This is a genomic window from Azospirillum mesophilum, from assembly GCF_053470405.2.
Genome location: NZ_JBPXMQ020000018.1, coordinates 1 through 57,245, shown reverse-complemented (window position 1 = coordinate 57,245; position 57,245 = coordinate 1). Strand labels below are relative to the sequence as shown.

At 70.0% G+C, this 57,245-nt stretch carries 49 protein-coding genes and 2 tRNA genes (1 of these 51 running past the window's edge); 31 read left to right on the top strand and 20 right to left on the bottom strand.

Annotated elements, in window-relative coordinates:
• Nucleotides 1-143, top strand: the 3' portion of a protein-coding gene (gene pcsA / locus ACSVC7_RS18315) for a phosphatidylcholine synthase (RefSeq protein WP_448205768.1). Its footprint begins 580 nt before the window's first position; 143 of the gene's 723 nt are visible here — the last part of the coding sequence; its start codon lies off the left edge, out of view; its stop codon occupies nt 141-143.
• Between the two features lie 16 nt (nt 144-159).
• Here pcsA and ACSVC7_RS18310 read toward each other — a convergent pair whose 3' ends face one another.
• Together ACSVC7_RS18310 and ACSVC7_RS18305 are read right to left on the bottom strand one after the other, a co-directional pair.
• Nucleotides 160-411 (bottom strand): hypothetical protein, encoded by a 252-nt coding sequence (locus ACSVC7_RS18310; RefSeq protein WP_448205769.1) that lies wholly within the window; start codon nt 409-411, stop codon nt 160-162.
• Between the two features lie 110 nt (nt 412-521).
• Complete coding sequence (locus tag ACSVC7_RS18305) at nt 522-2,321, bottom strand: acyl-CoA dehydrogenase (protein ID WP_448205770.1); 1,800 nt, start codon at nt 2,319-2,321, stop codon at nt 522-524.
• 273 nt (nt 2,322-2,594) lie between these two features.
• On the opposite strand from ACSVC7_RS18305, the gene ACSVC7_RS18300 reads away from it, so the two are divergent.
• The gene (locus tag ACSVC7_RS18300) at nt 2,595-3,614 is read left to right on the top strand and encodes a transglycosylase SLT domain-containing protein (RefSeq protein ID WP_448205771.1); all 1,020 of its coding nucleotides are present in this window, start codon (nt 2,595-2,597) and stop codon (nt 3,612-3,614) included.
• A gap of 9 nt (nt 3,615-3,623) precedes the next feature.
• On the opposite strand, the gene ACSVC7_RS18295 is transcribed toward ACSVC7_RS18300, so the two are convergent.
• A complete protein-coding gene (locus ACSVC7_RS18295; protein WP_448205772.1) occupies nt 3,624-4,274 on the bottom strand; it encodes a hypothetical protein in 651 nt (216 codons plus the stop codon).
• A gap of 311 nt (nt 4,275-4,585) precedes the next feature.
• Between ACSVC7_RS18295 and ACSVC7_RS18290 the strand changes: the two genes are divergently transcribed.
• Nucleotides 4,586-5,209, top strand: a complete 624-nt coding sequence (locus ACSVC7_RS18290) for an FMN-binding negative transcriptional regulator (RefSeq protein ID WP_448205773.1) — start codon at nt 4,586-4,588, stop codon at nt 5,207-5,209.
• An 84-nt stretch (nt 5,210-5,293) separates the two neighbouring features.
• Here ACSVC7_RS18290 and ACSVC7_RS18285 read toward each other — a convergent pair whose 3' ends face one another.
• Entirely contained in the window at nt 5,294-6,718 is a 1,425-nt protein-coding gene (locus ACSVC7_RS18285; RefSeq protein ID WP_448205774.1) for an FAD-binding oxidoreductase, read from the bottom strand.
• A 196-nt stretch (nt 6,719-6,914) separates the two neighbouring features.
• The gene (locus ACSVC7_RS18280) at nt 6,915-7,886 is read right to left on the bottom strand and encodes an L-threonylcarbamoyladenylate synthase (RefSeq protein WP_448205775.1); all 972 of its coding nucleotides are present in this window, start codon (nt 7,884-7,886) and stop codon (nt 6,915-6,917) included.
• A gap of 125 nt (nt 7,887-8,011) precedes the next feature.
• On the opposite strand from ACSVC7_RS18280, the gene parA reads away from it, so the two are divergent.
• Nucleotides 8,012-8,656, top strand: a complete 645-nt coding sequence (gene parA, locus ACSVC7_RS18275) for a ParA family partition ATPase (RefSeq protein WP_448205776.1) — start codon at nt 8,012-8,014, stop codon at nt 8,654-8,656.
• Nucleotides 8,657-8,667: 11 nt separating this feature from the next.
• On the opposite strand, the gene bcp is transcribed toward parA, so the two are convergent.
• Nucleotides 8,668-9,147 (bottom strand): thioredoxin-dependent thiol peroxidase, encoded by a 480-nt coding sequence (bcp, locus tag ACSVC7_RS18270; protein ID WP_448205777.1) that lies wholly within the window; start codon nt 9,145-9,147, stop codon nt 8,668-8,670.
• Nucleotides 9,144-12,131 carry a bifunctional [glutamine synthetase] adenylyltransferase/[glutamine synthetase]-adenylyl-L-tyrosine phosphorylase gene (locus ACSVC7_RS18265; protein WP_448205778.1) on the bottom strand — a complete coding sequence of 996 codons (2,988 nt, stop codon included), beginning with the start codon at nt 12,129-12,131 and terminating at the stop codon, nt 9,144-9,146. Before ACSVC7_RS18265 ends, bcp begins: the two co-directional genes overlap by 4 nt.
• Before the next feature lie 282 nt (nt 12,132-12,413).
• Here ACSVC7_RS18265 and ACSVC7_RS18260 point away from each other — a divergent pair, with 282 nt between their 5' ends.
• Nucleotides 12,414-16,091, top strand: a complete 3,678-nt coding sequence (locus tag ACSVC7_RS18260; protein ID WP_448205779.1) for a YhdP family protein — start codon at nt 12,414-12,416, stop codon at nt 16,089-16,091.
• 437 nt (nt 16,092-16,528) lie between these two features.
• Here the strand turns inward: ACSVC7_RS18260 and tyrS are convergent, their stop codons facing one another.
• Nucleotides 16,529-17,782, bottom strand: a complete 1,254-nt coding sequence (gene tyrS, locus ACSVC7_RS18255) for a tyrosine--tRNA ligase (RefSeq protein WP_448205780.1) — start codon at nt 17,780-17,782, stop codon at nt 16,529-16,531.
• Nucleotides 17,783-17,887: 105 nt separating this feature from the next.
• Between tyrS and ACSVC7_RS18250 the strand changes: the two genes are divergently transcribed.
• Nucleotides 17,888-18,955: an anhydro-N-acetylmuramic acid kinase gene (locus tag ACSVC7_RS18250; protein ID WP_448205781.1), complete on the top strand. Its 1,068-nt coding sequence runs from the start codon at nt 17,888-17,890 to the stop codon at nt 18,953-18,955.
• Nucleotides 18,956-19,110: 155 nt separating this feature from the next.
• Nucleotides 19,111-19,428 carry a HigA family addiction module antitoxin gene (locus tag ACSVC7_RS18245; protein ID WP_448205782.1) on the top strand — a complete coding sequence of 106 codons (318 nt, stop codon included), beginning with the start codon at nt 19,111-19,113 and terminating at the stop codon, nt 19,426-19,428.
• A gap of 8 nt (nt 19,429-19,436) precedes the next feature.
• Here ACSVC7_RS18245 and ACSVC7_RS18240 read toward each other — a convergent pair whose 3' ends face one another.
• Together ACSVC7_RS18240 and ACSVC7_RS18235 are read right to left on the bottom strand one after the other, a co-directional pair.
• On the bottom strand, nt 19,437-19,580 hold the full coding sequence (locus tag ACSVC7_RS18240; protein WP_448205783.1) for a hypothetical protein: 144 nt from the start codon (nt 19,578-19,580) through the stop codon (nt 19,437-19,439).
• Nucleotides 19,581-19,589: 9 nt separating this feature from the next.
• Nucleotides 19,590-20,252: an alpha/beta hydrolase gene (locus tag ACSVC7_RS18235; RefSeq protein ID WP_448205784.1), complete on the bottom strand. Its 663-nt coding sequence runs from the start codon at nt 20,250-20,252 to the stop codon at nt 19,590-19,592.
• 299 nt (nt 20,253-20,551) lie between these two features.
• Between ACSVC7_RS18235 and cysE the strand changes: the two genes are divergently transcribed.
• The 11 genes from cysE (at nt 20,552) to ACSVC7_RS18180 (ending at nt 29,545) form a co-directional block, all read left to right on the top strand.
• Nucleotides 20,552-21,274, top strand: a complete 723-nt coding sequence (cysE, locus tag ACSVC7_RS18230; RefSeq protein ID WP_448205785.1) for a serine O-acetyltransferase — start codon at nt 20,552-20,554, stop codon at nt 21,272-21,274.
• A gap of 92 nt (nt 21,275-21,366) precedes the next feature.
• Entirely contained in the window at nt 21,367-21,849 is a 483-nt protein-coding gene (locus ACSVC7_RS18225; protein WP_448205786.1) for an Rrf2 family transcriptional regulator, read from the top strand.
• Nucleotides 21,850-21,876: 27 nt separating this feature from the next.
• Nucleotides 21,877-23,001, top strand: a complete 1,125-nt coding sequence (locus tag ACSVC7_RS18220; protein ID WP_448205787.1) for a cysteine desulfurase family protein — start codon at nt 21,877-21,879, stop codon at nt 22,999-23,001.
• A 41-nt stretch (nt 23,002-23,042) separates the two neighbouring features.
• On the top strand, nt 23,043-23,690 hold the full coding sequence (locus ACSVC7_RS18215) for a molecular chaperone DnaJ (protein WP_448205788.1): 648 nt from the start codon (nt 23,043-23,045) through the stop codon (nt 23,688-23,690).
• A gap of 58 nt (nt 23,691-23,748) precedes the next feature.
• Entirely contained in the window at nt 23,749-24,081 is a 333-nt protein-coding gene (locus ACSVC7_RS18210; protein ID WP_448205789.1) for a ferredoxin family 2Fe-2S iron-sulfur cluster binding protein, read from the top strand.
• Between the two features lie 73 nt (nt 24,082-24,154).
• Nucleotides 24,155-25,276, top strand: a complete 1,122-nt coding sequence (gene mnmA / locus ACSVC7_RS18205) for a tRNA 2-thiouridine(34) synthase MnmA (RefSeq protein WP_448205790.1) — start codon at nt 24,155-24,157, stop codon at nt 25,274-25,276.
• Between the two features lie 101 nt (nt 25,277-25,377).
• Nucleotides 25,378-25,452, top strand: a tRNA-Met gene (locus tag ACSVC7_RS18200).
• Between the two features lie 470 nt (nt 25,453-25,922).
• Nucleotides 25,923-26,333: a response regulator gene (locus tag ACSVC7_RS18195; RefSeq protein WP_448205791.1), complete on the top strand. Its 411-nt coding sequence runs from the start codon at nt 25,923-25,925 to the stop codon at nt 26,331-26,333.
• Nucleotides 26,334-26,463: 130 nt separating this feature from the next.
• Entirely contained in the window at nt 26,464-27,201 is a 738-nt protein-coding gene (locus ACSVC7_RS18190) for a response regulator transcription factor (RefSeq protein WP_448205792.1), read from the top strand.
• A gap of 64 nt (nt 27,202-27,265) precedes the next feature.
• Nucleotides 27,266-28,984 (top strand): CheR family methyltransferase, encoded by a 1,719-nt coding sequence (locus ACSVC7_RS18185; RefSeq protein WP_448205793.1) that lies wholly within the window; start codon nt 27,266-27,268, stop codon nt 28,982-28,984.
• Nucleotides 28,985-29,041: 57 nt separating this feature from the next.
• The gene (locus tag ACSVC7_RS18180; RefSeq protein ID WP_483508500.1) at nt 29,042-29,545 is read left to right on the top strand and encodes a PAS domain S-box protein; all 504 of its coding nucleotides are present in this window, start codon (nt 29,042-29,044) and stop codon (nt 29,543-29,545) included.
• A 181-nt stretch (nt 29,546-29,726) separates the two neighbouring features.
• On the opposite strand, the gene ACSVC7_RS18175 is transcribed toward ACSVC7_RS18180, so the two are convergent.
• Together ACSVC7_RS18175 and ACSVC7_RS18170 are read right to left on the bottom strand one after the other, a co-directional pair.
• A complete protein-coding gene (locus ACSVC7_RS18175; RefSeq protein ID WP_448205795.1) occupies nt 29,727-30,728 on the bottom strand; it encodes a chemotaxis protein CheB in 1,002 nt (333 codons plus the stop codon).
• Nucleotides 30,729-31,009: 281 nt separating this feature from the next.
• Entirely contained in the window at nt 31,010-32,077 is a 1,068-nt protein-coding gene (locus ACSVC7_RS18170) for a chemotaxis protein CheB (RefSeq protein ID WP_448205796.1), read from the bottom strand.
• 178 nt (nt 32,078-32,255) lie between these two features.
• Here ACSVC7_RS18170 and ACSVC7_RS18165 point away from each other — a divergent pair, with 178 nt between their 5' ends.
• Nucleotides 32,256-34,148 (top strand): hybrid sensor histidine kinase/response regulator, encoded by a 1,893-nt coding sequence (locus ACSVC7_RS18165; RefSeq protein ID WP_448205797.1) that lies wholly within the window; start codon nt 32,256-32,258, stop codon nt 34,146-34,148.
• Nucleotides 34,149-34,158: 10 nt separating this feature from the next.
• On the opposite strand, the gene ACSVC7_RS18160 is transcribed toward ACSVC7_RS18165, so the two are convergent.
• A complete protein-coding gene (locus ACSVC7_RS18160) occupies nt 34,159-35,529 on the bottom strand; it encodes an ATP-binding response regulator (protein ID WP_448205798.1) in 1,371 nt (456 codons plus the stop codon).
• 384 nt (nt 35,530-35,913) lie between these two features.
• Between ACSVC7_RS18160 and ACSVC7_RS18155 the strand changes: the two genes are divergently transcribed.
• The 5 genes from ACSVC7_RS18155 to ACSVC7_RS18135 all read left to right on the top strand — a co-directional run bounded on the left by ACSVC7_RS18155 (nt 35,914) and on the right by ACSVC7_RS18135 (nt 43,647).
• Nucleotides 35,914-36,300, top strand: coding sequence for a hypothetical protein (locus ACSVC7_RS18155; protein ID WP_448205799.1), 387 nt, complete (start codon nt 35,914-35,916; stop codon nt 36,298-36,300).
• Nucleotides 36,301-36,414: 114 nt separating this feature from the next.
• Nucleotides 36,415-40,470, top strand: coding sequence for a PAS domain-containing hybrid sensor histidine kinase/response regulator (locus ACSVC7_RS18150; protein WP_448205800.1), 4,056 nt, complete (start codon nt 36,415-36,417; stop codon nt 40,468-40,470).
• A 336-nt stretch (nt 40,471-40,806) separates the two neighbouring features.
• Complete coding sequence (locus ACSVC7_RS18145) at nt 40,807-41,211, top strand: response regulator (protein ID WP_448205801.1); 405 nt, start codon at nt 40,807-40,809, stop codon at nt 41,209-41,211.
• Nucleotides 41,212-41,248: 37 nt separating this feature from the next.
• Nucleotides 41,249-43,219, top strand: a complete 1,971-nt coding sequence (locus tag ACSVC7_RS18140; RefSeq protein WP_448205802.1) for a response regulator — start codon at nt 41,249-41,251, stop codon at nt 43,217-43,219.
• A gap of 32 nt (nt 43,220-43,251) precedes the next feature.
• The gene (locus ACSVC7_RS18135; RefSeq protein ID WP_448205803.1) at nt 43,252-43,647 is read left to right on the top strand and encodes a hypothetical protein; all 396 of its coding nucleotides are present in this window, start codon (nt 43,252-43,254) and stop codon (nt 43,645-43,647) included.
• Between the two features lie 262 nt (nt 43,648-43,909).
• Here the strand turns inward: ACSVC7_RS18135 and ACSVC7_RS18130 are convergent.
• The 3 genes from ACSVC7_RS18130 to ACSVC7_RS18120 form a co-directional block, all read right to left on the bottom strand.
• Nucleotides 43,910-43,995 (bottom strand) — tRNA-Tyr (locus tag ACSVC7_RS18130).
• A 137-nt stretch (nt 43,996-44,132) separates the two neighbouring features.
• The gene (locus ACSVC7_RS18125) at nt 44,133-44,759 is read right to left on the bottom strand and encodes a nitrogen fixation protein NifQ (protein WP_448205804.1); all 627 of its coding nucleotides are present in this window, start codon (nt 44,757-44,759) and stop codon (nt 44,133-44,135) included.
• Between the two features lie 97 nt (nt 44,760-44,856).
• Entirely contained in the window at nt 44,857-45,300 is a 444-nt protein-coding gene (locus ACSVC7_RS18120) for an SRPBCC family protein (protein WP_448205805.1), read from the bottom strand.
• Between the two features lie 89 nt (nt 45,301-45,389).
• Between ACSVC7_RS18120 and ACSVC7_RS18115 the strand changes: the two genes are divergently transcribed.
• The gene (locus ACSVC7_RS18115) at nt 45,390-45,824 is read left to right on the top strand and encodes a secondary thiamine-phosphate synthase enzyme YjbQ (RefSeq protein WP_448205806.1); all 435 of its coding nucleotides are present in this window, start codon (nt 45,390-45,392) and stop codon (nt 45,822-45,824) included.
• 103 nt (nt 45,825-45,927) lie between these two features.
• On the opposite strand, the gene ACSVC7_RS18110 is transcribed toward ACSVC7_RS18115, so the two are convergent.
• On the bottom strand, nt 45,928-47,250 hold the full coding sequence (locus ACSVC7_RS18110; RefSeq protein WP_448205807.1) for a lytic murein transglycosylase: 1,323 nt from the start codon (nt 47,248-47,250) through the stop codon (nt 45,928-45,930).
• Between the two features lie 223 nt (nt 47,251-47,473).
• Here ACSVC7_RS18110 and ACSVC7_RS18105 point away from each other — a divergent pair, with 223 nt between their 5' ends.
• The 6 genes from ACSVC7_RS18105 to ACSVC7_RS18080 all read left to right on the top strand — a co-directional run bounded on the left by ACSVC7_RS18105 (nt 47,474) and on the right by ACSVC7_RS18080 (nt 55,771).
• Complete coding sequence (locus ACSVC7_RS18105) at nt 47,474-47,827, top strand: hypothetical protein (RefSeq protein WP_448205808.1); 354 nt, start codon at nt 47,474-47,476, stop codon at nt 47,825-47,827.
• 219 nt (nt 47,828-48,046) lie between these two features.
• Nucleotides 48,047-48,997, top strand: a complete 951-nt coding sequence (locus ACSVC7_RS18100; RefSeq protein WP_448205809.1) for a cation diffusion facilitator family transporter — start codon at nt 48,047-48,049, stop codon at nt 48,995-48,997.
• Between the two features lie 5 nt (nt 48,998-49,002).
• The gene (locus ACSVC7_RS18095) at nt 49,003-49,764 is read left to right on the top strand and encodes a DUF72 domain-containing protein (protein WP_448205810.1); all 762 of its coding nucleotides are present in this window, start codon (nt 49,003-49,005) and stop codon (nt 49,762-49,764) included.
• 44 nt (nt 49,765-49,808) lie between these two features.
• Nucleotides 49,809-52,445: a DUF2339 domain-containing protein gene (locus ACSVC7_RS18090; RefSeq protein WP_448205811.1), complete on the top strand. Its 2,637-nt coding sequence runs from the start codon at nt 49,809-49,811 to the stop codon at nt 52,443-52,445.
• Between the two features lie 90 nt (nt 52,446-52,535).
• Nucleotides 52,536-53,843, top strand: a complete 1,308-nt coding sequence (locus ACSVC7_RS18085; RefSeq protein WP_448205812.1) for a hydroxyacid-oxoacid transhydrogenase — start codon at nt 52,536-52,538, stop codon at nt 53,841-53,843.
• A 197-nt stretch (nt 53,844-54,040) separates the two neighbouring features.
• Nucleotides 54,041-55,771: an EAL domain-containing protein gene (locus ACSVC7_RS18080; RefSeq protein WP_448205813.1), complete on the top strand. Its 1,731-nt coding sequence runs from the start codon at nt 54,041-54,043 to the stop codon at nt 55,769-55,771.
• Nucleotides 55,772-55,795: 24 nt separating this feature from the next.
• Here the strand turns inward: ACSVC7_RS18080 and ACSVC7_RS18075 are convergent, their stop codons facing one another.
• The 3 genes from ACSVC7_RS18075 to ACSVC7_RS18065 form a co-directional block, all read right to left on the bottom strand.
• Nucleotides 55,796-55,969, bottom strand: coding sequence for a hypothetical protein (locus tag ACSVC7_RS18075; RefSeq protein WP_448205814.1), 174 nt, complete (start codon nt 55,967-55,969; stop codon nt 55,796-55,798).
• A gap of 148 nt (nt 55,970-56,117) precedes the next feature.
• A complete protein-coding gene (locus tag ACSVC7_RS18070; RefSeq protein WP_448205815.1) occupies nt 56,118-56,828 on the bottom strand; it encodes a DUF599 domain-containing protein in 711 nt (236 codons plus the stop codon).
• Between the two features lie 89 nt (nt 56,829-56,917).
• A partial coding sequence (locus ACSVC7_RS18065) for a transposase (protein WP_483508494.1) occupies nt 56,918-57,245 on the bottom strand: 328 nt, incomplete at its 5' end.

Sequence of the window (57,245 nt, the reverse complement as noted above, 5' to 3'; positions counted from 1 at the left end):
CCGCGTGGCTCGCCTCCAGCGCGGCGCTCGTCGCCCTGTACCCGGACCGGCCGGCCGTGCTCTGGGCGGTGTGGCTGGTCAGCAGCGCCTATTACGCGGCGGTCTGCGCCTGGAGGACGCTGCGCGGGCCGATGGAGGCGTAGCGGGTCCGCCGCAGTCCTACTTGGCGTCCTGCTTGGCCTCGCGGGCTTTCTGTTCGATGGCCTCACCGGCGTTTTCAAGCATCCGGCCGGCCTTGGCGGTGGCGTCCTTCGCCGCTTCTCCGGCGCGTTCGGCGGTCTGGTCCACCGCCCGCCCGATCTCCTGCCCGGTCTTCTCCGCCGACTGCTGGTCGTCGCACGCCGCCACCAGCGGCAGGGTCAGCAGCGACAGGGCGAGGGCGGCAGCGCGCGTCATGTGACTTCGAGGCATCGAACCCTTCTCCGATCGTTTCCGATGGAGAAGGAACGCTTCGCGTGGGCGAAGGTGCCCAAACGGTGTCACCTTCGCCCTCTTCCCAACCCGCGCTTACCTCCGGCCGATCAGAACTGCTCCTCGCTCAGCGCCATGACCGTCCGATGCGCGGTCAGGATCGGCAGCAGCAGGCCCGGCGCCTGGGCCAGGATCTGCTCCGCGTAGAAGCGGGCGGTGACCAGCTTGGCTTCCAGGAAGGAGGCGTTGGCGCCCGGCTGGCGCAGGGACTCCATCGCCTTGGCGGCGGACAGGGCCAGCATCCAGCCGCCGGCCACGGTGCCCCACAGCTTCAGGTAATTCGCGGCACCGGCGGCGGCGGCGCGCAGGTCGCCGTCGGCCTGGGTCTTCACCACCCACGCCACCGCCTGTTCCAGCGCGTCAAGGCCGGCGGCGAGGTTGCTGCGGATCGCCTCCATGTCGTCGCCGGGGACGCTCTCCAGTTCCTTCACCGTGGCGCGCATCTCCGCGATGAAGCTGCGGGCCGACTCGCCGCCGTCGCGGCCGGTCTTGCGGAAGGTCAGGTCGTTGGCGTGGATGCCGTTCGTGCCTTCGTAGATCGGGGTGATGCGGGCGTCGCGGTAATGCTGGGCCGCCCCCGTCTCCTCGATGAAGCCCATGCCGCCGTGGATCTGCAAGCCGGTGGAGGCGACCTCGCAGCCGATGTCGGTGCTCCAGGCCTTCACGATGGGCGTCAGGATGTCCACGCGGGCCGTGGCGGCGGCGCGCACCCCGGCGTCCTCATGGTGGCGGGAAACGTCCAGTTGCGTGCCGGCGTAGAGCGCCAGCGCGCGGGCGGCTTCCGTCTTCGCGCGCATGTCCAGCAGCATGCGGCGCACGTCCGGATGGCGGATGATGGCGACGCCGGAGCCCTTCGGGTCGGCCAGATCCTTGCTCTGCACACGGGACTTGGCGTAGTCGCGGGCCTGCTGGTAGGCACGCTCGGCAATCGCCACGCCCTGGATGCCGACGCCCAGGCGGGCGTTGTTCATCATGGTGAACATGTACTCGATGCCGCGGTTCTCCTGGCCGACCAGATAGCCGACGGCGCCGCTGTTGTCGCCGAAAGCCATGACGGCGGTCGGGCTGGCCATGATGCCCAGCTTGTGCTCCAGGCTGGCGCAGCGCAGGTCGTTGCGCTCGCCGGGCGTGCCGTCCTCCTTCAGCAGGAACTTCGGCACGATGAACAGGCTGATGCCCTTGATGCCCGGAGGAGCGTCGGGCAGGCGCGCCAGGACCAGATGGATGATGTTCTCCGTCAGGTCGTGCTCGCCGTAGGTGATGAAGATCTTCTGGCCGGTGATGCGGTAGGTGCCGTCGTCCGCCCGCACCGCCCTGGTGCGCACGGCCGCGAGGTCGGAGCCCGCCTGCGGCTCCGTCAGGTTCATGGTGCCGGTCCACTCGCCCGCGATCATCTTGGGCAGGTAGGTCTGCTTCTGCTCCGCGCTGGCGTGCTCGGTCAGCAGGTCCACGGCCCCCTGGGTCAGCAGCGGGCACAGGCCGAAGGACAGGTTGGAGGCCTGCCACATCTCGTTCACCGCGAAGGCCACCGTCCAGGGCAGTCCCTGGCCGCCGTAGTCCGGCTCGAACGGCAGGCTGTTCCACCCGCTTTCGGTGAACTGGCTGTAGGCCTCCTTCCAGCCGGTGGGCGTGCGGACGACGCCGTTCTCCAGCCTGGAGCCTTCCTTGTCGCCGACCCGGTTCAGCGGCGCCAGCACGCCCGAGGCGAACTTGCCGGCTTCCTCCAGCACGGCGTCCACCAGATCGGGGGCGGCCGATTCGCAGTTCGGCAGAGCGGCGACCTTGGCGAGCCCGACGACCTCGTTGAGGACGAAGCGCAGGTCATCGACCGGAGCGGTGTAGGGAATCATGGCTGGTGCGGCCTCCCGGGACCCATTTGTGCGGAAATGGTTTGGTGTGTGCGGTTTGGTGCGCGCGGGTTGATGCGCGCGGTTCGTTTGGGCGTGCTTTACGCGCGCGTCAACCATACCGTACCGAATGGCCCAAGGCGAGTGCCGCAAGCGTGGGTGGTTCTGCCGTCTGGGTTGCGGCGGGGACAGCGCGCCTGCGACGCAGCCCGGCGGGGCGGAAGTTGGCATCCCTGTTGCAATGCTTCCGCAGCACCGTTCAGAGGGGGCCGTCCCATGACCATCACCACCGCCTTCGCCCGTCAGGCCGAAACCGCCGTCCAGGCGGGAAAGACCGTGCGCGGACCGGCCAATGTGGAGGCCGCGGTCCGGAACGCCAGCGCCAAGACCGGGGTCGATTTTTCCTACCTCATGGAAAAAGCTGCCGTGGAAAGCGGGTTCCGCACGGACGTGAAGTCCTCCTCCTCCTCCGCGACGGGGCTCTACCAGTTCATCGACAGCACGTGGCTGACCACGCTGCGCGACCATGGCGCGGACCACGGGCTGGGCAAATACGCCGACGCCATCCAGACGCGCGGCGACGGGCGCCCCTACGTCACCGATCCGGACATGAAGAAGGAGATCCTGGATCTGCGCAAGGACCCCAACGTCTCCGCCCTGATGGCGGCGGAGTTCACGCGCGACAACAAGGAGTATCTGGAGGAAACGGTCCAGGGGAACCGCAAGATCGGCTCGACGGAGCTGTACCTTGCCCACTTCCTGGGGGCGGGCGGGGCCTCGAAGTTCCTGAACGCCATGCAGGACAACCCGAATCGTCAGGCGAAGGAACTGTTCCCCGAAGCGGCGGCCGCCAACAAGGCCGTGTTCATGGACAAGGAGACGGGGAAGGGCAAGTCGCTGAAGGACATCTACGACCGCTTCGCCTCCAAGTTCGCGGAGAACCCCTACGCCGACTTCGCCCCGGCGCAGACGGTGATGGACCGCGTCCGCCGGCAGGACATTCCCGACGGCTTCACCACCCAGGTCCCGAGCATCCCTCAGAAGGCGCTGAACGGGACGCCGCTGTCGATCTACCATGTGCTGGCGCTGAACGCGCTGGAAACGCCGGACGAGGTGGACAGCATCACCGGCAAGCCGTCGCGCGAAAAAGCCCAGCGCGGCGAGAAGGACCACCGCCGCATGCGCGACGATCCGGTGCGCACTGAACAGTCGGACCAGATGGGCTTGGGGATGGGGCTTGGCCTGACCAAGGTGGTCGGGCAGGGCGCGGACGCCGCAGCCACGACCGCGCAGTAATCGAAGGGTCTACAGGGAGCCGAGCCGGGCGCGCGCGTCCTCGGCGATGGCCTCGAAGACCCGGCGGTCGCCGGGCATCAGCGCGTCGGGACGCAAGAGCCGCCGCGCCTCGAACCGCAGCCCGGCCTCGCGCGCCTCCGCCCCCGTGCCCCAGAAGGCCGGCGTCACGCGGTGGAAGGCCAGCCGTTCCAGCGGCGCTTGCAGGCGCACCTCCCGCAGGACGTTGGACAGGTCGAAGTCGATCAGACTCCGCCGGCCGCGCCCGGTCAGCACGATCCAAGCGTGGAAGGGAAAGGCCTCGGCCTCGTGCCGTTTCTGCTTCGGGTCGGGGATGCGCAGGTCGGTGCCGGCCGCCGGATAGCCGATCCAGCGCGGCCGTTTCGCGTGGGATTCCGTGCGGAACGCCACGCGCCCCAACGCCACCTCCGCCCGCCCGCAGCCCAGCCGCTCCAGCGCCATGGCCCCGGCGAAGGCAAAGTATTGGCAGCCGCCGAGTTGGTGGACATGGACCAGTTCCCGATGCAGCGGGTGGGCGGTCACCGCCTCGTGCAGCGCGCGGCGGATGCGCTCCTGCCTGGGCGGAAGTGCGCCGGTCGGCGGGACCTCCGTTCCGGCCTCGCCGAGCATCAGGCGCATCCACGCCGACATCGCCAGCAGCATCCCCGCGTCCCTTCCCGCAGCCTCAATCTCTTTTCGAACAGGCCCTTTTCGAACAGGACGGGTACGGGAAGGTTGCGGGTGCTTGAGGATCGCGCTCGTGCTGTTCGCCAGAGTGCGGCTTGCGATGCGGCTTCTCCGCCGGAACAGCGGCCCATCGTCGCGCGGCCCGGCGCAGGGCGGGTGCTGGAGCTGGGCATTGGACCTGGGCATCGGGATTGCCATGTGCACGATCGCCGCCACGCTGATAACCTGACCGGCCAGGAACAGGGCTCAGCCAGAACACCGAGAACTTCCCCCATCAGGAGGCCCGAATGTATGTACCCCCGGCGTTTCGCGAGACCGACCTGCCGTTCATCCACGAGACGATGCGAGCCGCCGGGCTTGCCAATCTGGTAACCGCCACGGCGAGCGGACTGGCGTGCACGCCGTTGCCCATGCTGCTCGACGCCGGCGAGGGCGAGATGGGCACGCTCTACGGGCATGTGGCGAAGGCCAATCCTCAGTGGAGAGAGGCGCCGGTCGGGGAGGCCCTGGCAATCTTCATGGGGCCGGATGCCTATGTCACCCCGTCCTGGTACGCAAGCAAGGAACGGGACGGTAAGGTCGTGCCGACGTGGAACTACGCAGCGGTCCACGCCTATGGACCTGTCGAGTTCTTCGAGGATGCCGACCGGCTGCTCGATGTCGTCACGCGCCTGACCGACCGGCACGAGGCCTCGCGCCCGCAGCCCTGGGCCGTCGGCGACGCGCCACCCGATTTCATCCAGGCACAGTTGCGGGGAATCGTCGGTGTGCGGCTTCCCATCGCCCGGATCGACGCCAAGCGGAAGATGAGCCAGAACCGGAATGCGGAGGACCGGGCGAACGTAAAGGAAGCGCTTTCCCAGAGCGCCGACGCAGGGGAACGCCAAGCCGCTGCTCTCATCCGGGACTGACGTCGGATCGCGCGGCGGTCGAAATCCAAGGCTTGAAGCGTCACGGTGGCGGAGGACGGGATGCCCTCCGCCACCTCGCTTTCCTTACGGCAGCATCTTGCCGGGGTTCAGCAGGCCCTTCGGATCAAGCGCGGTCTTCATCGCGCGCAGCAGGTCGAATTCCACCGGGCTCTTGATGACCGGCATCTCGTCCTTCTTGAAGCGGCCGACGCCGTGTTCGGCCGAAATGGAACCGTCCAGGTCGAAGATGACCTCGTTCACCACGTGGCAGACCTCGTCCCAGCGGGCGAGATAGGCGGCGGTGTCCGCGCCCTCCGGCTGGCTGAGGTTGAAGTGGATGTTGCCGTCGCCGACATGGCCGAAGGGCGTCGGGCGGATGCCGGGGCAGGCGGCGGCCACGGCGGCCTCCGCGCGCTCGATGAACTCCGCGACGCGGGAGACGGGGACCGACACGTCGTTCTTGATCGAGCCGCCTTCGAACTTCTGCGCCTCCACGATGGCCTCGCGGATGAACCAGAGCTGGTTGGCCTGCGTCTCCGACTGGGCGATGGTGGCGTCGGTGGCGAGTTCGGCCTCGAACGCCTCGCCCAGCGCGGCCTCGATGCCCTCGCGGAAGGCGTCGGACTGGGTGCCAGCGGTCAGCTCGGTCAGCACGTACCAGGGCGACGGCTCCGACAGCGGGTCGATGGTGCCGGCGACGTGCTTGAGCGCGAACTCCAGGCAGCGGCGCGACATCAGCTCGAAGGCGGCGACCGCGTCGCCCGAGGCCTCGCGCAGGCGGGCCAGCAGTTCGATGGCGGCGGCGGGGCTGGGCACGGCGACGAAGGCCGTCTCCGACTGGCGCGGGCGCGGGTAGAGCTTCAGCACCGCCGCCGTGATGATGCCCAGCGTGCCTTCCGCTCCGATGAACAGGTGCTTCAGGTCGTAGCCGGTGTTGTTCTTGCGCAAGCTCCGCAGGCCGTTCCAGACGCGCCCGTCGGCCAGAACCACCTCCAGCCCCAGCACGAGGTCGCGCATGTTGCCGTAGCGCAGCACGTTCATGCCGCCCGCGTTGGTGGAGATCAGGCCGCCGACCTGGCAGGTGCCCTCCGCGCCCAGGCTCATGGGCAGCAGGCGGTCCTTGTCCTTCGCGGCCTCCTGCGCGGTCTTCAGCACGACGCCGGCCTCCACCGTCATGGTGTAGTTCAGCGGGTCGATGCTGCGGACCTTGTTCATCCGCGACAGGCTCAGGACGATTTCCCGCCCCTCCTCATAGGGGATGGAGCCGCCGACGAGGCTGGTGTTGCCGCCCTGCGGGACGATGGGGCTCCCGGCCTCGGCGCAGAGCGTCACGACCGCCGCGACTTCCTCCGTGCTGGCCGGACGGACCACCGCCGGGCTGTTGCCCTTGAAGCGCCCGCGCCATTCCGAAAGGTAGGGGGCCATATCCTCCGGCGCGGTGAGGATGCCGTTCGGGCCGACGATGGCGCGGATCTGGTCGAGGATGGCGGCGAGCGAGGCGGAGGTCATGGGCGGAGGTCCGGGGCTGGTGGATTCGGTGCCCCCTCCCTAACCCTCCCCCGCTTCGCGGGAGAGGGGACTGCCGCCACATTCGCATATCAACCCTCTCCCGCGAAGCGGGGGAGGGAGGGACCCGCGAAGCGGGAGGGAGGGGGCCTCTGTCCGGACTTCTACAGCCTCGACGACTTCTTTTCCAGCCGCGCCGCTATCCCCGCGGCGCCGCAGCCCGTCGCAAACGGTCGTTGATCGCCACGCCCAGCCCCTCGTCGGGGATCGGCATCACGGCGATGGCGCGGGCACCCTCCTGGTCGAGGCTGCGGAGGTGGGCGAACAGGTTCGCGGCGGCTTCGTGCAGGTCGCCCTGCGCGCTGAGGTTCAGGCGGGCCTTGCCGCCCTTGATGAAGCGGTCGGGGCCGAAGGTCAGGAAGGCCTCGTCCTCCTCCGCGCTCGTGGCGTTCAGGCGCACGGCGGCGTTGGGGGCGTAGTGGCTTTCCAGCTGGCCGGGGGACTTGGGCGCGTTGGGATCGCCGGCGGAGACCTGAATCGGGCCGATCAGCCGCTCGATCTCCTCGCGCAGCACGGCGCCGGGGCGCAGCAGCACGGGCACCGCGCCGGTCAGGTCGAGCACGGTTGACTCCAGGCCCACCGGGCATTTTCCGCCGGCCACGACCATGCTCACCCGGTCGCCCAGGCTCTCGATGACGTGCTGCGGCGTGGTCGGGCTGACGGCGCCGGAGCGGTTGGCGCTGGGGGCCGCGATGGGGCGCCCGGCGGCCTTCAGCACGGCTTGCGCCACCGGATGGTTGGGCGCACGCACCGCCACGCTGTCCAGCCCGGCGGAGACCAGCAGCGACAGCCCAGCCTCCGCCCGGCGCGGCAGGACCAGCGTCAGCGGGCCGGGCCAGAACTGGTGGGCCAGCTCCACCGCGCGCTCGTCGAAGACGGCGACGGCCTGGCCCGACTCCAGATCCGGCACATGGACGATCAGCGGGTTGAACTGCGGCCGGCCCTTGGCGGCGAAGATCGCGGCGACGGCGCGGTCGTTGGTCGCGTCCCCGCCCAGGCCGTAGACCGTCTCGGTCGGGAAGGCGACCAGATCGCCGGTGCGCAAAGCCTCCCCCGCGCGGGACAGGCCCTGCGGGGTGGTCGGGATGATGTCGGGATGCGTGTCGGTCACGGGATGCTTTGTATCGGGTCCGCCGGTGAAGTCAATTCGCGCGGTTGCACTGGCTCTGTGCAAGCCTTATGACGGGTATGCGCGGCAAACAGCAACATGCCGGCAACAACATGATGGGTGTGGGCATGGCGGGCAAGGTCTTCACCGTGGCGCAGCAGAAGGGCGGGGCGGGAAAGACCACGCTGGTCGCCCATTTGGCCATCGCCTGGATGCAGCTCGGCCGCTCCGTCGCGACGGTGGACATCGACCCGCAGGGCAGCCTGACCCGCTGGCACGAGGTGCGGCACGAGGCCACCGGCGGGGAGCCCGGCTTCACCCACGTCCAGATCACCGGCTGGCGCACCCAGACGGAGGTGGAGCGGCTTGCCCGCACCCACGACATCGTGCTGATCGACAGCCCGCCCCACGCCCAGACGGAGGCGCGAATCGCCGTGCGCGCCGCCAGCCTCGTCATCGCGCCGGTGCAGCCCAGCCCCATGGACCTGTGGGCCGTGCAGCCGACCCTGGACCTTGCCGGGCAGGAGAAGCGCCGGCTGCTGCTGGTGCTGAACCGCGTGCCCCCGCGCGCCCGCATCGCGGACGAGCTGGTGGCGCGGGTTCGCGAGCTGGTGGACCCGCCCGCCATCGACATCGCGGAGGCGCAGATCGGCAACCGCACCGCCTACGCGGGCACGCTGCTGACCGGCCTGTCGGTGACGGAAGCCGCGCGCAAGACCCAGGCGGCGGCCGAGATGCAGGCGCTGGCCGAGGAAATCCTCCGCCGCGCCTGAACCCCTGCCCCTTACAGGGCCTTCAGCGCCTTCAGCACGGCGTCCACATGGCCGGTGACCTTCACCTTGCGCCAGACGTTGCGGACGATGCCGTCCTTGTCGATCAGGAAGGTGGAGCGCTCCAGACCCATGTACTTGCGGCCGTACATGCTTTTCTCCACCCAGACGCCGTAGGTCTCGGCCACCCCGGTTTCCTTGTCGGAGGCGAGGATGAAGGGCAGCTCGTACTTCGCCTTGAACTTGTCGTGGCTGGCGACGCTGTCCTTGGACACGCCGATGATCACGGCGTCCAGGCCGCCGAAGTCGGGGAACTGGTCGCGGAAGCCGCAGGCCTCCGACGTGCAGCCGGAGGTGTCGTCCTTCGGGTAGAAATACAGCACCACCGGCTTGCCCTTCAGGGCGGACAGCGTGACGCTGCCGCCGCCGTCGGTGGGCATGGTGAAGTCCGGGGCCGGGCTTCCGACCTCAACGCTTGCAACGTCTACGCTCATGGCAGTTTGACTTCTTCGTTGGTCTCTGGGGGTGTCAGGCATGACGCCGGCTCCTCGACCAGGGCGACGAAACGGCCGTGGGCGCGGGCGGCGATGCCCCGGATTCTGCTGTCGAGCGCGGCGAAGTCAACCGCCGGCTCCTCGTCCGGGAAGGCGGCGCGCGACAAACCCTCCAGCAGCGTCGGCGACACCTGTCCGGGTTCGAGCACGCCGTCCGTGGTCAGCCGCAGGAATCCCTGCACCCGGCGCCACAGCTTCAGGGTGGAGACCAGCTCATCCGCCACATCCCCGGACAAAAGCCCGGCCCCGGCGCTGTTGAGCAGGGCCGGGGCGGTGGCGATCGACAGCACCTCCGGATGCTCGTGGCCGTGGCGGAGCTGCAGATACTGGGCGGTGAACTCGATGTCGATCAGGCCGCCGCGCGCGTACTTCACGTTCCAGACGTTGTCGGTGCCGAATTCCTTGTCGATCCGGCGGCGCATGTCGGCCACGTCCCACAGCACCTTGTCCGGGTCGCGCGGGCGGGTCAGCACGTCGCGGATGGCCGACTCGACGCGCGCGGCCAGCACCGGGTCGCCGCCGATGACGCGGGCGCGGGTCAGGGCCATGTGCTCCCACGTCCAGGCATCCTTGGTCTGGTAGGAGGTGAAGGCCTCCAGCGAGGTGGCGAGCGGCCCGGCGTTGCCCGACGGGCGCAGCCGCATGTCCACCTCGTACAGGCGCCCGTCCGCCATGGGGGCGGTGATGGCGTTGGTCAGGCGCTGCGTCAGCTTGATGTAATACTCGTTCGGCGCCAGCGGCTTGGCCCCGTCGGACATCCGCGACTCCGGCGGCGCGTCGTACACGACGATCAGGTCGATGTCTGAGGTGATGGTCAGCTGCCGGCTGCCCAGCTTGCCCATCGCCACCACCACCCAGGCGCCGCCGGGGATGCGACCGTGGCGGGCGGCGAACTCCTCCTCCACGCGCAGGGCCAGCTCCGGCACCACCACGTCGGCGAGGTCGGCCAGGAAGGGGCCGCAGCGGTCGCCGTCGGTGATGCCGCGCAGGATATGCGCGCCGGCGCGGAAACGCTGGTCGTTGGTCCAGCGCCGCGACAGGGTCAGCACGTCCTCGAAATCGCGCGCCCCGGCGATGATCCGCCCATACTCCGCCTTCAGCCCGTCGCGGCCCGGCAGCGGGTCGAAGAAGTCGGGGGAGATCACCGCGTCGAGCAGCGACGGGTTGCGCGACAGCGTCTCCGCCAGCCGGGGTGCCGTGCCCATGATCTCGGCCACCAGGGCCAGCAGCCAGGGGTTGGCGATGAACAGTGAGAACAGCCCGACGCCCGCCGGCAGCCGGCCCAGGAAATTGTCGAACTTCACCAGCGCCTCGTCCGGGGAGGGCGTCTTGGCGAGGTCGTTGAGGATGGTCGGCACCAGTTCCGTCAGCAGCTCCCGCGCGCGGCCGGAGCGGGTGGAGCGGTAGCGCCCGCGGTGCCAGGTGGACACGACCGCGATGATCCGGCTGGGGTCCTGGTATCCCATGCCGCGCAGCGTCTCCACCGTGCCGGGGTCGTCGTCGGTGCCGGTGAAGACGAGGTTGCCGGGGCCGGAGAGCGACGGCGCCTCCTCGAACAGCTCGGCATAGCGGTCCTCGACGCGGCCGAGCTGGGCCAGAAGGTCGGCGCGGAACTCGTCCGGCGTGCCGTAGCCGAGGAAGGTCGCCAGATGCGCCACGCCCTCGTCGTCCGCCGGGATCTGGTGGGTCTGCCGGTCGTCGATCATCTGGATGCGGTGCTCGACCCGGCGCAGGAAGCGGTAGGCCTCCTCCAGGTCGGCCACGGCCTGCCCCGGCACGCGCCCGACCGCGCACAGCGCCTTGTTCGCCAGCAGGGTGGGGGCGATGCGCACGCGGATGTCGCGCCCGCCGAAGATCAGCTGCTGCGTCTGCGCGAAGAACTCGATCTCGCGGATTCCGCCGCGCCCGACCTTGATGTCGTGGCCGTTCACCGTCACTTCACGGTGGCCCTTGTGGGCGTTGATCTGGCGCTTGATGGAATGGATGTCCTGGATCGCCGCGAAGTCCAGGTGGCGGCGCCACACGAACGGCTCCAGGAAACGCAGGAAATGGGCGCCGGCCTCCGGGTCGCCGGCGATGGGGCGGGCCTTGATCATGGCCGCGCGCTCCCAGTTCTGGCCGACGCTGCCGTAATAAATTTCGGCGGCCGAGACGGACACCGCCAGCGGCGTGGCCCCCGGATCGGGGCGCAGGCGAAGATCCGTACGGAAGACGTAGCCGTCCTTCGTCCGTTCATCCATAATGCGGACAAGATCGCGCGCGATACGGATGAACGTGCGGGCGAGCTTGTCCGGCTGGGGCGTTTGCACGACGGCGTCGTCGTACAGGACGATCAGGTCGATATCGCTGGAATAGTTGAGCTCGCGCGCACCAAGTTTACCCATGGCAAGCACGATCAGCCCCGACCCGACCCACGGCCGCTTCGGCTCCGGCAGCGTCAGCGTGCCCGCCTCCGCGGCGCGGCGCAGCAGGTGGTTCGCCGCCAGCCGCACCGACGTCTCCGCGATGTCGGACAGGGCGCCGGTGACCTTCTCCAGCTCCCAGGCGTCGGTGATGTCGGCCATCGCGATCAGCAGCGCCGCCCGCCGCTTGGCGACGCGCAGCGCGGTCATCAGCCGGTCGGTGTCGCGCTCCTCGCCATATTCCGCCTCCAGCGTTTGCAACAGGCCGGCGAAGGCCCCATCGTACCCCTCGGTGACAATTCGCCGCACGAAGGGCAGCTCGCGCGTCAGGCTCTGGCCGAGGTACGGGCTGTTGCCGCACAGCGCGTCGATCAGCGCCCGCCCGTCCGCCGCGTCGGCGTATTCCTCCGCCCAGGCGCGCAGGGAGGCGTCGGTTGCGTTCGCCGCCTCCTGGCGCCAGCGCTCCAGGCCCATCTTGGCCAGGGCGGAATCGAACGGCTTCGGCGGCGTGATGATGGGCATGATCGCGGCTATCCCTGCACAAGAATCGGGCAGAAGGTTGCGCGACCGGGCGGTCCCGGTCAACCGTGACGATGCCGGTTCTTTCTCATCGTTTCTCCGCAGAGCCCCACGACATCCAATGACCTCGATGTTTCCGTCATCCCCGCGAAGGCGGGGATCCAGGGCTGATCGGGGGCTTGTCGGGGTGCCCTGGATCCCCGCCTTCGCGGGGATGACGGTTGAGTTCTGTCCATGGACTCTTGGTCTCTTCAGCGGGGGCATTGGCAACACGGGACGCCGCCCTTGATCCGCCGCACCGCAAAGATTCTGGCCTGGACGGCGGCCGGGGCGGTCGTCGCCGTGGGTGCCGCGGGCGGGCTGTTTGCCTGGCGCCTGTCGCAGGGGCCGATCGCGCTCGACCCGCTGACCCCCTATGTGGAGCGCGCGCTGAGCGACCCCGATGGGCGCTACACGGTCGCCGTCGGCAGCCTCGTCCTGTCCTGGGTGGACGAGGAGGAGGCCGTGGGCCTGACCCGTCTCGACATCCGGGCGCTGGACGTGCACGCGGTCAACGCCGACGGCGCGGAGCTGGCCGCCGTGCCGGAGATGGGCGTCGGCTTCTCCGTCCGGGCGCTTTTGCAGGGCAAGCTGTCGCCGACCCGGCTGGACGTGGTGCGCCCGCGCCTTCAGGTACTGCGCCGCGCGGACGGCAGCCTCGACTTCGACGTGCGCGCCAACACCGCTCCCCCCGAATCGAACAGGGCCGAATCGAACAGGGCCGATCCGGACAAGACCGAACCGGATGACGGCCCCGACTTCGCGGGGGAGATCGTCTCCACCCTGTTGCAGCCGCCGACCATCGACCGGCCGCTCGGCCTGCTGCGGCGGTTGAGCATCGTCGGTGCCGACCTGACGGTGGTGAACCGCATGCTCGGCCTGTCCTGGCACGCCAGCCGGGCGGACATCGTGCTGGCCCGCGACGGGGAGGAGATCACCGGCGGCGCGCGGCTTGCGCTTGACCTCGCGGGCACCAGCGCGGCGGTGGAGGCGTCGGGCACCTACCGCATGAAGGACGCGACGACCCAGGCGACCGCGCGGTTCGAAGGGGTGGAGCCCGCCTCGCTCGCCGGGATCGGCCCGGCGCTGGCGCCGCTCGCCTCCGTGAGGGTGCCCATCGGGGGGCGGCTGGAGGCGACGCTCGACAGCCGGTTCGAGCCGGTGCGCGTCGGCTTCGACCTGCACGGCGGGGCCGGCGCGGTGAGCCTGCCGGACCTGCGGCCGGAGCCCGTCCGCGTGCAGGGGGCGCAGTTGCGCGGAACGCTGGACATCCCCGGCCAGCGGGCGGTGGTGGACGGCCTGTCCGTCACGCTGGACGAGCTGGCCCTGTCCGCGCGCGGCACCCTGACCGAGCAGGGCGACCGCCGGACCGGTGCCGCGCATCTGGAACTGGTCCGGGAGGGGCAGACCGCCGTCCTGGATCTCGACGGCACGCAGGTGGTGGGGAAGGGCGCGACGTTGGCCGCGACGCTGGCCGGGCTGGAGCCGGCGCGCTTTGCCGGGCTCGCCCCCGCGCTGGCGCCGCTCGCCGCCGCGCGGGTGCCGCTGTCGGGAACGGCCGCGGCGGAACTTGACACCGACTGGCGCCCCCGCTCCGGCCGGGCGCAGCTGAAGGCCGGCACCGGGCGCATCGAACACCCGACCCTCTTCCCGGAGCCGGTGACCGTGGCCTCCGCCGCGCTGACCGTCGCCGGCGAACTCGCCGGCGACCGCAAGACCGGACGGCTGGATGTGGAGGCGCTGTCGCTAGACCTCGGCGGGCCGGCGGTGGATGGCACGGCGCGGGCGACCCTGACGGACGGCCAGATCGCGGCCGAAGGGGGCGTCACCGCGCGCGAGGTGCCGGTGGACGCGCTGCGCCACCTGTGGCCGATGGGGTTGGGCAAGAACGCGCGGGAGTGGGTGACCAAGAACCTGTCGCGCGGCACCGTGCGGGAGGCGACGGCCAGCTTCGCCGCCGCCGGGCCGCTCGACCAGCCCTCGGCCATCCGCCGCACGCAGTTCGGCGCGACCATCCGCGGCGAGGACATCACCGTGGACTATTTCCACCCGCTGCCGGTGGTGACCGGCGCCGGGGTGGAGGCGACCACCGACGGCAAGTCCTTCACCATCCACACCAAGGGCGGGCGCATCGACGACGTGCAGGTGGGCGACGGCACGGTCGTCATCTCCGGCCTGGACAACGACAAGGAGGCGATGGAACTGCACATGCCCGTGCGCGGGCCGGTGCGCACCATCCTGACGGTGATCGACAGCCCGCCGCTGCGCTACCCCAGCCGCCTCGACCTCGACCCCAAGCGGACGCAGGGCATGGCGGACGCGCAGCTTCACATGCGCTTCCCGCTGCTGGTCGACCTGAAGGTGGAGGATCTGTCCATCGACGTGACCGGCAAGCTGCGCGGCGTCGGCATCGAGAAGGTCGCCGCCGGCCTGAACGCGACGGACGGCGACCTGTCGCTGGCGCTGGACATGAACGCCCTGTCGGTGAAGGGCAACACCAAGCTGGACGGCATCCTCGTCGCCATCGACTGGAAGGAGCAGTTCAGCTCCACCGCCAAGGGGCCGCGCACGCGCATCACGGTGAAGGGTGACGTGGACGCCAACGACCTGCGCAGCCACGGCATCGACCTGGCCGAGCATGTCGAGGGACCGATGGGCGCGGACATCCTGTTCACGGTGGACCAGCGCCACCGCCTCGCCCTGTCCGCCAACATGAACCTGGAAAAGACCCGCCTGCGCATCGACGAGCTGGGCTGGGAGAAGAAGCCCGGCGTCCCCGGCGCCGGCAAGTTGGGGCTGGAGTTCCAGAAGGAACGTCCGACGCGCGTCACCGGCCTGACCATCGACGCCGGCGGCCTGCGCGCGCAGGCGACGCTGGAACTGGCCCAGCCGTCTATGGCCGTCTCCCGCGCGCTGGTCAGCCAGCTTTCGGTGGGGCAGACCGATCTGCGCGCCGAGGTGACGATCCGCCCCGACAAGGGCGGCTACGCCGGGACCATCACGGGCCAGAGCCTGGACGCCCGCGCGCTCGCCGGCCGGGGCGACAAGAAAGACGGTGACAAGAAAGACAAGAAACCCGATCCCGCCGACGGCAAGGCCATTCCCCTGGATTTCAACCTCCGCCTGAACCGGGTGGTCTTCGGAGAAGGGCGCTACCTGTCCGATGTGTCGGGGCAGATGAAGCGCGACCCGCGGTCCTGGACGGCGCTGGACATCAACGCGCGGACGGGCGGCGACGGCACGGTGACCGTGCGCTACCTGCCGGGCGCCCAGGGCTATTACGACGTGGCCATCACGGCCAGCAACGCGGGGGACGCCTTCCGCGCGCTCGACGTCAACGACCGGGTGCAGGGCGGCAACCTGCGCATCACCGGCCGCACGGTGGAGCCGCGCGCCGACGCCATCATCGACGGCAATGTGGAGCTGAAGGACTACGCGCTGGTCGACCCGCCCGTGCTGGCGCGCATCCTGAACGCCATTTCCCCGTCCGGCTTCGCGGAGCTGATGGGCGGCGGCAAGGGCATCCATTTCGGCCGTATGGCCGCCGAATACCGCAAGGAAGGCCGCCTGCTGACCCTGAAGGACCTGCGCACGTCGGGCTCCGCGCTCGGCCTGACGCTGGAGGGCGAGGTGGACATCGAGACCGACACCGCCAACCTGCGCGGCACCATCGTGCCACTCTACGGGCTGAACCGGCTGATCGGGCAGATCCCGCTGCTGGGCGACGCGCTGAGCGGCGGCGAAGGGCAGGGCATCTTCAGCGCGACCTGGCGCGTGCAGGGGCCGCTGTCCGACCCGGATGTCAGCGTGAACCCGCTCGCCGTCCTGGCGCCGGGCTTCCTGCGCAACCTGTTCTTCCTGGGGGATGGAGGCCGCCCGGCGCCTGCGGACAAGGGGCCACCGCCGGGGGCGCATACACGGTAGGGGTTTGCCCCCACCCCGACCCTCCCCCGCTCTCGGCGGACCGAAGGTCCGCCTGCCGCGTCAGCGCAAACCAAAGGTTTGCGCGAGAGCTGGGCGGGGGAGGGGACTGCCGCCACTTCGCCCAAACCTCCCTCCCCCGCCCAGCGCCTACGGTATGCACGGATCTCGCGAGTATGGTAAGTGGCCGATCTAAAATAAAAAGCCCCTCTCCCTTGAGGGGCGCGCCGCCGGAGCCGGCCAGCAATTTTCCCGCTCTTCGAGCGGTAACGACCCCTCATCCCAACCCTTCTCCCCGCTCTCGGCGGCCACAGGCCGCCTGCCGCCGTCAGCGCAAACTTCGTTTGCGCGTGAGGCCAAGGGGAGAAGGGCTTTTCTAGACTGTGTGCATGCTGTAGCGCCCAGCGGGGGAGGGGCGGGGTGGGGGCAAGGTGGGGGGACTACACCACCTTCACCAGCGCGTGCCGCTTCTTGCCCGCGCTCAGCTTGATGACGCCGTCGGCGTTCAGGTCACCCGCCGTGGCCTTCGCGGCCTCATCCGCGATTGCCGCGTCGTTCATCTTGGCGCCGGCACCCTTGATGAGGCGGCGCGCCTCGCCCTTGGACGCGGCGAGGCCGGTCGAGACCAGCAGGTCCACGACGGGGACGCCGGCTTCAAGCTCCGCGCGGGGCACGTCGATGCTCGGCAGGCCCTCGGCGGCGGCACCCTGCTCGAAGGTGCGGCGGGCGGTTTCGGCGGCCTCAAGGGCGGCCTCTTCACCGTGGGCGAGCTTGGTCACCTCGTGGGCGAGGATCTTCTTGGCCTCGTTGATTTCCGCGCCCGGCAGCGACTCCAGCCGCGCCACCTCGTCCAGCGGCAATTCGGTGTAGAGGCGCAGGAAGCGGCCGACGTCGGCGTCCTCCGTGTTGCGCCAGTACTGCCAGAAATCGTACGGGCTCAGCTTGTCGGCGGTCAGCCACACCGCACCCGCCGCCGTCTTGCCCATCTTGGCGCCGGAGGAGGTCGTCAGCAGCGGCGTGGTCAGGCCGAACAGCTCCGCCCCGTCCGTGCGGCGTCCAAGCTCCACGCCGTTGATGATGTTGCCCCACTGGTCGGAGCCGCCCATCTGCAGCACGCACTTCTGGCGCCGGAACAGCTCCACGAAGTCGTAGGCCTGGAGGATCATGTAGTTGAACTCCAGGAACGTCAGCGGCTGCTCGCGGTCCAGCCGCAGCTTGACCGATTCGAAGGTCAGCATGCGGTTGATCGTGAAGTGCCGGCCGATGTCGCGCAGCAGCGGGATGTACTTCAGCCCGTCCAGCCAGTCGCCGTTGTTCACCATCACCGCGTCGGTCGGACCGTCCCCGAAGGACAGGTAGCGGCCGAAGATGCGCTTGATGCCCGCCATGTTGGCGTTGATGACCTCGTCGGTCAGCAGCTGGCGCGCCTCGTCCTTGCCGGACGGGTCGCCGATCTTGGTGGTGCCGCCGCCCATCAGCACGATGGGCTTGTGGCCGGTCTTCTGCAGCCAGCGCAGCATCATGATCGGCAGCAGGCTGCCCACATGCAGACTGTCCGCCGTGCAGTCGAAGCCGATATAGGCGATGATCGGCCCCTTCGCCGCGCGCTCGTCGAGCCCGGCGAGGTCGGTGCACTGGTGGATGAAGCCGCGCTCTTGCAGCGTGCGAAGGAAATCCGATGTCAGCGTCGTCATGGCCGCGATCCGGCTGTCGTGGTAAGGTCCAGGGTCGCGTCTGTTAGCATGGAACGGCCGGCCCCACAATTCTCGGGGGCGGTTTCAGCAGGGGGAAGGGTGTTTATGCTCACCGTCGTCGGGTTGATGAGCGGCACGTCCATGGACGGGATCGACGCCGCGCTGGTGCGCACCGACGGCGAAGGGCGGGCGGAGCCCATGGCCTTCGTCACCATCCCTTATGAAGACGGCTTCCGCGCGGACCTCCGTTCCTGCCTCGGCGGCAAGGGGCCGGTGGAGGCGGTGGAGCGTGCCCTGACCGACGCCCACGCCGACGCGGTGGCGCGCCTCCTGGCGGAGGCCGGCGTCGCGGCGACGGAGGTGGACCTGATCGGCTTCCACGGCCACACCATCCACCACGCGCCGGACGAGCGCCGGACCTGGCAGATCGGCGACGGCGCGCGGCTGGCGCGGCAGACCGGCATCGCCGTGGTCAACGACTTCCGCACCGCCGATGTGGAGGCGGGCGGGCAGGGCGCCCCGCTCGTCCCGCTGTTCCACCGCGCGCTGGCCGAAACACTGCCGCGCCCGCTGGCCGTGCTGAACATCGGCGGTGTGGCGAACGTCACCTGGATTGGAAGGGCCGAGAGCGACGTGATCGCCTGCGACACCGGGCCGGGCAACGCGCTGGTGGACGACTGGGTGCTGCGCCGGCAGGGGGCGCGCTTCGATGCCGGTGGCGCGCTGGCAGGGGCCGGGCGCGTGGATGCGGAGGCCCTGGCAGCCCTGCTCGACCACCCCTATTTCGACCAGCCGGCGCCCAAGTCGCTCGACCGCGACGCCTTCGACCCCACCCCCGTGCAAGGCCTGTCGGCGGAGGATGGGGCTTCGACCCTGACCGCCTTCACCGCCGCCTCGGTCGCGCGCATTGTCCCGCATCTGCCGGAACCGCCGGTCCAATGGCTCGTCTGCGGCGGCGGGCGCCACAACGCGACCCTGATGGGCATGCTGGCCGACCGCCTGGGCGTGCCCGTCGCCCCCGTGGAGCAGGTCGGCTGGAACGGCGACGCGCTGGAGGCCCAGGCCTTCGCCTACCTCGCCGTACGCAGCCGCAAGGGCCTGCCGCTCAGCGTCCCGACGACGACCGGCGTGCCGCAGCCGATGACCGGCGGTCGGTTCCATCCGGTGGGGTGAAGCGGCTTTCGCGTCGGGTTGTTATGCTCAACGATCGCTGGCGTGTCTGCTTCAAATGGGCTTTTGCCGAAGATTGTGCTGCCGGAGCGGACCCTTTGATGCTCCAAGGCGAGCCGTACGATGTTGAAATCACCGACTATCACAAGGGGTGAGCCATGGCCTACCCGGCAATCGACAACCTTCCGCCAATCCATCCGGGCGAAATCCTGCGGGACGAGTTGGAAGCGCTTGGTCTGAGCGCCCGCAAGTTCGCGGAACACATCCGCGTGCCGCCGAACGCGGTCACCGAAATCCTGAACGGCGAGCGAGGGATCACGGCGGCCATGGCGCTTCGGCTTGGGCGCGCCTTCGACACCGGCGAACGCTACTGGATGAACCTTCAGGATCTGTATGAAGCCAAGCGGGCGCGCGCCGAACTTGCGGAGACGCTGGAAATGATCAAGCCGCTGCCCAACGTCGGCCGGGCCGCTTAGGCAACGCCCTACGGCGCCTGCCGGCTGTTGTCGGTGCAGTTGGAGGCGCCCTTGCACCAGCTCCGGAAGGAGGAGGCGACCTGTTCGCTGGAGCAGGCGGACAACAGGGCCATCACGGCGCAGCCGGCGAGGAGAAAACGGAAGGCTTTCATGATCGTCCTTTACCCCGCCTCGGCCGGCACCGGGTTGCCCAGCGCGCGGTCCAGATAGTCGTCCACCTGCACGGCCAGATCGTCGGTGCGGTTGGCGAAGAAGTGGTTGGCGCCCGGCACGACGCGGTGGTCGATGCGGATGTCCTTCTGGTGCGACAGCTTGGTCACCAGCTTGTTCACCGCCGCCTGGGGCACCAGCTCGTCCTTGTCGCCGTGAATGATCAGGCCCGAGGAGGGGCAGGGCGCCAGGAAGGAGAAGTCGAACAGGTTCGCCGGCGGCGAGACGGAGACGAATCCGTCGATCTCCGGCCGGCGCATCAGAAGCTGCATGCCGATCCAGGCCCCGAAGGACACGCCGGCGATCCAGCAGACCGGGGCGTTGGGGTTGTAGGTCTGCAGCCAGTCCAGCGCCGCCGCCGCGTCGGCCAGTTCGCCCTCGCCCTTGTCGTAGGTGCCCTGGCTGCGGCCCACGCCCCGGAAGTTGAAGCGCAGCGCCGAGTAGCCCCGCTTCGTGAAGGACTGGAACAGGGTGAAGACCACCTTGTTGTTCATCGTCCCATTGTGATGCGGGTGCGGGTGCAGCAGAAGGGCGACCGGCGCGTTCGGGGTGGTGCCGTGGGTGTATCGGCCTTCCAGCCGGCCGGCGGGACCGTTGATGATCACTTCAGGCATGGGAACAACGATCCTGGCGCGAACAATGGGTGATCCGAACCACCGGCAAGCCGGGATCCGGTTGGCCCGGCAAGCGGACGTGGTTGCCCCTGTGCCAATATGGAATTCTCGAACACAATTCTTGACCGTTTTGCTTGGTCATCTTATATGCGTCGGTATGTCCATCAGGGCAACCCGCGCGTCCGGCAGGCACGGGTCGAAGGTTCTTGCGAAAGATTGCCTCTCCCGGCAAGCGGGCGGACTATACCACGGCGGGTGTTCTTGTGTTCAAGCATCTTCGCGAAGAGATCGACGGGATTATGGCACGCGACCCGGCCGCGCGTTCGCGGATCGAGGTTGCGCTGTGCTATCCCGGGCTGCACGCGATCGTCATGCACCGGATCGCCCACTATTGCTGGGAGCGCGGCTGGCGTCTGATCGCGCGCGTCCTGTCGCAGCTCTCCCGCGCGCTGACGGGCATCGAAATCCATCCGGGCGCCACCATCGGCCGCCGCTTCTTCATCGACCACGGCATGGGCGTCGTCATCGGCGAAACGGCCGAGATCGGCGACGACGTCATGCTGTATCATGGTGTTACGCTGGGCGGCACGGCGCTGCACCAGGGCAAGCGCCACCCGACGCTGGAGGACGGCGTGATCATCGGCGCCGGGGCGAAGGTGCTGGGCGCCATCACCATCGGGCAGGGCGCGCGGGTCGGCGCGAACGCGGTGGTGGTCGCGGATGTGGCGCCGGGAATCGCGGTGGTCGGCATCCCGGCCAAGGCCGTCGTGCCGCGCGACCGGTCGGAAACCCAGAAATTCATGCCCTACGGCACGCCCTGCGGCGACATCCCCGACCCCGTGGCGCGCGCGCTGAACGGGCTGCTCGATCAGGTGTCGAGCCTGCGCCAGCGGGTCGAGGAACTGGAATCGGAGCGCGCGGACGCGCCCCACGGGCTGGGCGCGCCGGACGAGGCGTCCCTGTCCGACACCGCCGTGCGCGAGCCGGTCTCGGCCGACGGCGGTTCGATGAAGCCGTGTTGAAGAACCACAAACAAGAGGCTTGGCGCCGCGCCGCCGGCGGAAAAACCGCCGCAGGCCGGGCCGGGGTGAAGGAAGGGTAAGGAGAGAACAAGATGAGGCTCAGCACCAAGGGACGCTATGCCGTCATGGCCATGGTCGATCTTGCCGCGACCAGCCAGGGAAGCCCCGTCGCCCTCGCCGACATCGCGGAACGCCAGGAAATCTCACTGTCCTATCTGGAGCAGCTGTTCGCCAAGCTGCGCAAGGGCGGTCTGGTGAAGAGCGTGCGCGGTCCCGGCGGCGGCTATCTGCTGGCGCACCCGGCCGACGCGACGCGCGTGTCCGACATCATCCTGGCGGTGGACGAGCCGATCCGCACGACCCGCTGCGCCAACGGAACGCCGCAGGGCTGCCGCACCAACCGCTCGCGCTGCCTGACCCACGACCTGTGGGAAGAGCTGGGCAACCAGATCCACATGTACCTCAGCTCCGTCACGGTGGCCGACGTGGTCGAGCGCCGGATCATCGGCACCAGCAGCCTGACCATCCGCGGCCCGCAGACCGCGGACGAGGGCGCGGCCGTGGCCGCCGAGTGACGGCGGACGGGTGAGCACGTTGTTACAGTGAGCCGCGTCTATCTCGACCACAACGCGTCGGCGCCCATGAAGCCGGCGGTCAAGGCGGCGATGGTCCAGGCCCTGGACCTCGTCGGCAACCCGTCGTCGGTGCACGGCTTCGGCCGCGCGGTGCGCCGCGCGGTCGAGGACGCGCGCGCCCAGGTCGCGGCGCTGGCCGGCGTCCGCCCGGCGCAGGTCTTCTTCACCGCCGGCGGGACCGAGGCCAACAATCTGGCGCTCCGCGGATTCCCCGGCCGTCGCACCGTCGTCTCCGCCATCGAGCATGATTCGGTCCTGGCGACGGTGCCCGGCGCGCCGCGATTCCCGGTGGACCGCAACGGCGTGGCGGACCTCGCCGCGCTGGAGCGGCTGCTGGCGGCGGGGGAGGGGCCGGCGACCGGTCCAGCCATCATCTCCCTGATGCTCGCCAATAACGAGACTGGCGTGATTCAGCCGGTCGCCGAGGCCGCCGCCATCGCCCACGCGCATGGCGCTCTGCTGCACGTCGACGCCGTGCAGGCCGCCGGGAAGCTGCCACTGAGCCTCGCGGCGCTCGGGGCCGACCTGCTGACCTTGTCGGCGCACAAGATCGGTGGCCCGTCCGGAGCCGGCGCTCTGGTCCTCGCGGAAGCTCTGGAGCCGGAAGCCCTGATTCGCGGCGGTGGGCAGGAGAAGCGCCGCCGCGCCGGGACGGAGAACGTCGTCGGCCTCGTCGGATTCGGCGCCGCCGCCCGCCTCGCCTTGGATGACCTGCCCAACGCCGAACGCCTCACCGCCCTGCGCGACGATCTGGAGGCGCGGGCGCTGGCCGCCGTGCCGCAGGCCCGCGTCATGGGGGCCGGCGCGGCGCGGGTCGGCAACACGACCAGCCTCGCGCTGCCCGGCGTGCCGGGGGAGACGCAGGTGATGGCGCTCGACCTCGCCGGGGTGGCGGTCAGCGCCGGCTCGGCCTGCTCCAGCGGCAAGGTGAAGCCCTCCCACGTCCTCGCCGCCATGGGGGAGGACGCGGAGACGGCGGCCTCGGCCATCCGTGTCAGCCTGGGCTGGGACAGCGACGCCGGGGCGGTGGACCGCTTCGTCGCCGCCTACGCCGCCATGGCCGCCCGGCTGGCGCGCCAGACCGCGACCTGAACGGACAGCCTGAACGCTCCTGCCAGAACGGACCAAGGACCATGACCACTTCCGACTCCGGCCCGCGCTTCCCCATGGGGATCGCCGGGGCCATCGACGGAGACCTGGAGCCCTGCTGGCTGTGCGGCGGGTCCGTCACGGCGCGGGCGCTGTTCTGCCATTCCTGCGGGGCGGTCCAGCCGCCGCGCCCGGTGGACCACTTCACCCGCCTCGGCCTGGAGCGTCGCTTCGACATCGAGCCGGAGGCGGTGAAGCGCCAGCACGCCGGATTCTCCCGCGCGCTCGACCCGCAGCGTTTCACCGCGCGCGGGGCGCGGCAGAAGGCCAACGCCCGCGCCCAGCTGGAGGCGCTGGACGAGGCCTTCGAGACGCTGCGCGATCCGGTGCGACGAGCGCGCTATCTCCTTGACCTTCTGGGCGAACCTCCGGCCGGGGGCATGGCGGAGGACGACGGCGAGGTGGCGGCCCTGACCGGGCAGCTGGAGGCCGCGCAGGACGCGCCCGCCATCGACCGGCTTGCCGCCGACCTGGGGCAACGCGTCGAGTCCTGCATCAAGTATCTTGCCATCGCCTTCCGCAACGGGCAGACCAACAACGCCGCGCGCATTCTCGCGCGGCTGGAGCGTCTGGAGGCGCTGTGCGCCGACGCCCGCGCGCGGCGGGCCGGCCTGTCGCCGACCGCTCCATGACCACCGACACGCCACACCGACGCGATCGCAACGACGCTTTGTCCAGGAGAGTACCCCGATGCCGAAGATGACCTTCATCGAGCCGAACGGCACCCGCCACGAGGTGGACGCCCCGCTCGGCCTGTCCGTGCTGGAGATCGCGCACAAGCACGGCCTGGACTTGGAGGGCGCTTGCGAAGGCTCGCTCGCCTGCTCGACCTGCCACATCGTCGTGGAGCCGGAGTGGTTCGACGTGCTGAACGACGCGTCGGAAGACGAGGAGGACATGCTCGACCTCGCCTTCGGCCTGACCAAGACCTCGCGGCTCGGCTGCCAGATCATCATGAGCGAAGAGCTGGACGGCCTGACCGTGCGCCTGCCCGGCGGCTCCAACAACGCCATGCGGGGCTGATGCCGCCAAACCCTCTCCCGCCCCACGCGGGAGAGGGCTGTACAGCATCCCCCCGTGGCCCATATAGGGCGCCATGAATTCCCTCGGTCTTTCCAAGCGTCCCCAGGACACCCGCGTGGTCGTCGCCATGTCGGGCGGCGTCGATTCGTCCGTCACCGCGGCCGTGCTGCGGGAGGAGGGCTACGACGTCGTCGGCATCACGCTCCAGCTCTACGACCACGGCATCGCCCTGCAGAAGCCGGGCGCCTGCTGCGCCGGGCAGGACATCTACGACGCCCGCCAGGTCGCCGACCGCATCGGCATCCCGCACTATGTGCTGGATTACGAGGGCAAGTTCTCGCAGGACGTGATCGACGACTTCGCCGACACCTACCTGCGCGGCGAGACGCCGATCCCCTGCGTGCGATGCAACCAGCGGGTCAAGTTCCGCGACCTGCTGAACACCGCCCGCGACCTGGGCGCCGACGCGCTGGCGACCGGCCACTATGTCCGCCGCGTGCAGGGGCGGAACGGGGCGGAACTGCACCGCGCCATCGATCCGGGCCGCGACCAGAGCTATTTCCTGTTCGCCACGACGCGGGACCAGCTGGACTTCCTGCGCTTCCCGCTGGGCGGCCTGACCAAGCCGGAGACCCGCGCGCTGGCCGAGCGGCACGGGCTGGTGGTCGCGTCCAAGCCCGACAGCCAGGACATCTGCTTCGTCCCCAACGGCTCCTACGCCGACGTGGTGGCGACGCTGCGCCCCGGCTCGGTCGAACCCGGCGAGATCGTCCATGTGGACGGCCGCGTGCTCGGCCGCCATCGCGGCGTCGTCCACTACACGGTGGGCCAGCGCAAGGGCCTGGGCATCGGCGGCATCCGGGGCGAGGAGGAACCGCTCTTCGTCGTCCGTCTGGAGCCGGCGCAGCGCCGCGTCGTCGTCGGCCCCCGCCGCGAACTGGCCCGCAGCACCGTGACGGTGCGCGAGGTGAACTGGCTCGGCCCCGACCTCGCGTCCGGCGAAGGTCTGGAGGTGGAGGTGAAGCTCCGCTCCGCCCAGCCGCCCGCCGCGGCCACATGGCGCCTCGGCCCCGACGGAACCGCGCAGGCCGAATTGCACGAGCCGCAGTACGGCATCGCCCCCGGCCAAGCCTGCGTCGTCTACCAGGGCGACCGGGTCCTGGGCGGCGGCTGGATCGCCGGAACGGGTGCCTGAAAAAAAGTGCATTTTCCTCGTTGACACCCCGGTCCCGCTGGAATACATAAGCGGCCCCGGCACGAACCGAGACGAAAGAAACGGACGGGCCGGACCACGATGGCAGCGTAGCTCAGTGGTAGAGCAGGGGAATCATAATCCCTTGGTCGGGGGTTCAAATCCCTCCGCTGCTACCAATTCGGAACCCTGTCAAGTCCAAGACTTGGCGGGGTTTTTCTTTTGCCTTGGTGCCATGTCCTTTGGTCGTGCACCACGCGCCGTAGGGGGCGTGTCCGCGCCCGTCCCACGCCCGCATGGCCCCGCTTCGATAAGCCTTCGACATATCGCGTCCGTTCCACGGCACGGGCACCCCGGATCGCGGGTTCTTCCTGGTGTGTGCAGGGACACGCCGGCGGCTTTCACGGGCATGTGAGGGTTGGCCATTGCGGAGCGGTTCCCGCCCCCTCCAGGACGCGGGACGGCCATTCGGCGCTCCCCGCCGGGGCGTCCCCGCATTCATAGACCCGCCTCTGCACGCTGGGCGGGATTCCCGGCTTGTCCCCCGCTGCCGGGATTTCTGGCGGCAGCCGTGCCGGCCCCTCCGCACGGCTGCCGCTCCATTTCCTTTGGACCTTCCTTTCCTCATGAATTTCGGACGAGTGTTTCGATGAAGCTCCTCATCGTCGAAGACGATCCCCTGATTGGGCCGGCCATGAGGGCTGTCCTGCGCGGGGCCGGCCACACGGTCCACGGTCCGGTCCGGGACGCCGCCAAGGCCCTGCGCCTTGCTGGAACCGAGCATCCCGACCTGGCGCTGGTGGACTACAAGCTGGCCGGGGCGGAGGACGGCCTGTCCGTGGTGCGCCGCCTGCTGGCGGAGTTCGGCGTCCCCGCACTGCTGGTGACCGGCTTCGACCACCGGGCGGAGGATGTGCGGGACGCTGCCCTGGGCATCCTGCACAAGCCCTTTACGCCGGAGGCGCTGGTGGGCGCGGTGGCGGCGGTGCGGGATCGGATGGCGGGAAAACCGTCGGCCGGCGTTCCGGGGGCGCTGGACCTGTTCGGCCCCCCTTCCTGACCTCGCCCCCTTCCTGACTTCGATACGTCAAAAAGGCATACTTCCCGTGCCGTTTTTCCCCCGCACCTGTTCACTTCGTGTCTCCGGGGGTGCGCCCTGGCTTCAGAACCAGAAACGGGCGGAGGGGCAAGTGGGACGTCATGGACGTTTCGGGCTGGGTCCGGCCCGCGCGGGGGCGGTGTTCGGGCAGGCCAACATCATTACCGAGGCGCCGAGGCTGCTCGTGGTGGACGACCATGCGCTGGTCCGGCATGGGCTGGCGCTGGCGATCAAGCTGCGGTTTCCGGCCGCGACCGTGTTCGAGGCGGGATCGCTGGCCGAGGCCATGCGGCGGGTCCAGTCGGTCGGCAACCTGTCGGCGGTGCTGTACGACCTCAACCTCGGCGACGCCAGCGGGCTGCCGGGGGTGGAGGCGATGCTGCGCGTCCTTGACGGCGTGCCGCTGCTGGTCATTTCGGGCTCGCTCGACGGCGGGGTGGTCGCCGCCTGCATCCGGGCCGGCGCCCGCGGCTTCCTGCCCAAGGGATCGGAGGCCGAGGTGCTGGACCACGCGCTGCCCATCGTGCTCGGCGGCGGCATCTACGCGCCGCTGCCGCAGCCCGGTCCCGGCATGCCGCCGCAGCCGCTGGAGCCGGCGACACCCGCAACGGGCGCCTTGCCCGCCGCCCTCATCGAAGGGCTGACCGACCGCCAGCGCGAGGTGCTGAGGCTTCTGCTGGAAGGGCAGTCGAACAAGGAGATCGCCCGCTCGCTGGGCGTGCTGGAGGGCACCATCAAGGTTCATCTGCGCAGCGTCATGCAACGGCTGGGCGTGCGCAACCGCACCCAGCTGGCCCTGCTGGCCGTCAAGGCCGGAATGATGTCGTGAAGGCGGCTTGAGGCGGGCGCCGCCGCCCCGGTATGATGACGGCCCCTTCAGCCGCGTGGCCATCATGTCGAGCAACGATTCCAGCGCCAAGGAAGCCCTCGATCCCGAGTTCGAGGCGCTGATCCGCCACATCCAGGAAAGCCGCGGGCTCGATTTCCGCGGCTACAAGCGCACCAGTCTGCAACGGCGCATCCGCCGGCGGATGGAGGAGGTGGGCTGCGACGACTTCGCGACCTACCACGGCTTTCTCGAAGCACACCCGCAGGAATTCGTCGACCTGTTGAACACGGTGCTGATCAACGTGACCAGCTTCTTCCGCGACGCCGACGCGTGGGAGGTTCTGAAGAAGGACGTGGTGCCGCGCGTCCTGGCCCGCCGGGCCGAACGCGGCCCCATCCGCATCTGGAGCGCGGGCTGCGCGTCGGGCGAGGAGCCCTATTCGCTGGCCATGCTGTTCGCGGAGGCGCTGGGCAGCGACGCCTTCTGCAGCCGGGTGAAGATCTACGCCACCGACCTCGACGAATCGGCCCTGAACGTCGCCCGCCACGCCACCTACACACCGCGCGACGTCGAAAGCGTGCCGACGCCGCTGCTGGAGAAGTATTTCGAGCGCACCAACAACCACTACGTCTTCCAGCGCGAGCTGCGCAAATGCGTGATCTTCGGCCGGCACAACATCGTGACCGACGCGCCGATCTCGCGCATCGACCTTCTGGTCTGCCGCAACCTGCTGATCTATCTGGAAAGCGACACGCAGAGCATCGTCCTGCCGCGGCTGCACTACGCGCTGGTCAACGACGGCTTCCTGTTCCTTGGCAAGGCGGAGACGCAGCTCGCCCGCTCCAAGATGTTCGAGCCGGTCGACCTCAAGAGCCGCATCTTCCGCAAGGTGCCGCAGGAATGGCGGCGCAGCCTGGGCGGCAGCCTGACCCTCGCGCCCGATCCCGCCAACCACCGGCCTAATTTCCAGACGCGGCTGATGGAAGGCATCGTGGACAGCAGCACGACCGCCTACCTGTCGGTCAACGGCGAGGGGCAGCTGGTCTTCGCCAACGCCATGGCGCGCCGCCTGCTGGACGTCGGCGAGGTGGACATCGGCCACCCGTTCCAGGACTTGGCGATCTCCTACCGCCCGACCGAGCTGCGCTCGCGCATCGACGAGGTGCAGAAGACCGGCCGCACGGTGCGCATCGACCATCAGGAATTCTCCCGCCCGCCGGCCGAGCCGATCCGCCTGACCATCGAGATCTCGCTGCTCTACGGCCGCGACGGCAAGCCCTTCGCCACGCTGCTGGCCTTCACCGACACCAGCCGCAACTTCCTGCTCCAGCAGGAGCTGGAGGCCGCGCAGGAAAGCCTGGAGACCACCATCGAGGAGCTTCAGTCCTCCAACGAGGAGCTGGAGACGACGAACGAGGAGCTTCAGAGCACCAACGAGGAGCTTGAGACCACGAACGAGGAACTCCAGTCCACGAATGAGGAGCTGGAGACCATGAACGAGGAACTCCGCTCCGCCAACGAGGAGCTGGAGGTCGCCAACGAGGAGCTGCGCCGCCAGGGCGAGGAATCGGGGGAATTCCGCCGCTACTCCGAATCGGTGCTGCGCAGCATGGATGTGGGCATCATCGTGCTGGACCAGGATCTCAGCGTGCGGTCCTGGAACCGCTGGGGCGAGAACATGTGGGGCCTGCGCAGCGAGGAGGTGCAGGGCGAGGCCTTCCTCGACCTGGACATCGGCCTGCCCGTGCAGAAGCTGCGCGGCGATCTGGAGCGCATCCTGTAGAAGGAGGCGCCGCAGCAGCCCGTCACCCTGAACGCCGTGGACCGCCGCGGCCGTTCCGTGACCTGCCGCGTGCGGCTCTCCCCGCTGCTCTACGAAGCCAAGGAGACGCGGGGCATCGTTCTGATCATCGAGGACATCACCGAACAGACGCGCACGGAAGCCTTCGCCGGCTATCTCGGCCGCGTCATCGGCCAATCGCTGAACGAGGTCTATTTCCTGGACGCGGCGACCTTCCACTTCCTTCTGGTCAACCGGGGGGCGGAGACGAAGCTGGGCCACTCGCTGGACCAGCTCAAGCAGATGGCCGTGCACGAGCTGATGCCCGAGGTGCCGGGGGACCGCTTCCAGCGCCTCGTCGCGCCGCTGCTGTCGGGCGACAAGCAGGAGGTGGTCTTCGAGACGACGATGGAGAGCCGCCACCGCGGCGCCTATCCGGTCGAGGTTTGCCTTCAGTATTTCGGCGACGAACGGCCGCCGATCCTCGTCGCCATCGTCCACGACACCACCGAGCGGCAGCGTCTGGGCGGCACGGGAGACCGCGAGGTGCCGGTCGGGGAGTGACGGGCTGAGCAGACGTTCACTGTTCGGCGAAGGGTTGCCCCCTCCCCAACCCTCCCCCGCCTTCGGTGGTGGAGGGGGCTGCCGCCGTTTCGCACAAGCTCCCTCTCCCGCGCAGCGGGGGAGGGTTGGGGAGGGGGCAAAATGAGGAGGGGCAAACGCTGCCACTCTCAAACAACCCTGCTCAGGCCCCGCCATCCTCGGCGGCATCCTCCGCGTCCGGCGATGGGCGGAGCCATTCGTCGCCCAGGAAGCGGAGCAGCAACTCCGCGCGCTCCTTGGCTTCGCGGCTGGCGTCGCTCCAGCGCTTGGCGGACAGGGACTGCCCCTTGCTCCGCGCTGCGTCGGCGAGGCGCACACACAGGGCCGTCCGCTCGTTCAGCGCGCGCAACGCCACCTCGAAGGCCTGCTCGACCATGCGGAACTGCGCCTCCTCCATGCTGTCGGCACCGAAGCGGTGGCCGATGTGGCAGGTGAAGTAGGGCAGGGAATCCATGGTCGTCTCGGCGACCGACCCGCCGCATTCCGGGCAGGTCAGGGTGATGGGTCGCTTCAGGTCGTAGTCTCCATCCATGCCTTCTCCCTCCTTGGATGGCGGGGTCGTTGCCGTGTTCGACACCATCGCCGCGACGAGCCGGGCGAGCCGCTTGCCGATTGCCGCCGACGGCAGGCAATGGTCGATCGTGACGTTGTTCAGGGCGCTGCGCGGCATGCCGGGGTACCGCGCCTCCTCCGGGTCCTGCACCACGGTGGTGCCGCCCAGTCGCTTGATCTCGCTGAGGCCGGCGGTGCCGTCGCTGAGTCCGCCCGACAGGACCACCCCGACGACCTTGGGCCCGAAGGCGTGCGCGGCGGAGCGGAACAGCGGGTCGGCCGCCGGCCGGGTGCCGTTCTCGCGCGGGCCGCGCGATAGGCGCAGGCGCCCGCCGGGCTCCACCAGCATGTGGCGGTCGGGTGGGGCCACGTAGATGTGGCCGGGCCGGATTACCTCGCCGTCGCGCGCGTGGCTGGCCGGCAGTGGGCCGGCCGTGGCGAGGACGGCGGGGGCGGCGCTGCGCCGCTCGCCGATGTGCAGGACGACGCAGAGCGCGGCCGGCAGGCCGGGCGGCAGGCCGCGCGCCAGCGCCTCCAGCGCCTCCACGCCTCCCGCCGATGCACCGACCACGATCAACGCGCGGCATTCCATGGGCTTGCGTCCCTTTCCGGGCACGGGCTCGACTGTCAGACCACTGTTCCGGCGTCATTCCGGCCTTCGCGTCATGGCTATCCGGTAAAGCCATTTGCTACGAAGCCGCCGCTTCCCTGTTCGTCATCCCCGCGAAGGCGGGGATCCAGAAAACTTCGCGTCTAAGTGCCTGGTCGGTCTGGATCCCCGCCTTCGCGGGGATGACGGGAGGGGATAGTGGTTGCCCGTTGCGGGCCGTGCCGAACGACCAAAGTCAGTCCCATGCGCCTCCATCGAGGCCATCACTCCGCCCCATCCCCGGCCGCCCCGTCCCCCGCCCCGTCCCCCGCCCCGTCGTGCGGCAGGGTGGACAGCACGCCGGCCAGGGCGTCGCCTTGCCGCATCAGCACGTCGCGCAGGAGGTTGACGTTCTGCTGGGCCTCTCGGGTCGCCTCGGACCAGCTCACCGCGACGCGGTTGTGGCCGCGCTTGCGCGCGTTGTCGGCCAGCCGCTCGAACAGGGCGACGCGGTCCTCGTGCGTGCGCAGGGCCACCCACAGGGCGTGCTCCACCGATTCCTTGTGAAGCTGCGCCAGCGTGTTGGGGCTGAAGGCGTGGCCGACCTTGCAGCGGTAGCGGATGAGCGGACCGTCCTCGATCTCGGACAGGTTGCCGCCGCAGTCCGGGCAACTCAGCGGGCTCGGCCGTCCCACGGCGTTGGTGTCGTCGGGCACGGTGCTGAACTCCTTCTCCGGGATGCTCGCCTCCACCGCCACGTCAGGCGGGATCGGCACCCTCGGTCCGGCCGGCTCGGCCAACAGGCGGGCCAGCAGGGCCGGCATGTCGGACAGCGGCACGCAGTGGTCCGGCACCACATGGGCCATCGCGTTGCGCGGCATGTCCGGCCATTCCGCGTCTTCCGGATCCTGAACGACGGCGAGGCCGCCGCAGCGCTTCACCGCACGCAGGCCGGCCGTGCCGTCGTCCAGCGTGCCGGTCAGGATCACCCCGACCAGCCGCGGCCCGTAGGCCACCGCCGCGGAGCGGAACAGCGGGTCGATGGCCGGGCGGGTGCGGTTCTCCCTCGCCCCCCGGCGCACCAGCGTCCGGCCGTTCTTGACCAGCAGATGATGGTCGGGCGGGGCGACGTGGATCCAGCCGCGCCGCACCGGCTCGCCGTCCTTCGGGTGGAAGGCCGGCAGCCAGCCGGCGCGCGTCAGCAGCCTTGGCAGGACACTCTGCTGACCGGCGATGTGCTGAACGACGAAAACCGTGGCCGGGCAGTCCTTCGGCATGCCGGCGAAAAGACTTTGCAGCGCGGTGACGCCGCCGGCCGACGCACCGATCACCAGGATGTCTCGCTTTTCCATGTGCCGATAACAACATGGTGATTCGGGAGGAATCTCGGCACCCGCCCGATGACTTTTCCGGAGGTGGGCTGTTGGACAGGCGGGGTGCCACCGTGCATGCGCAAAAAGAACGCGTGGGGGAGCCGTGGCGGAATCCGTATCCATTCGGAATGACGACGAGAGCGACGACGAGCGTGCGATGCTCCGGCAGCGGGTCGCGGAGCTGGACCAGCACCTGGAACAGGCCCTGGTCGCCGCCGAGGACGCGCAGGCCGAAGCGGGGCTGCTCGTCGAGGAGAGACGGCGGCTGGAGGAGGAGCTGGAGGCGCAGCGGCACCAGATCGCCGACCTGCACCACCGCCTCGCCGCCGAGGAGATCCGCAAGAGCGAACTGCTCGAAGCCCTGATCCGCAGCGACAACCGGCTGCGCACCGTCCGCCGGGACGAATCCCACCTGTCGGAGGAACTCCAGACCTCCTACGAGGAGCTTCAGGTACTCACCGAGGAGCTGGAGCGGGCCAACGACGAGCTGGAACGGCGGGTGGAGGAACGCACCCTCCAGCTGGCCGAGAGCGAGGCGCGCTACCGCACCCTGTTCGAGGCGATGGACGAGGGCTTCTTCCTGGCCGAGGAGATCTTCGACGCCGACGAACGCCCGGTGGACATCCTGTATCTGCAGGCCAACCCCGCCGCGATCCGGATGACCGGCCAGAACTGCGTCGGCCGCCGGCTGAGCGAGATCGCCACCGGCTTCGAGCCCCATTGGTTCGAGGTGTTCGGCCGCGCCGCCCTGACCGGGGTGGCCGCGCGCACGGAGCTGTACGCCGCCCCGCTGCGGACGTGGTTCAATTTCTACGTCTTCAAGGTCGGCAGCCCGACGGAGCGGCGCGTCGCGGTGGTGTTCCAGGACGTGACCCAGCGCAAGAAGGCCGAGGAGGAGATGCAGCGCGCCAAGGAGGCGGCGGAGGCCGCCGACCGTGCGAAGACCAAGTTCCTCGCCGCCGCCAGCCACGACCTGCGCCAGCCGATCCAGGCCGCGGCGCTCTACGCCCATGTGCTGCGCTCCATCATCGACGGCAATGCGGCGGCGGAAGAGGTGCTGGACCTGCTGAGGGCCTCCATCGACAGCCTGAACGGCATGCTGAGCGGGCTGCTCGACCTGTCGCGGCTGGAGGCCGGCGCCATCGAGGTCGAGATGGCCGACTTCGCCCCCGCCGAGCTGATGCGCCGGCTGGCCGCCGAATTCGGCGGGGTTGCCGGGGTGTCGGGCATCGATCTGCGCTGCCTGCCCAGCAACGCCGCCGTCTCGACCGACCCGAAGCTGCTGGAGCGCGTGCTGCGCAACCTCCTTTCCAACGCCATCGCGCATGGTGCGGGGGACGGAGACGGCGAAGGGCGCGGGCGGGTGCTGTTCGGCTGCCGGCGCCGGCCGGGCGGGGTGGAGTTCCAGGTGTGGGACAACGGCCCCGGCATCCCCGAGGACGCGCGGGAGGCCATCTTCGAGGAGTTCCGCCAGCTCAAGAACCCGGAACGCAGCGCCGCCAAAGGCTTCGGGCTCGGCCTGTCCATCGTGTCCCGCATCGCCCGGCTGCTGGGGCTGGAGGTGACGGTGCGCTCAGCCGTCGGGCGCGGTTCCGTCTTCTCGGTCACGGTGCCGCGCGCCCGCGCGCCGGAGCCGATCCAGCTGAAGGCGCCGGTCCTCGACACCGGCATGGCCGGCTGGCTGAAGGGGCGCACCGTGCTGCTGGTGGAGGATGACGCGCAGGTTCGGCGCGGCCTGACCCTGCTGCTGAAGGGCTGGGGTGTGCGGGTGGTCGCCGCCGGCTCGACGGAGGAGCTGGCCTCGATCCTGCCGCGCCTGCGCCGGCGGCCGCATGTGGTGCTGACCGATCACCGCCTGCCCGGCGGGCACACCGGGCGCAACGTGGTGGAACTGGTGCGCAGCCGCTGGGACGTGCCGGGCGTCATCATCACCGGCGACACCGCGCCGGAACGCCTGCGCGAAGCCATGTCCCTCGGCTGCCGGCTGCTCCACAAGCCGATCCAGCCGTCCGAACTGGCCGGCGCCCTGGGCGATGCCCTGGACGCCTGACAGCAAACCTTCAGATGTGAATGACCTCTCCCAGCGTGTGGGCGAGCAGGGCGGGCTCCACGGGCTTGTGCAGCAGGCGGCAGCCGATGGATTTCGCCTCGCGCAGGCGCTCTGGCGCCGTGTCACCGGTGATGATGACCGCGGGGACATCCCAGCGCCCGCGCACCAGCTCCACCACGTTGCGTCCCGTGCGCCCGCCGGGCAGGCGGTGGTCGGCCAGCAGCACATGGGGTGGGCGGCGCAGGCGCGGCAGGCGGGCCGCCAGTTCCTCCGCCGAACCGACGGCGACGACGCGCGCGCCCCACGTCTTCAGCAGCATCGTCAGGCCGATCCGGACGCGCTCGTCATCCTCGACCAGCAGAACCGTCCGTCCGCGGATCCGCGCCAGAACCGCCGGGTCGGAGGCCGGGGCGTGCAGGTGCGCCGCGTCCCGCCGGCGGGTGGACAGTGGCACCGCGATGGTGAAGACCGTCCCCCGCCCGACCTCGGAGCGCACCGTCACCTCCAGCCCCAGCAGCCGGGCGATGCGGGACACGATGGACAGGCCGAGCCCGAAGCCCTTGGCGGCGCTGCGCTCCGGGTTGTCGAGCTGGCGGAACTCCTCGAAGATGGCGGCCTGCGCGTCCTCGGGAATGCCGGGGCCGTTGTCCCACACCTGGAATTCAAGCGTCCCGCCGCGCCGACGGCAGCCCAGCAGGACCCGTCTGCCCCCCAGCCGGGCGCCGTGCGTGATCGCGTTGGACAGAAGGTGGCGCAGCACGCGCTCCAGCAGCTTCGGGTCGGTCCGCACCGGGGCGACGGAGGGCAGGCAACGCAGGTCCACCCCGACGGCCTTGGCCTGCTCCCGGAACTCGGCGGCGAGGCGAAGCATCGGGTCGGCCGGCACGAAGTCGATGGCGGCCACGTCGATGGCGCCGGCCTCCAGCCGCGACAGGTCGAGCAGCCCGCTCAGCATGCCGTTCAGGCTCTCCACCGACGCTTCCAGAAGGTCCAGCGTCCCCTGGCCCGCCGAACCGGGCGCGACCGACGGGCGCAGCACATGGGCGTAGAGGGCGGCGGCCTGGATCGGCTGGCGCAGGTCGTGGCTGGCGGCGGACAAGAAGCGCGTCTTCGCCCGGTGGGCGGCCTCTGCGGCCTCCCGCGCGCGGTGCAGGGCGGCGGTCTGCTCATCCAGGCGTCGTCGCAGCTCCGCGATCTCGCGCCGGTGGGCGTCCAGTTCCTCGGCCAGCAGGCGGGCTTCCCGCCGGGCGTCCTCGGCGGCGGCCCAGGCCTGGACCAGCGGGCTGCGGCCCAGCGCCGCAAACCGCCTCGGCCGCAATCCCCGCTCCGTAGCCCCGCCGCCCCCGCTTCCGTCTTCCTTGGCCGAAATGGAGTTTCGCACGACGCCTCCTCAGCCTGTTTGTGAACAAATCATTGCATGACCCGGGCCAAGAACGCAGCATGGGAAAAGGTCGTAGAGGCGACCGGGCCGCGGGCGAGAGTCCTCCCGTAACGCTAGGTTATTAGCTGGCCCCAGTACCCTACTTTTGTCGCATAGCCGACAATGCGTGTCGGGTATGGCACAAGCGGGCGCGTCCCGTGTTGAAGTTTCCATCACGGCATGGCCGGAAGAGTGCGCGAGCCTTGCGGGAGGCCGGGGGCGGCGTCCCGCAGCGCCGTTGGCACGCGGGTTGCTTCGTACTCGAAGCAATCGCGCCGGCGGCGTCGCGGTGTTCGGCCCCCGCTGTTCGGCCCCCGCTGTTCAGCCGAGGCATTGGAGGCAGGCTTGTACAATCCGTTGATCACGGCGACCGCTGGCTGGTCCGAGGCGGTGGAGGAGCGGGCACGGCGGCTGCTCGGCTACCAGGTCGGCACCGAGGGGCACGGCGCCCCGGTGACGGTGCAGAGCATGCTGGCCCGCTGCGGCTACGACCCGGTGGCCAGCGCCCGCTTCCTGATGACCATTCCGCCGCTGATGGCCGTGCGCGAGCTGACCAAGACGGTCGCCCGTTTCCGCATCGACGGGGAGCCCTGTCCTGACCCGGCGGCGCTGGCCCGCGCCGCCCTGTCCCACGCCGGGCGCGCGGTGGCGGTCCATGAACTCCACCCGGAGCGGCAGTTCGTCGCCAACATCATCGGCTCCCTGCTGGGCATTACCCGCTCCGGCCGATAGTCGCGCATCCGGCGGGGTGCGGCGCCTGGACACACGTCATAGGCACTGCGGCCATCGCCGGAACGCGCGAGGATTGCTAAAATACGTCCGAATTCCGCGTGAGGGGTCGGGCGTATGGTGGGCGACAAGTTCGGCGTGACGCTGCGGCTGGGGGCCGGCTTTGCCGGCGTGGCCGCGCTGACCGTCGCCGCTACGGTCCTGGCTCTGGAAGCCACCGGTGCGCTTCCCATGGACTTGCTGGCAAGGGGCGGCCTCCCGCCCGTTATGCCGGCGCTGCTGGCGGGGATGAGCCTGCTGTGCGCCGGCGCGCTGGGAACGACGGTCACCCGCAGCCTCGTCCGCCGGCTGGGCCGGCTTCGCCGCAGCCTGCACCACCTGATCGACGAGGCCGGCGTTTCGGCCGGCGGCGCCCCCCATCATCCCGACGCGCGCTTCCCCGACGACACCAGTGCGGACGACCCGGTGGAACGCATGGCGCGCGCCATGGACGCCGTCGCGCACGAGGTGCGGCACCGCGAGCGGGCTTTGCGCACCAGCGAGGCGCGCTTTCGCGGGCTGATCGAGGGGTCCATCCAGGGCATCCTGATCCATCGGGGCTTCAAGCCGCTGTTCGTGAACGACGCCTACGCCCGCATCTTCGGCTTCACCGCGGCGGACGAGGTGCTGGAGCTTCCCGACCTCAACGTGCTGATCGCGCCGGAGGAGCAGCCGCGCGCCTGGCGGTCCTACCTGACGCTGATGGACGGGCGGGTGCCGTCGGGCGTGCAGCGGCTGCGCAACCTGCGCCGCGACGGCGAGACGGTGTGGGTGGAGATGATCGACCGCGTGGTCGACTGGATGGGCGAGCCGGCGGTGCAGACCACCGTCGTGGACGTCACCGACCGCGTGAAGGCCGAGGATCAGGTGCTGGAGACCGCCGCCCTGCTGCGCGCGGCCATCGAGGCGATGCCCAGCGGCATCCTGATGCTCGACGCGGAGGAGCGCATCGTCCTCTACAACCGCCGCTTCTGCGAGCTGTGGAACGTGACCCCGGCGGAAGTCGATGCCAACCCGACCCTGGAAGGCTTCCTCATCTACGCGCTGGAGCGCGGTGACTTCCCGGAGGCCGAGGGCGAGCGGTTCATCCGGGACCGGCTGGAACGGCTGCGCTCCGGCCTGCCATACGCCTACGAACGGCGCAACATGCAGGGCCGCGACCTGGAAATCCGCGGGCAGCAGCGGCGCGACGGCGGCTGGGTCATCACGCTGACCGACATCACCGACCGCACCCGCGCGCTGGAGGCCCTGCGCGACAGCGAGGCGCGCTTCCGCGATCTGGTCGAGGGCTCGGTCCAGGGCATCGTGGTGATGCGCGACTTCAAGCCGCTGTTCATCAACCACGCCTACGCCGGCATGGCCGGCTACGACGACCCGTCGGAACTGATGACCGGTTCGCTCCTCCAGCGGCTCGTCCCGCCGGAGGAATACGCCAACCTGCTGGAATGGAACCGCCTGTTCAGCACCGGGGCGCTGACGGAGGAGATGCGGCGGCGCACGCGCATGCTGCGGCGCGACGGCTCGCGCATCTGGGTGGACCTGTGCACCCGCGCCATCGACTGGAAGGGGCAGCCGGCGATCCAGCTGATCTGCGTGGACATCACGCCCCAGGTGGAGGCTGAAGCGGCGCTGGCCGCCAAGTCGGCGCAACTCCAGGCCCTGTTCGAGACGATGCCGACCGGCGTGTGCATGTTCGATGAGAACCTGCACGCCGTCCTGCACAACCGCCTCTACCGCGAGCTGTGGGGCTATCCGGAGGAGCTGCTGGCGATCCGGCCGACCCTGCTGGAGTTGATGCGCTTCAACGCCGCGCGCGGCGACTACGCCGACGCCGACCTCAACAGCGGCGTGGACGCGGAGGCCGGGCGCACCGCCGGCATCATGCGCCGGGGCGAGACGGTGGACATGGAGCTGGTGATCCGCGGGGGCATCGTGCTGGGCGTCCGCGGCAACGCCATGCCCGACGGCGGCTACGTCTACACCTACGCCGACGTCACGGAACGCCACCGCGCCGAGGCCGCCCTGCGCCAGGCCAAGGAACACGCGGAGGAGGCGGCGCGCGCCAAGTCCACCTTCCTCGCCGCCATGAGCCACGAGATCCGCACGCCCATGAACGGCGTGCTTGGCATGCTGGAGGTGCTGGACCGCACGCCGCTCGATTCCGAGCAGCGCAACGTGCTGAGCGTGATCCGGGAGTCCGCCTCGGCCCTGCTGACCATCATCGACGACATCCTCGATTTCTCGAAGATCGAGGCCGGGCGGCTCCAGCTCGAATCCGTGCCGACCTCGCTGCGCGACATCGCGGAGGGGGTGGTGGACCTGCTGGCGACCCGCGCGCGGGAGAAGCGCCTGGACCTCATCACCCGCGTGGCGCTGGGCGGGGCGGAGGTTCGGCTGGGCGACCCGGTGCGCCTGCGCCAGATCATGCTGAACCTCGTCGGCAATGCCATCAAGTTCACGGAGCGCGGGCACATCGCCCTGTCGCTGGCCGGCGGGCGCGATGGCGGGCTGGTGCGGATCGAGGTGCGTGACACCGGCATCGGCCTGGACGAGGAGCAGCAGGCCCGCCTGTTCCAGCCCTTCACCCAGGCCGACGCCTCGACCACGCGGCGCTTCGGCGGGTCGGGCCTCGGCCTGTCGATCTGCCGCCGCCTCGTCGAGATGATGGGCGGCGATATCGGCGTGGAGTCGCGCCCCGGCGAGGGCTCCACCTTCTGGTTTGAGGTGCCCTTGCCGCCGGCCGGCGACGCGGGGGCCGACCATGCGCCGCGCCCCGGCGCCGACCTCGCCGGGCTGCGGGTGCTGGTGGTGGACGACTGCGGCCCGCTGCGCGAGGCCTTCGCCGACGCGCTGGCCGGGGCGGGCGCCCAGGTCGCCGTCGCGGCGGACGCCGCCGCCGGCTTCGACGCGCTGCGCCGGGGACTCCAGGCCGGCTTCCCCTTCGACGTGGCGGTGGTGGAGCACGACCCCGGCCTGCTGGACGGGCTGGGGCTGGCGGGGGCGCTGGCGCGCATGCCGGCGCTCAGCGACACGCGCATCCTCGTCGCGACCAACCACGACGACGCGGGGGCCGGCGGCAGTGGGGTCGCCGCCGTGCTGATGAAACCGGTGCGGCAGGCCACCCTGCGCGTCGCGGTCGCCCGCATCGCCGGCCGCCACACGCCGGAGGCCGACGAGTCCCTGCCCGTGGAGATCGGCACCGTCCAGCCACCCACGGTGGAGGAGGCCGAAGCGGCCGGCGCCCTGATCCTGGTGGCGGAGGACAACCCGACCAACCAGGTGGTCATCCGCAAGCAGCTGGAACAGCTGGGCTTCGCCGCCCTGCTGGCCGGCGACGGGGCGGAAGCGCTGCGGATGCTCCGGGAACGCGCCTTCGGCCTGCTGCTGACCGACTGTCACATGCCGCAGCTCGACGGCTACGAGCTGTCGCAGCGCCTGCGCGCGCAGGAGCGCGACAGCGGCCGGCGCCTGCCCATCATCGCCCTGACCGCCAGCGCCCTGATCGGCGAGGCGGAACGCTGCTTCGCCGCCGGGATGGACGATTACCTGTCCAAGCCCGTGAACATGCAGACCCTGTCGCGGACGCTGGCGCGCTGGCTGCCCCAGGCCCTTCCGCTGCGCCGCCCGTCCAGGGAGGGGGCTTCGAACGGGGGCGCTGCCACGCGCGCCGCCGTGGACAACGGGCGCGGGAACGGCAAGGATACAGCTGTGCAGCGCACGAATGATCGCGTGGGCGATGGCGCGAGCTGCGGCGCAAGCGGAGGCGGGGCGGCCATGAGCGTGGCAAAGACGGAATCCGGCGGCTTGGCCGTCCTCGACCTCGACCATGTGGTCGACACCTTCGGCAGCCTGGACGGGGCGCGCGACCTGCTCGGCTACTTCCTGGAAACCACCGCGCCGATCCTGGACGAGGTGGAACGCGGCCTGGACCTTGGGGACGCGGAGGAGGGACGCCGCGCCGCCCACGCCGCCGCCGGCGCCGCCCGCACCGCCGGCGCCAAGGAGTTGGCGAAGCTCTGCTCCGAGATCGAGGTGCTGGCGGCCAAGGGCCATGTGGACGCCGCGCGCGCGCAGGTGGCCCCCCTGCGCGCGGCATTCGGTCGCGTAGAGTCCTTCATTCTTAACGGCCTGTAACGGGACCCCCCATAAATCCCCTCGCCCGCCTCCGGCGGGAGAGGGAGGGTGAGGGCAAGGTTTTTTGCGAGAATCCAGGGAAAGTGGAGCGAGGACTCTCGGATCGACCTTGCCCTCACCCTCCCACGCCTTCGGCGCGGGCCCCTTCCTCTCCCGGCGGGGCCGGGCGAGGGGTCTAGGGTCCGTATTCCCTTGCTACAAAACCGTCAGCCGATTTCTCTGGGTTGTAACGGTCTGACGGTTGCTCGCGGACGCGACAGGCTTTATCAGTGTTCGCAGGACGAATAAGTGGTACCCCCGCCCACAGCGCGGGCTCTGCCGGATGAGGGGGCGTCGATGGACAAGAAGGCGGTCGAGTACGATCAGTACAAAATCCTCGTCATCGAGGATCAGCCCTTCGTCCGCCGGACCATCATGCAAATCCTCATGCAGATCGGTTTCCGCTCCATCGCGGAGGCCGACAACGGCGAGACGGGGATGCAGGAATGCATCCGCTCCAACCCCGACATCATCGTTTGCGACATCGACATGAAGCCGGTGTCGGGTCTTCAGTTCCTCGCCCAGCTGCGCGCCAGCGCCGAGGTGAAGAACAACCGCACCCCGGTCGTCTTCCTGACCAACCACACCGAATCCGAGATCGTGAAGAAGGCGATGGCGCTGGGCGTCAACGGCTTCGTCGTCAAGCCGCCGTCCTTCGGCGCGCTGAAGGAGCGGGTGGACCGCCTGCTGGCCGCCCGGTAAGGAGCGGAACCGGGCGCGCGGGACGGGGAGGCGTCGGATGGCCGTTCATGAACAGCTCGACGCCGTGCTGGCCGCGGTCGCGCAGGGCGTCCTCGTCCTCGGCGCCGACCTCCGGGTCGCCCACCTGAACGATGCGGGGCGGACCCTCCTCGACCTGCCGGCGCATCTGGCGGAGCCCGGCGCGGCGGCGCGCGATCTGGTCTGGCACTGGGCGGAGCGGGGCGACTTCGGCCCCGGCGATCCGGCCGAGCTGGCCGCCGAATGCATGGCGCTGCTGGCCCTTCCCGAACCGCACGCCTTCGAACACCATGCGCCGGGCCGCCGCGTGCTGGCCGTGCGGTCACGACCGCTGCCGGGCGGCGGCGTCGTGCTGGCCTACAGCGACGAGACGGACTACCGCCACGCGGTGGACGACCTGCACGCCGCCAACGCCACCCTTGAACGCTCCGTCGGGGAACACGCCCACACCATCGCCCGCCTGTCCGCCGCGCTGGAGTCCGTCAACGGCCGCGTGGAGGAAGCGGTGCGCGACAAGGCCCGCACGCTGGCGCTGGTCAACCACGCGCTGCGCGCCTCGGCCGGGTCGATGCTGGAACCGGCACGGGCGCTGCTCGCCGGACCGCTGGGGCACCAGGAGCGGGGCCATGTCGGCAGCCTGCTCCGCTCGCTCGACTCGCTGCGTCTGATCCTGGACGATCTCAGCGATCTGGTGCGGCTGGAATCCGACGAAATCCGCCTGGACGAGGCCCCCTTCACCGTCGAGACGGTGGTCGGCAGCGTGGTGTCGGCGCTCGGCGAGGTGGCGGAGGACCGCCGCCTGACCCTGGAAGCCGACATCGACGTGGCCGTCCCGACGACGGTGGTCGGCGACGCCGCATGGCTGCGCCATGTGCTGGTCGAGCTGGTCGGCCGCGCCGTGCGCGACACCGACGCCGACCGCGTGACCCTGTGGGTCCGGCCCGTGGAGTTGCCGGACGGACGCGCGGGCCTGCGCTTCGCCGTGGGCGACGCCGGGCCGGACGCGGCGGAGGAGTTGCGGGCGTGGCTGACGCAGGGCGTGCCGCCGCTGGATGGCGCGCTGCGGCGGCAGGGCTGGCGCGGACTCGGCCTGCACATCGGGCGGCGGATCGTCGGGCTGATGGGCGGCGAGATCGGCGTGGAGGACGGCCCCGCCGGCATCAGCGTGCTGTGGTGTACGGCGGCCCTGACCCCGATCACCGGGGAGACGGCGCCCGAGGTTGGGCGGGCCTCGCTCTCCATCCTGGTGGTCGAGGACAACCCGGTGAACCAGCGCGTCAACGCCTGGCTGCTGCGAAAGGACGGGCACCGCGTTGCCGTCGTCGGCGACGGGCGGGAGGCGGTGGACCTCGCCGCCAAGGGCGGCTTTGACGCGGTCCTGATGGACCTGGACATTCCTGGCCTGGACGGCATCGCGGCGACGCGGGCCATCCGCGCCCTGCCGGCTCCCCTGTCAGCGGTGCCGGTCATCGCCATCACCTCCAGCGCCTTGCCCGACGACATCGAGCGCTGCCGCGCCGCCGGCATGGACGATCATCTGCCCAAGCCCGTGAACCCGGCGGCCCTGACCCGCGTGCTGGCCCGCCTGACCAGCCCGGCGGCCGCGGCCCCGGCGGGGGAGGGGGCGACCGATCCGCCGGACGAGGGCGACGGCTTCGACGCGGGCGTCCTGAGCGCGCTGGAAGACGTGATCGGCCGCGCGAAGGTGCTGGAACTGGTCGACGACGCGCTCGCCCACGCGCGCGACGCGGAAGGGCAGCTGGCGCTCGCCCGCGACCTGATGGATCCCACGATCTTCACCGCCATCACCGGCGAGCTGAAGACCATTGCCGGCACCGTCGGCCTGACGGGCGTCTACCAGAGCGCCCTGGCGCTGGAACGCGCCCTGCGCGGCGCGGACGAGGAGGCGGTCGCCGCCCAGGCCGCGCATCTGGCGCGCCAACTGGCCGCCGGGGTAGACCGGCTGCGCGACCAATGGACAACCGTGTGACCGTGGAGCGTGTGACTGTGGAGGAGGACAGGGTGCTTCGTGTGAAACCGGCGGTGATGGGCCTGGCCTCGTGCCTGCTGCTGGTGGCCTGCTCGGGCGAGCCGGCGGAATCGGACATGCGGACGCTGGTGGAGGCGCACACCCGCAAGGCCCTGGAAGGCCAGGGACGCGGCGGCTTCCAGGGGTTCGAGCAGTTCCGCAAGCAGGGCTGCGTGGACGCCAAGGTCAAGCCTTCCGGCACGGCCCAGGCCGCCGCCCCTCAAGCGGCGCCGGCTTCCGCGTCATCCGGCAGCCAGTACGACTGCTACTACGCCGCCACCATCCCGGCCCAGCCGGGCCGCCCCGCCGTCACCGTGAACGGCAAGGGCCGCTTCACTCGCACCGACAAGGGCCTGCAATTCGAGGATCTCGGCGCGCAGCCGCGATAGGGGCTTTTCAAAAAATCTCAGGTTCAACCCCCTCGCCCGCCTCCGGCGGGAGGGTGAGGGCAAGGTTTCCCCGAGAATCCAGGGTATGTGGTCGCAGGGTTCTTGGGCAGACCTTGCCCTCACCCTCCCATGGCTTCGCCATGGGCCCCTCCCTCTCCCAGCGGGGCTGGGCGAGGGGGATGAAAGACCCCCGGAAGAGAAAGCATCGTCTGGAAAAGAAATCGGCCGGTCATGATCGTGTCATGACCGGCCGCGTCGATGATGGTGGAAGGGGCTGGATTCGAACCAGCGTACGCATACGCGGGCAGATTTACAGTCTGCTGCCTTTAACCACTCGGCCACCCTTCCGCTGCTGCTTGACGCGGCCATCGGAGACCTGCGGTCCGGAGGGCCGAAGCACCGTCCGTCGCGCGGGTGGCGTTATCTAGCGGTTGGGCCGGCTGCGGTCAAGCGTCTTTGTGATCAAATCGCCGGAGTTTGAAATATCAGGCGCCCTCGCTCCGGGCGGCGCGGGCGAGCGCGCTCAGCGGGTCGCCGTCCTCGCCGCCGAAGCAGACGGCGAAGTCGTCGCACACCTCGCAGTTCGGCGATTTGCACAGCAGCAGGCCCTCGCGCTCGCACAGCTGGCGGTAGAAGAACTTCTTCCACTTCATGTCGGCACTGTTGCGCTTGACCAGATCGGGGAAGTGGCGGCGGAACATGGCGTTCAGTTCCAGCCGGCTGGCGAAGCCCATGTCCTGCCAGAGGTGGTTCGGCTCCAGCGAACGGCGGGCGACGATGGCGGCCAGCCACTCCTCCTCCTCGGCACCGCGCGCGCGGTGGTCGAGCAGGAAGGCGCGCAGGTCCTCCTCCTCGATGGCATCCTCGCCGGTCTCGTCCGGCAGGCCGGCGACGAGCGGCGCGTGGTCCGGCGCGTGCCGCGCGGCCAGCGCCGCCAGGGCATCGCGCCCAAGGCCGAGCGCTTGGGTAAGGGGGCGGTCCGGGTCCAGCGCGGCCAATCCCAGGATGCGCCCGAACAGCAGCCGGTCAAGGTCCGGGCCGCTGAGGCGATCAAGTGGAGGTTCGGGCGAAATCGAGAGGACAGGTGCGGCGGTCACAGGTGCGGCGATCATGGCAGCGCGCTCCCGAACGATGGGTCATAGGACATTCCCTATCCCCATCGTGAACCAAATTTCCGCAACCGCGAAGTGGTTTTTGTGCGGCGCAGCGTTATGGGCCGACGATTTCCGCCGTGAAGCGTTCGAAGAAGCCGGTGATGACCCGGTCGGCCTTGGCCTGGACCAGCTTCACCGCGAGCCGCCCGACCGCACCGCCCAGCGCCGCCGCCAGCGTGTAGGACAGGTGCGTGTGGCCCTCCACCTCCTCCAGCGTGATGCGGGCCTCGCCCTTCACGGCGCCGGCGAGGCCGCCGCTGCCCTCGGCATAGAGGACGTAGTAGCGTGGCGCGTCGGTGGGGGCCAGCCGCAGCCGCCCGGCGAAGCGCGCCTTCAGCGGCCCCACGCTGGCGCGCACGCGGGCGGCGTATTCCGTGGGCGACAGCCGGTCGATGTCCTCCAGCACGGGGATGCAGCGTTGCAGCACGACGGGATCGCAGAGCGCCGTGAACACCCGCTCCCGCTCCGCCGGAATCCGGTACTGGCCGCTCAATTCCATGGGGCACCTTCTGGACGTCTCAACCGCCGAACCGATTTGGTATACCGGACCTGATGTTCCAAGACGCAAGACCGGCGAAGAGGGCGACCATGCGGCAAGCCGTCACAACGCTGACCATTCCGACGCGCGGCCAGGGGCTGGTCGAGGTCACCGATCCGATCGCGCGCTGGCTGGCGGGGCAGGGCCAGGACACCGGCATTGAGACCGGCCTGCTGACCGTCTTCTGCCGGCACACCTCGGCCTCCCTGGTCATCCAGGAGAACGCCGACCCCGACGTGCGCACCGACCTGGAGCGCTTCTTCAAGCGTCTGGTCGCCGAGGACCCGTCGCTCTACGACCACAGGCTGGAGGGGCCGGACGACATGCCGGCCCACATCCGCTCCGCCCTGACCACGGTGCAACTGTCCATCCCCGTGCTGGACGGGCGCATGGCGCTGGGCACCTGGCAGGGCGTCTATCTGTTCGAGCATCGCCGCCACCCGCACAGCCGGCAACTCGTGCTGCACCTTCTCGGGGAACCATGAGGAAGCGTAGGTTGGGTTAAGGCATAGCCGCAACCCAACATTGTCGCTTGGCAGCGTGTGTTGGGTTGCGCTGGCGCTTAACCCAACCTACGGGGCTCAGCCCTTACCCCGCCGCCTGGACGGGGGCGCTGGACTGGCGCAGGCGCTCCAGCAGGGACTTGGTGGCGAAGCCGTCGGGCACGGCGCCGATGGACTTCTGGAAGCGCCGCACGGCGTTGCGCGTGTTGGCGCCGACGATGCCGTCCTGCGCGCCGGGGTCCATGCCGATGGAGGCGAGGCGCTGTTGCAGCTCGACCCGTTCGTCCTTGCTCAGCGCCAGCTCGTTGCGCGGCCAGTTGCCCTGGATGCCCGGCAGCCCGGCGATGCGGTCGGCCAGCAGCGCCACGGCCAGCGCGTAGCTGGTGGACGGGTTGTACTTCATGATCGCGCGGAAGTTCTCGCGCACCAGGAAGGCCGGCCCGCGATGGCCGCCCAGCACCAGGATCGCCGCCGGCTCCTCGCCCGACAGATCGCCGCCGTTCACCGGCCGCACGCCAAGGCGGCGCCATTCCGACAGGGGCTTGGTGATGTTGTATTCGGCCTGATCGAAGGGGAACCCCTCCGGCAAGGCGACTTCCTCGCCCCAGCGCTCCCCGGCGCGCCAGCCGTTGGCTTGCACGAACTTGGCGGTGGAGGCGAAGACGTCCGGCAGGCTGCCCCAGATGTCGCGGCGGCCGTCACCGTCCTCGTCGGTGGCGTGCTTCAGGAAGATGGTCGGCATGAACTGGGTCTGGCCCATGGCCCCGGCCCAGGAGCCGGTCATCCGCTCCGGCGCGATGTCGCCGCTGTCCAGGATGCGCAGGGCGGCCAGCAGCTCCGTGCGGAAATAGCCGGTGCGGCGGCCCTTGTAGGACAGCGTCGTCAGCGCATCCACGACGGAGAAGGAGCCGGTGCCGCGGCCATAGTCGGACTCGGCACCCCAATGGGCGACCAGCACCTCCGCCGGGACGCCGGTGCGCTGGGTGATGCGCTGCAACAGCGCCGCGTTCTCCTGAATCTTCTGCCGGCCCTGCTGGATGCGGGCCTCGGACACCATGCTGTCCAGATACTGCCAGGGCTGTCGAGTGAACTCCGGCTGGGCGGAGTCGAGTTCGATCACGCGGTCGGACAGCCTCACCTGCGCGAAGGCGCGGTCGAAGGTCTGCGGGCGGATGCCCTGGCCCAGAGCCTCCGCCCGCAGGCCGGCCAGCCAGTCCTTGAAGCTCAGCGCCGGCTGCGGAGCCTGCTGCGGGGCGGCGGAGGGCAGGGCCGCGGCGGAGGACGACGCGACCGTGGCGGCCTGCGCCGTGGTGGCGGTGACGGCGGGCGGCGCGCCGGCCGACTGGCAGCCGGCCAGGATCGTGGTGGCGAGCAGGAGGCGGACGGGGAGGGACGGCAGGGGGCGCATGCGCTCTTCGGACCTGGGAGGAGAGGGAAACCGGGCGCAAGCGTAGGACGGACGGCCCTTTCGCTCAATCGACATTTAACGGCCGACGGTCTGCGGGCAAGGCCTTGGAAAGCGTGAACAAACCTTGAACGTGCGGCCTCAAATCACCATATCGGGGCTACACCAAAAACAACGGAAGAGACGTTTTCGGCCGCGCCTTCGGGGTGCTGCCAGGAGGACCGCCATGCCCTATTTCCCCACCATCGAGCTGACCCCGCAGGTGTCCCTGCTGCTGGCCCGGGGGGCGCTGCATCTGAACCCCGGCCAGTGGGTGCGCGGGGACAAGGGACGCGGCCGTTACCTCCGCACCGACCCGCGGACCGGCGTCACCTACGTCAGCTGGCTGTGCCCCGGCGACGACTGGGACACGGCGGCCCAGCGCTTTCACCGCGCCTGCCGGAAGGGCTTCATCGGCAAGTACCGCGCCAACTACGAGGCCGAAAAGGCCCGCCGCGACATGGCCCGCCTGATCGCCGAGGCCGACCGCGCCGAGCCCAAGGCCCCGGCGCAGGACGAGCGTCAGCCGATGCTGTTTTGAGCAGCCATGCTTTGTGTTGGCAAATCGGCGCTTGCCCCCTCCCTAACCCTCCCCCGCCCTTGGCGGTGGAGGGAACTGCCGTCGCTTTGCTCTAGCCCCCTCTCCCGCGTAGCGGGGGAGGGTTGGGGAGGGGGCAAGGCAACCGGGAACCGCATCCCCCGGCGCTTGGTTTCTCCGTGACGTGAACAGCGGAACACCACGCACCGGGGGAGAGTTCGTTTGGCCGAAGGGTCCACCAAGGTCGTCGTCGCCGCACTCGCCGGCAATCTCGCCATTGCGGTGACCAAGTTCGTCGCCAGCGCCTTCACCGGCAGTGCCGCCATGTTCAGCGAGGCGGTCCACTCCGTGGTGGACAGCGGCAACCAGGTGCTTCTGCTCTACGGCATCCGCCGCTCCCGCCGGCCGGCGACGCCGGAGCATCCCTTCGGCTTCGGGCGCGAGGTCTATTTCTGGTCCTTTGTGGTCGCGGTGCTGCTGTTCGGCATCGGTGCCGGGCTGTCGCTGTACGACGGCTGGGCGGCGCTGCACAACCCGCACCCGGTCGAGACGCCCTGGGTCAACTTCACGGTGCTGGGCATCGCCGCCCTGTTCGAGTTCGGCTCCTGGTGGATCGCCATGCGGGAGTTCCGGCGCACCACGCAGGGGCTTCACCTGCTCTCCGCCGTGCACCGGTCCAAGAACCCCTCCGTCTTCGTCGTGCTGTTCGAGGACAGCGCGGCGCTGGTCGGGCTGGCCATCGCGGCCGCCGGGCTCGCGGCGGGGGAGATCACCGGCAACCCCGTCTACGACGCCTGGGCCTCGCTCGCCATTGGGGCGGTGCTGGCAGTGGTGGCGGCGCTGCTCGCTTACGAATCCAAGGGGCTGCTGATCGGGGAGGCGGCCGACCGCCGCGTGGTCGACGGCATCCGCCGCATCGTGGGGGAGGAACGGCGGGTCAAGCGCACCATCGACGTGCTGACCATGCATCTGGGGCCGGACGATGTGCTGCTGAACATGTCGGCGGAGTTCCAGGACGAACTGACCGCTGACGACGTGGAAGACACCATCTGCGCCCTGGAGGCCCGCATCCGCGGCCAGTTCCCCCAGGTCCGCCGCATCTTCGTGGAGGCGGAGGCCATGCGCCTGCACCGCGACCGCCCCGCCCCCGTCGTGCAGGCCCGCGCGGGATGAACCCCATGGGGATGCCCGACATCCGCATCGGCTGCGCCGGCTGGAGCATACCCAAGCTCTCCGCCCCGGCCTTCCCGGCGGAGGGCACGCATCTGGAACGCTACGCGCGCGTCTTTCCAGCCGTGGAGGTCAACAGCAGCTTCTACCGCCCGCACAAGCCGGAGACCTGGGCGCGCTGGGCCGAATCCACCCCGCCGGGCTTCCGCTTCGCCGCCAAGCTGCCGCGCAGCATCACGCACGAACGCCGGCTGAAGGATTGCCTGGAACCGCTGGAACGCTTCCTGTTCGAGGTCGGGCACCTCGGCGACCGGCTGGGGCCGCTGTTGGTGCAGTTGCCGCCGACCCTGCGCTTCGACGCCTCCGTCGCCGAGCCCTTCTTCACCTCGCTGCGCGCCCGCTGCGGCGGCCTGATCGTCTGCGAGCCGCGCCATCCCAGCTGGTTCACGCCCCCGGCCGAGCGCCTTCTGGTCGACCACGCCGTCGCCCGCGTCGCCGCCGACCCCGCCCCGGTGCCGGAGGCCGCCGAGCCCGCGGGCTGGGACGGTCTGCGCTATTGGCGCCTGCACGGTTCGCCAGTGATGTACCGCAGCGCCTATCCCCTGGACGTGCTCGACCGCCTCGCCGCGCGTCTGGCGCGGGAAGCGCGGGAGCGGCCGGTCTGGTGCATCTTCGACAACACGGCGGATTTCCACGCGGTCGATGACGCGCTGACGATGTGCGACCGTTTGGCCCCGCACGGAGGTCAGAGAGACAACTCCGCCGCCTGAGACTATCCTTCGCGCGTGAGATGGTCGCGCAGAGGCGGTCGGGCATGGATACGATCTTGCTGGTCCTTGTGATCGCCGTGCTGGCGTTCCGCTTCGACCACCGGCTGACGCTCCAGGAGCGTCAAATCACGGCGTTGCGTCGGGCTCTGGCCGAGTTGGCCGAGGGGCGCACCGCACCGCCGCCCGTTCCGGCCGAGACCGCCCCGGAAACCCCAACGGAACTCGCGGCGGAGGCGCCGCCGGAACCGGCTCCTTCCATCCCGTCCGCCACGCCGGCACGGCGTTCCACGCTTCGCAAGCTCGAAGAGTCCCTGGCCGAGCGCTGGCTGATCTGGCTGGGCGGGGTGACGGTGGCGCTGGCGGCGGCCTTCTTCATCAAGCTGTCCGTCGAGTCGGGCTGGCTCGGCCCCGGCGTTCGGGTGGCGCTGGGGCTGTTGTCCGGGTTCGCGCTGATGGTCGGCGGGGAGTGGCTGCGGCGGCACAACGCGGCCTCGACGCTGCCCCAGCCACCCTGGCCCGACAACGTTCCGCCCGCCCTGACGGCGGCGGGGCTGTTCACCGGCTTCGCGAGCGTCTACGGCGGGTTCATTCTGTATGACCTGTTCGCCCCGCTGGTCGCCTTCGGGCTGCTCGCCGGGCTGGCGGCGCTGGGCATCGCCTTGTCGCTGTTGCAGGGGCCGTACATCGCGGCGCTGGGGCTGCTGGGCGGATTTGCCACGCCGCTGCTGGTGCCCTCCGACAACCCGCTGGTGTGGGGGCTGTTCGCCTATCTGCTGGCGCTGTCGGGCGGCGGCATGATGGTGGTGCTGTGGCGGGGCTGGCATTGGCTGGGGCTGGGGACGCTGGTCGGCGCCTCCGTCTGGGTGCCGGTCTGGTACGTCGCGGACTGGAGCCCCGGCGACGCGCTGCCGGTCGGGCTGTATCTGCTGCTGCTCGCCGCCCTGTTCCTGATGCCGGCCGTCCTGTCGCCGGCCCCCTTCGCGCCGGAGCCGTCGCGACTCTTCGGCGTCCCGCGCTGGCGGGGCCGCCCGCCGAACGACCGGCTGGCCCTGTCTGCGGCGGTGGTGCTGGCCGGGCTGACCGTCTTCCTCGTTTGGGTGGACGGGCACCGCGCGGTGTCGCTCGCGATGATGGCGCTGTTCGGCGCGCTCTGCATGGTCGCGGGCCGGCGGGTGGAGCGGCTGGCGGGGATCGCCTGGATCGCCGCGCTCGCCGCCATGGTGGCGCTGGCCGGCTGGACCGTGCCGCACTGGCCGCCCGCCCCGCCGCCCCTGAACGCCGAGGGGCAGCCCTACATCCCGGCTCCCGGCGAGGGGCTGACGGTCCTGGCGCGGCGCTTCCTGTGGGCGGTGGCCGGTTTCGGCGCGCTCTATGGGATCGGGGGCTTCCTGGCGCTGTGGGGATCGGTGCGGGCGGCGCTGTGGTCGGCGGTGTCGGCGCTGACGCCGGTGTTCCTGCTCGTCCTGGCCTACTGGCGGCTGGACCCGCCGCAGACCGACCGGCTGTGGCCGGTGGCGAGCCTGTCGCTGGCGGCCCTTCTGGTCGCGGCGACGGCCCCGCTGGCCCGCAACCGGCATCGGCCGGGCGCCAGCCTGGGGCTGGCCGCTTTCGCCGCCGCCGCGGTCGGCGCGCTCAGCCTCGGCGCCACCATGCTGCTGCGCGAGGCGTGGCTGACCGTCGCGCTGGCCCTTCAGGTGCCGGTGCTGGCGTGGCTGGAGCATCGGCTGGGGCTGCGTTCGCTGCGCGCGGTGATCCTGCTGGTGGCGCTGGCGGTGCTGGCCCGGCTGGCGCTGAACCCCTTTATCCTCGATTACCAGAACGGCGGGCTCGGCTGGATTCTCTACGGCTACGGGCTGCCGGCGGCGGGATTCTTCCTGGCCGCGCGGTGGCTGCGCTGGGCGCCGGACGGGCGGGGCGACGACGCGGTGGTGGCCCTGCTGGAGGCCGGCGCGCTGGTCTTCACGACGCTGCTCGTCTCGCTGGAGATCCACAACCTGACGCGCGGCACCCTGTACGAGCCCCCCAACACCCTGCGCGAGCTCGCGCTGCACACGCTGGCGTGGCTGGTGCTGGCGCTGATCCTGTCGGCCGACCGGCGCTGGAGCCTCCGCCCCGTTGCCGTCTGGGGCCGGCGCGTTCTCGCGGCGCTGGCGACTGCCCAGGCGGTGTTCCTGCATCTGCTGGCCCTGAACCCGCTCGCCAGTGGCGAATCCGTCGGCGCGTGGCCGGTGGTGAACACGCTGCTGCTGGCCTACGGATTGCCGGGTCTGCTGGGGCTTCTGTACCTGCGGATCGACCCGCTGCCGCCTTGGCTGAGGCGCTGGGGCGCGCTGGTGCCGCTGGCCCTGCTGGGCATGAATCTGGCGCTGGAGATCCGCCACGCTTTCCAGGGTCCGGTGCTGTCCGGCGCCGTGCTGACCGACGCGGAATGGTACAGCTATTCCGCCGGCTTCCTGGCGCTGGCCGTGGTCCTGCTGGTGCTGGCGCTGCGGCTGGGGCTCGGCTGGCTGCGGCACGCGGCTTTGGCGTTGGTGCTGGCGGTGGTGGCGAAGGTGTTCCTCTCGGACATGGCGCAGCTCGGCGGGCTTTACCGCGTCGCCTCCTTCCTCGGGCTGGGGCTGAGCCTGATCGGTGTTGGCTATCTGTACCGGCGGCTCCAGGGGCCGGTCCGGACTGTTTGATAGGCCAACGGTGTCGTTGACAGACGCCGCCGCCCGCGTTCCGATAGCGGACCAAAGCGCGACAAACCAAGAAAGGGAGGAACCACCGTCATGACCGAGACCATCGCCCACCCCATCCTGCCCGACGGCGACACCGGCTTCACGGTGGAGGCCGCATCGATGAAGTTCGGGCGCGGCGTGCTGGCCGAACTCGGCAACGACGCCAAGGCCATGGGCATGCGCCGCGTCGCCCTGTTCACCGACCCCGTGGTGGCCGGCATCGCGCCCTTCGCCGCGGCGCTCGCCTCGCTCAAAGGGGCCGGTCTGGATGTGGTGGTCTACGACCGCTGCCGGGTGGAGCCGACCAGCGCCTCTTTCCTCGACGCGGCGGCTTTCGCGCGGGACGGCGGGTTCGACGGCTTCATTTCCATCGGCGGCGGGTCGGTGATCGACACGGCCAAGGCAGCAAACCTCTACGCCACGCACCCGGCCGACTTCCTGGCCTACGTGAACAAGCCGCTGGGCGAGGGGCGGCCCGTGCCCGGCCCGGTCAAGCCGCACATCGCCTGCCCGACCACCTGCGGCACGGGCAGCGAGACGACCGGCGTCGCCATCTTCGACCATGTGGAAAAGCAGGTGAAGACCGGCATCTCCTCCCGCTACCTGCGGCCGAGCCTCGCGGTTGTGGACCCGGCGACCATCGACAGCCTGCCGCCGGGGGTGATCGCCTCCACCGGCTTCGACGTGCTGACCCACGCGATCGAGAGCCACACGGCGCGCCCCTACCGTTCCCGCCCGCGGCCTGACGCGGCGAACCCGCGCCCGCCCTACCAGGGCGCCAACCCCTGGTCGGACATCGGCAGCCTGCAGGCCATCAAGCTCGGCGGCACCTATCTGGAGCGCGCGGTCAACGACCCGGCGGACGAGGAGGCGCGCGACGCCCTGATGTTCGCGGCGACGCTGGCGGGGCTGGCCTTCGGGAACGCGGGCGTGCACATCCCGCACGCCATGTCCTACTCGGTCGCCGGCATGAACCACAGCTTCACCGCCACCGGCTACGAGAAGGCGGAGCCCATGGTGCCGCACGGCATCTCGGTCGTGCTGAACGCGCCGGCCGCCTTCCGCTTCACCGGCCCGGCCGCGCCCGAACGTCACCTCCGCGCCGCCGAGGCGCTGGGCGCCGACGTGCGCGACGTGTCCCCCAGCGACGGCGGGGCCATCCTGGCGGCGCGGCTGATCGCCATGATGCGGGCGACGCACCTGCCGAACGGTCTGTCGGCGCTGGGCTACAAGCCGGCGGACATCCCCGGCCTCGTCCAGGGGGCCATGGCCCAGCAGCGCCTGCTGACCATCGCGCCCCGCCCGGTGACGGAGGATGACCTGCGCGCCCTCTACGCCGACGCCATGCGCTATTGGTGAGCGGCCGCTTTTTCCGATCGGTGCCGGAGGGTGCGGTAATCGGGCGCGCCCCCGGCATTTTCCTTTAAATCGTTGAAAATCCTCGCTTGCGTGCTTTTTCGCAGTTGCAGCACGGATTCTTGCCGCTTTTTTCGGACGAGGAAGACGGCTACGCTTCACCTAACAAAATTTGCGCAACAGAATCAAATTATATCAAATTGCACCCAACGCCCCACATCGCGCACGACAAGATCCGGCGACCGGCGACGGCGGCACCTCCGCCGCCCCGGCGTCCGCAGTATTTCCGCGAGCGTGACCGTTTCGTTGGCTTCGCCTTCGCCGCCGCCGACCTGCTGATCGAGACGGACACGAAGGGCAACATCCTGTTCACCGCCGGGGCGCGCTGCCGCCTGATCGAAGGCGACGTCAGCGGGCTGGTGGGCACGAACCTGCTGGACGTGGTGTCGCCCAGCGACCGCAAATACATCCACGTCCTGTTCAAGCGCATCCAGGACAAGGCCCGCATCAAGCCGGCCCGCGTCATCTTCCAGGGCCACGACGGGCACCGCTTCCCGGCGCTGCTGGGCGGCTGCCGGCTTGATTCCTGCCCGGGGTCGCTGTTCCTGACGGTCCTGCTGTCCTCCAGCCCGCGCGCCACGCACGAGGCGCTGGCGGTGGCCGGGCAGCTTCTCGACGGGCACGCCTTCAGCAACATCCTGGAGGAGCGCATCATCAAGGCCCGCGAGAAGGGCCTGGACCACGGGCTGACCCTGCTGCTGGTGGAGGGCTTGCAGTCCATGGTGGACGCGCTGCCGGAAGGGGCGGCGGACGAGGTGAAGCAGGGGATCGAGGCCTACCTGCGCGCGATCTCCGCCGACGGCGACAGCGCGGGGAAGCTGGCGACCGACCGCTACGGCATCGTGCACGCCAGCGACATCGACGGGCAGGAGGTGCAGACCCACATCGCCCAGATCATCCACGACGCCGGCGGGGAGCTGCCGGGCGGCATCCGCACATGGTCGCTGGACGTGGCGGACGAGCGGCTGGACCCGGCCGACGCGGCCCGCGCGCTGGTCTACACGGTGCAGGCCTTCGCGTCGGCCCAGGGCGGGGAGTTCACCATCGCCAGCCTGGAGGACGGCGCCAAGCGCATGCTGTCCGACGCGGTGGACCGCATCGGCCGCCTGCGCGCGACCATCGAGAAGCGGGACTTCTTCGTCGTCTACCAGCCCATCGTCGACATCGGTAGCCAGGCCGTCCACCATCTGGAGGCGCTGACGCGGATCGAGGGCATGCCGTCGCCCGCCGACTTCATCACCTTCGCCGAGGATGTCGGGCTGATCTACGACTTCGACCTGCTGCTGACGCAGTCGGTGCTGGACACGCTGAAGGCTTACCAAAAGGAACCGCTGCTGCCGGACGTGGCGATCAACCTGTCCGCCAAGACGCTGATGAGCCCGATCTTCCTGCGCCAGTTCCAGGCGGTGACGGAGCCCTACGGCGATCTGGCGCGCAAGCTGCTGATCGAAGTGACGGAGACGGTCGTCGTCACCGACATCGCCAAGCTCAACGAGGTGCTGCAAAAGCTGCGCGCCGCCGGCTACCGCATTTGCCTGGACGACGTCGGGGCGGGCTCGACCTCCTTCCAGTCGCTCTACGGCATCCAGGCGGACTTCGCGAAGATCGACGGGCAGTTCGTGCGGGGCGCGGTGAACAGCAGCCGCGACATGGCGATGCTGCGGTCGATGGTGGACGTGTGCCACCAACTCGGCCTCGGCCTCATCGGGGAGCAGGTGGAGGGGCCGGAGCATGCCCAGCTTCTGACCGACCTGGGCGTGCCGCTGGCGCAGGGATACCTGTACAGCCGCCCCTCGCGCGACTTTGCCTATTTCGCCAAGGACTGGTCGAAGATGGCGAAGAAGGGCGGCAAAATCCTGTGGAAGAGCTGAGCTTTCGCTGCGTTTCCCGCCGCGTTACGCCAGTTCCTGGGCGGCTTCGAGGCGGTGGCGCGCCTCTTCCAGAAGCTCCCGGTTGCGGCTGATCATCTCGCGGCAGGCGCCCGCGCCGTTGTGCAGACGGACTTCACCCAGGATACGTTCCGCCTCGTCCAGCGTGTTCAAGACGGTGATCGCGGTGTCCATATCCATGGCGAATCCTCCGGCTGATGCGTTCCAACCTATGCCCTGACCAATCGGTCGTACTATGTACAAAGCATTAATTTGCAGCGCAGCATAGGGGATGGATTGTCGCAGCCCGCGAGCCGATATGCAACATTTTCGCTAAATACGAGTGTGCTTACGGCTTGCGCGTCTCCAACGCATCGGTTTGCAGGCGAATGACCTTCTCCGTGGTGGAAAAGCCCTGGCGGCGGGTCAGCACCGCGACCACCGTGGCGCTCGCCAGGATGAAGAACCAGGGGCCGAGCATCCAGGCCAGCGCCGACATGGCGAAATAGTAGGCGCGCATGCCCCCGTTCAGCGCCGTCACCGCCAGCGTCATCGCCTCGGCGATGGTCGCGGCCATGGCGTGCCGTTCCGCGTCGGGAATCGGCGGCAGCGGGGCGGAGCCGAGCAGGGCGCAGCAGTAGTTGTACTGGCGCAGCGCCCAGGTGAACTTGAAGAAGCCGAAGGTGAAGATCCCCACCAGCAGCAGCATCTTCAGCTCGAAGAACTCCCGCGACGTCCGCACCGTGAAGGACAGGTTGCCGATGATGTCGTGCGCGTGCTCCACCGCCCCGAAGGCGCCGACCAGCCCCGCCAGCACCAGCATGTTGGTGCTCGCGAAGAAGGTGCAGCTGTGCATCGTGTGGCCGATGAGCTGCGAGTCCATGATCCGGTTCTCGCGCTCCAGCATTCGCTCCATCCAGTGCCGCCGCACCACCTTCAGATGCTGGTTGACCGCCACGCGGCCCTTCAGCAGGTGGTCCTGGATGACCGTGAAGCCCATCCAGCACAGCAGGAACCAGACAAAGGCGAAGGCGTCGATGAGGGTGATGTCGGGCGGCACGGCAGCGCTCGGCGATGGGGGGATCGTCGTCCGGTGTAGCCGCGCGCCGGCCGACTGTCCAGGAACACCGCGTTCAGGCCCAGGGCCATTCAAAGAAAGCCGTTCTTGACGGTTGCAATGGTGGCACAGCGATCTTCGGCGCAGGCCATGCGGACGGCGGGGAGTGGGGCGCCGAAGAGATTGGCGATGCCCAGCATGGTGTTGCGCAGCATCGCCATGGCCTGGGGCACGGCGCCGGATCGCACCCGGCTGGCGTCTTCGCTCAAGAGGACGTCACGCCTCCAGTGCAGGCGGTTCTCGATGCCCCAGTGGTTGCGGGCGAGCGCGAGCAGCGCCGCAGGCGAGGCGTGGTCGCGGTCCAGGCTGGTGATGGCGTAGACGGTTTCGTGCGAGATCGCGCCCTTGACCTCGCGGGTC

Coding starts and splice junctions, on each gene's coding strand:
- ACSVC7_RS18310 (WP_448205769.1), bottom strand. CDS start 411: ATGCCTCGAAGTCACATGACGCGCGCTGCCGCCCTCGCCCTGTCGCTG.
- ACSVC7_RS18305 (WP_448205770.1), bottom strand. CDS start 2,321: ATGATTCCCTACACCGCTCCGGTCGATGACCTGCGCTTCGTCCTCAAC.
- ACSVC7_RS18300 (WP_448205771.1), top strand. CDS start 2,595: ATGACCATCACCACCGCCTTCGCCCGTCAGGCCGAAACCGCCGTCCAG.
- ACSVC7_RS18295 (WP_448205772.1), bottom strand. CDS start 4,274: ATGCTGCTGGCGATGTCGGCGTGGATGCGCCTGATGCTCGGCGAGGCC.
- ACSVC7_RS18290 (WP_448205773.1), top strand. CDS start 4,586: ATGTATGTACCCCCGGCGTTTCGCGAGACCGACCTGCCGTTCATCCAC.
- ACSVC7_RS18285 (WP_448205774.1), bottom strand. CDS start 6,718: ATGACCTCCGCCTCGCTCGCCGCCATCCTCGACCAGATCCGCGCCATC.
- parA (WP_448205776.1), top strand. CDS start 8,012: ATGGCGGGCAAGGTCTTCACCGTGGCGCAGCAGAAGGGCGGGGCGGGA.
- bcp (WP_448205777.1), bottom strand. CDS start 9,147: ATGAGCGTAGACGTTGCAAGCGTTGAGGTCGGAAGCCCGGCCCCGGAC.
- ACSVC7_RS18265 (WP_448205778.1), bottom strand. CDS start 12,131: ATGCCCATCATCACGCCGCCGAAGCCGTTCGATTCCGCCCTGGCCAAG.
- tyrS (WP_448205780.1), bottom strand. CDS start 17,782: ATGACGACGCTGACATCGGATTTCCTTCGCACGCTGCAAGAGCGCGGC.
- ACSVC7_RS18250 (WP_448205781.1), top strand. CDS start 17,888: ATGCTCACCGTCGTCGGGTTGATGAGCGGCACGTCCATGGACGGGATC.
- ACSVC7_RS18245 (WP_448205782.1), top strand. CDS start 19,111: ATGGCCTACCCGGCAATCGACAACCTTCCGCCAATCCATCCGGGCGAA.
- ACSVC7_RS18240 (WP_448205783.1), bottom strand. CDS start 19,580: ATGAAAGCCTTCCGTTTTCTCCTCGCCGGCTGCGCCGTGATGGCCCTG.
- ACSVC7_RS18235 (WP_448205784.1), bottom strand. CDS start 20,252: ATGCCTGAAGTGATCATCAACGGTCCCGCCGGCCGGCTGGAAGGCCGA.
- cysE (WP_448205785.1), top strand. CDS start 20,552: ATGGCACGCGACCCGGCCGCGCGTTCGCGGATCGAGGTTGCGCTGTGC.
- ACSVC7_RS18225 (WP_448205786.1), top strand. CDS start 21,367: ATGAGGCTCAGCACCAAGGGACGCTATGCCGTCATGGCCATGGTCGAT.
- ACSVC7_RS18215 (WP_448205788.1), top strand. CDS start 23,043: ATGACCACTTCCGACTCCGGCCCGCGCTTCCCCATGGGGATCGCCGGG.
- ACSVC7_RS18210 (WP_448205789.1), top strand. CDS start 23,749: ATGCCGAAGATGACCTTCATCGAGCCGAACGGCACCCGCCACGAGGTG.
- mnmA (WP_448205790.1), top strand. CDS start 24,155: ATGAATTCCCTCGGTCTTTCCAAGCGTCCCCAGGACACCCGCGTGGTC.
- ACSVC7_RS18195 (WP_448205791.1), top strand. CDS start 25,923: ATGAAGCTCCTCATCGTCGAAGACGATCCCCTGATTGGGCCGGCCATG.
- ACSVC7_RS18185 (WP_448205793.1), top strand. CDS start 27,266: ATGTCGAGCAACGATTCCAGCGCCAAGGAAGCCCTCGATCCCGAGTTC.
- ACSVC7_RS18175 (WP_448205795.1), bottom strand. CDS start 30,728: ATGGAATGCCGCGCGTTGATCGTGGTCGGTGCATCGGCGGGAGGCGTG.
- ACSVC7_RS18170 (WP_448205796.1), bottom strand. CDS start 32,077: ATGGAAAAGCGAGACATCCTGGTGATCGGTGCGTCGGCCGGCGGCGTC.
- ACSVC7_RS18165 (WP_448205797.1), top strand. CDS start 32,256: ATGCTCCGGCAGCGGGTCGCGGAGCTGGACCAGCACCTGGAACAGGCC.
- ACSVC7_RS18150 (WP_448205800.1), top strand. CDS start 36,415: ATGGTGGGCGACAAGTTCGGCGTGACGCTGCGGCTGGGGGCCGGCTTT.
- ACSVC7_RS18145 (WP_448205801.1), top strand. CDS start 40,807: ATGGACAAGAAGGCGGTCGAGTACGATCAGTACAAAATCCTCGTCATC.
- ACSVC7_RS18140 (WP_448205802.1), top strand. CDS start 41,249: ATGGCCGTTCATGAACAGCTCGACGCCGTGCTGGCCGCGGTCGCGCAG.
- ACSVC7_RS18125 (WP_448205804.1), bottom strand. CDS start 44,759: ATGATCGCCGCACCTGTGACCGCCGCACCTGTCCTCTCGATTTCGCCC.
- ACSVC7_RS18120 (WP_448205805.1), bottom strand. CDS start 45,300: ATGGAATTGAGCGGCCAGTACCGGATTCCGGCGGAGCGGGAGCGGGTG.
- ACSVC7_RS18115 (WP_448205806.1), top strand. CDS start 45,390: ATGCGGCAAGCCGTCACAACGCTGACCATTCCGACGCGCGGCCAGGGG.
- ACSVC7_RS18110 (WP_448205807.1), bottom strand. CDS start 47,250: ATGCGCCCCCTGCCGTCCCTCCCCGTCCGCCTCCTGCTCGCCACCACG.
- ACSVC7_RS18105 (WP_448205808.1), top strand. CDS start 47,474: ATGCCCTATTTCCCCACCATCGAGCTGACCCCGCAGGTGTCCCTGCTG.
- ACSVC7_RS18095 (WP_448205810.1), top strand. CDS start 49,003: ATGGGGATGCCCGACATCCGCATCGGCTGCGCCGGCTGGAGCATACCC.
- ACSVC7_RS18090 (WP_448205811.1), top strand. CDS start 49,809: ATGGATACGATCTTGCTGGTCCTTGTGATCGCCGTGCTGGCGTTCCGC.
- ACSVC7_RS18085 (WP_448205812.1), top strand. CDS start 52,536: ATGACCGAGACCATCGCCCACCCCATCCTGCCCGACGGCGACACCGGC.
- ACSVC7_RS18075 (WP_448205814.1), bottom strand. CDS start 55,969: ATGGATATGGACACCGCGATCACCGTCTTGAACACGCTGGACGAGGCG.